The organism is Arthrobacter sp. sptzw42, from assembly GCF_059089685.1.
Genome location: NZ_JBNHEX010000011.1, coordinates 55,367 through 110,924 on the forward strand (window position 1 = coordinate 55,367; position 55,558 = coordinate 110,924).

General features: G+C 65.1%; 55 protein-coding genes. 29 read left to right on the plus strand and 26 right to left on the minus strand.

Annotation, left to right across the window (positions count from 1 at the left end; all coding sequences use genetic code 11):
* The first annotated feature begins 184 nt into the window (after positions 1-184).
* The 4 genes from AC5RT4_RS13865 to AC5RT4_RS13880 are packed head-to-tail and all read left to right on the plus strand — an operon-like array spanning position 185 to position 3,964.
* Positions 185-1,132: a siderophore ABC transporter substrate-binding protein gene (locus AC5RT4_RS13865; RefSeq protein WP_494106107.1), complete on the plus strand. Its 948-nt coding sequence runs from the start codon at positions 185-187 to the stop codon at positions 1,130-1,132.
* Positions 1,133-1,159: 27 nt separating this feature from the next.
* Positions 1,160-2,167, plus strand: a complete 1,008-nt coding sequence (locus AC5RT4_RS13870; protein ID WP_494106108.1) for an ABC transporter permease — start codon at positions 1,160-1,162, stop codon at positions 2,165-2,167.
* Positions 2,160-3,206, plus strand: a complete 1,047-nt coding sequence (locus AC5RT4_RS13875) for an iron chelate uptake ABC transporter family permease subunit (RefSeq protein ID WP_494106109.1) — start codon at positions 2,160-2,162, stop codon at positions 3,204-3,206. The genes AC5RT4_RS13870 and AC5RT4_RS13875 overlap by 8 nt, the downstream gene beginning before the upstream one ends.
* Positions 3,203-3,964 carry an iron ABC transporter ATP-binding protein gene (locus tag AC5RT4_RS13880; protein WP_494106110.1) on the plus strand — a complete coding sequence of 254 codons (762 nt, stop codon included), beginning with the start codon at positions 3,203-3,205 and terminating at the stop codon, positions 3,962-3,964. Before AC5RT4_RS13875 ends, AC5RT4_RS13880 begins: the two co-directional genes overlap by 4 nt.
* A 109-nt stretch (positions 3,965-4,073) precedes the next feature.
* Here the strand turns inward: AC5RT4_RS13880 and AC5RT4_RS13885 are convergent, their stop codons facing one another.
* The 3 genes from AC5RT4_RS13885 to rraA form a co-directional block, all read right to left on the minus strand.
* The gene (locus tag AC5RT4_RS13885; protein ID WP_494106111.1) at positions 4,074-5,513 is read right to left on the minus strand and encodes a sugar porter family MFS transporter; all 1,440 of its coding nucleotides are present in this window, start codon (positions 5,511-5,513) and stop codon (positions 4,074-4,076) included.
* Between the two features lie 219 nt (positions 5,514-5,732).
* Positions 5,733-7,385, minus strand: coding sequence for an MDR family MFS transporter (locus tag AC5RT4_RS13890; protein WP_494106112.1), 1,653 nt, complete (start codon positions 7,383-7,385; stop codon positions 5,733-5,735).
* Between the two features lie 107 nt (positions 7,386-7,492).
* Positions 7,493-7,993, minus strand: a complete 501-nt coding sequence (gene rraA, locus AC5RT4_RS13895) for a ribonuclease E activity regulator RraA (RefSeq protein WP_494042342.1) — start codon at positions 7,991-7,993, stop codon at positions 7,493-7,495.
* 124 nt (positions 7,994-8,117) lie between these two features.
* On the opposite strand from rraA, the gene AC5RT4_RS13900 reads away from it, so the two are divergent.
* The 5 genes from AC5RT4_RS13900 (at position 8,118) to AC5RT4_RS13920 (ending at position 12,647) form a co-directional block, all read left to right on the plus strand.
* Positions 8,118-9,404, plus strand: a complete 1,287-nt coding sequence (locus AC5RT4_RS13900) for an MFS transporter (RefSeq protein ID WP_494106113.1) — start codon at positions 8,118-8,120, stop codon at positions 9,402-9,404.
* 138 nt (positions 9,405-9,542) lie between these two features.
* Positions 9,543-10,151 (plus strand): TetR/AcrR family transcriptional regulator, encoded by a 609-nt coding sequence (locus AC5RT4_RS13905; RefSeq protein WP_494042340.1) that lies wholly within the window; start codon positions 9,543-9,545, stop codon positions 10,149-10,151.
* 280 nt (positions 10,152-10,431) lie between these two features.
* Positions 10,432-11,631: an NAD(P)-dependent malic enzyme gene (locus tag AC5RT4_RS13910; RefSeq protein WP_494106114.1), complete on the plus strand. Its 1,200-nt coding sequence runs from the start codon at positions 10,432-10,434 to the stop codon at positions 11,629-11,631.
* 98 nt (positions 11,632-11,729) lie between these two features.
* Positions 11,730-12,233, plus strand: coding sequence for a DUF456 domain-containing protein (locus AC5RT4_RS13915; protein WP_494042338.1), 504 nt, complete (start codon positions 11,730-11,732; stop codon positions 12,231-12,233).
* Positions 12,234-12,272: 39 nt separating this feature from the next.
* The gene (locus tag AC5RT4_RS13920) at positions 12,273-12,647 is read left to right on the plus strand and encodes a nuclear transport factor 2 family protein (RefSeq protein WP_494042337.1); all 375 of its coding nucleotides are present in this window, start codon (positions 12,273-12,275) and stop codon (positions 12,645-12,647) included.
* Position 12,648: 1 nt separating this feature from the next.
* Here AC5RT4_RS13920 and AC5RT4_RS13925 read toward each other — a convergent pair whose 3' ends face one another.
* A complete protein-coding gene (locus AC5RT4_RS13925) occupies positions 12,649-12,855 on the minus strand; it encodes a hypothetical protein (protein ID WP_494042336.1) in 207 nt (68 codons plus the stop codon).
* A gap of 155 nt (positions 12,856-13,010) precedes the next feature.
* On the opposite strand from AC5RT4_RS13925, the gene AC5RT4_RS13930 reads away from it, so the two are divergent.
* A complete protein-coding gene (locus tag AC5RT4_RS13930) occupies positions 13,011-13,988 on the plus strand; it encodes a hypothetical protein (RefSeq protein WP_494106115.1) in 978 nt (325 codons plus the stop codon).
* Here AC5RT4_RS13930 and AC5RT4_RS13935 read toward each other — a convergent pair whose 3' ends face one another.
* On the minus strand, positions 13,989-14,642 hold the full coding sequence (locus AC5RT4_RS13935; RefSeq protein WP_494106116.1) for a LysE family translocator: 654 nt from the start codon (positions 14,640-14,642) through the stop codon (positions 13,989-13,991).
* Between the two features lie 105 nt (positions 14,643-14,747).
* Between AC5RT4_RS13935 and AC5RT4_RS13940 the strand changes: the two genes are divergently transcribed.
* Positions 14,748-15,203 carry an Lrp/AsnC family transcriptional regulator gene (locus AC5RT4_RS13940; protein WP_494106117.1) on the plus strand — a complete coding sequence of 152 codons (456 nt, stop codon included), beginning with the start codon at positions 14,748-14,750 and terminating at the stop codon, positions 15,201-15,203.
* 3 nt (positions 15,204-15,206) lie between these two features.
* On the opposite strand, the gene AC5RT4_RS13945 is transcribed toward AC5RT4_RS13940, so the two are convergent.
* The gene (locus AC5RT4_RS13945; protein WP_494106150.1) at positions 15,207-15,665 is read right to left on the minus strand and encodes an Lrp/AsnC family transcriptional regulator; all 459 of its coding nucleotides are present in this window, start codon (positions 15,663-15,665) and stop codon (positions 15,207-15,209) included.
* A 341-nt stretch (positions 15,666-16,006) separates the two neighbouring features.
* On the opposite strand from AC5RT4_RS13945, the gene gluQRS reads away from it, so the two are divergent.
* Both gluQRS and AC5RT4_RS13955 read left to right on the plus strand, forming a co-directional pair.
* On the plus strand, positions 16,007-16,903 hold the full coding sequence (gluQRS, locus tag AC5RT4_RS13950; RefSeq protein ID WP_494106118.1) for a tRNA glutamyl-Q(34) synthetase GluQRS: 897 nt from the start codon (positions 16,007-16,009) through the stop codon (positions 16,901-16,903).
* A gap of 59 nt (positions 16,904-16,962) precedes the next feature.
* Positions 16,963-17,616 (plus strand): HD domain-containing protein, encoded by a 654-nt coding sequence (locus AC5RT4_RS13955; protein ID WP_494106119.1) that lies wholly within the window; start codon positions 16,963-16,965, stop codon positions 17,614-17,616.
* Here the strand turns inward: AC5RT4_RS13955 and AC5RT4_RS13960 are convergent.
* The 3 genes from AC5RT4_RS13960 to AC5RT4_RS13970 all read right to left on the minus strand — a co-directional run bounded on the left by AC5RT4_RS13960 (position 17,594) and on the right by AC5RT4_RS13970 (position 20,838).
* Complete coding sequence (locus AC5RT4_RS13960; protein WP_494106120.1) at positions 17,594-18,853, minus strand: low temperature requirement protein A; 1,260 nt, start codon at positions 18,851-18,853, stop codon at positions 17,594-17,596. The genes AC5RT4_RS13955 and AC5RT4_RS13960 overlap by 23 nt on opposite strands.
* Positions 18,854-18,871: 18 nt before the next feature.
* The gene (locus AC5RT4_RS13965; protein ID WP_494106121.1) at positions 18,872-20,197 is read right to left on the minus strand and encodes an ATP-binding protein; all 1,326 of its coding nucleotides are present in this window, start codon (positions 20,195-20,197) and stop codon (positions 18,872-18,874) included.
* Positions 20,198-20,349: 152 nt separating this feature from the next.
* On the minus strand, positions 20,350-20,838 hold the full coding sequence (locus AC5RT4_RS13970) for a universal stress protein (protein ID WP_494106122.1): 489 nt from the start codon (positions 20,836-20,838) through the stop codon (positions 20,350-20,352).
* A 230-nt stretch (positions 20,839-21,068) separates the two neighbouring features.
* Between AC5RT4_RS13970 and ggt the strand changes: the two genes are divergently transcribed.
* Entirely contained in the window at positions 21,069-22,898 is a 1,830-nt protein-coding gene (gene ggt / locus AC5RT4_RS13975; RefSeq protein WP_494106123.1) for a gamma-glutamyltransferase, read from the plus strand.
* Between the two features lie 87 nt (positions 22,899-22,985).
* Here ggt and AC5RT4_RS13980 read toward each other — a convergent pair whose 3' ends face one another.
* The 7 genes from AC5RT4_RS13980 to AC5RT4_RS14010 all read right to left on the minus strand — a co-directional run bounded on the left by AC5RT4_RS13980 (position 22,986) and on the right by AC5RT4_RS14010 (position 30,398).
* Positions 22,986-24,497 carry an amino acid permease gene (locus AC5RT4_RS13980; protein ID WP_494042326.1) on the minus strand — a complete coding sequence of 504 codons (1,512 nt, stop codon included), beginning with the start codon at positions 24,495-24,497 and terminating at the stop codon, positions 22,986-22,988.
* A gap of 33 nt (positions 24,498-24,530) precedes the next feature.
* Positions 24,531-25,946: an aspartate ammonia-lyase gene (locus AC5RT4_RS13985; protein WP_494106124.1), complete on the minus strand. Its 1,416-nt coding sequence runs from the start codon at positions 25,944-25,946 to the stop codon at positions 24,531-24,533.
* Between the two features lie 7 nt (positions 25,947-25,953).
* Positions 25,954-27,021: an asparaginase gene (locus AC5RT4_RS13990; protein ID WP_494106125.1), complete on the minus strand. Its 1,068-nt coding sequence runs from the start codon at positions 27,019-27,021 to the stop codon at positions 25,954-25,956.
* Positions 27,022-27,062: 41 nt separating this feature from the next.
* Complete coding sequence (locus AC5RT4_RS13995) at positions 27,063-27,764, minus strand: FadR/GntR family transcriptional regulator (RefSeq protein ID WP_494106126.1); 702 nt, start codon at positions 27,762-27,764, stop codon at positions 27,063-27,065.
* A 45-nt stretch (positions 27,765-27,809) separates the two neighbouring features.
* Positions 27,810-28,763 carry a prenyltransferase/squalene oxidase repeat-containing protein gene (locus AC5RT4_RS14000; RefSeq protein ID WP_494106127.1) on the minus strand — a complete coding sequence of 318 codons (954 nt, stop codon included), beginning with the start codon at positions 28,761-28,763 and terminating at the stop codon, positions 27,810-27,812.
* A gap of 12 nt (positions 28,764-28,775) precedes the next feature.
* Complete coding sequence (locus AC5RT4_RS14005; protein ID WP_494042320.1) at positions 28,776-29,393, minus strand: uracil-DNA glycosylase family protein; 618 nt, start codon at positions 29,391-29,393, stop codon at positions 28,776-28,778.
* Between the two features lie 264 nt (positions 29,394-29,657).
* Complete coding sequence (locus AC5RT4_RS14010) at positions 29,658-30,398, minus strand: alpha/beta fold hydrolase (RefSeq protein ID WP_494106128.1); 741 nt, start codon at positions 30,396-30,398, stop codon at positions 29,658-29,660.
* A gap of 73 nt (positions 30,399-30,471) precedes the next feature.
* Here AC5RT4_RS14010 and AC5RT4_RS14015 point away from each other — a divergent pair, with 73 nt between their 5' ends.
* Positions 30,472-31,170: a helix-turn-helix transcriptional regulator gene (locus AC5RT4_RS14015; RefSeq protein WP_494106129.1), complete on the plus strand. Its 699-nt coding sequence runs from the start codon at positions 30,472-30,474 to the stop codon at positions 31,168-31,170.
* A gap of 44 nt (positions 31,171-31,214) precedes the next feature.
* Positions 31,215-31,733: a hypothetical protein gene (locus AC5RT4_RS14020; RefSeq protein ID WP_494106130.1), complete on the plus strand. Its 519-nt coding sequence runs from the start codon at positions 31,215-31,217 to the stop codon at positions 31,731-31,733.
* Positions 31,734-31,758: 25 nt separating this feature from the next.
* Here AC5RT4_RS14020 and AC5RT4_RS14025 read toward each other — a convergent pair whose 3' ends face one another.
* From AC5RT4_RS14025 to AC5RT4_RS14045, 5 genes are all read right to left on the minus strand, one after another.
* Positions 31,759-32,139 carry an RNA-binding S4 domain-containing protein gene (locus AC5RT4_RS14025; protein ID WP_494042316.1) on the minus strand — a complete coding sequence of 127 codons (381 nt, stop codon included), beginning with the start codon at positions 32,137-32,139 and terminating at the stop codon, positions 31,759-31,761.
* Positions 32,140-32,179: 40 nt separating this feature from the next.
* Positions 32,180-33,307 carry a sulfite oxidase gene (locus AC5RT4_RS14030; protein ID WP_494106131.1) on the minus strand — a complete coding sequence of 376 codons (1,128 nt, stop codon included), beginning with the start codon at positions 33,305-33,307 and terminating at the stop codon, positions 32,180-32,182.
* 108 nt (positions 33,308-33,415) lie between these two features.
* The gene (locus AC5RT4_RS14035; RefSeq protein ID WP_494106132.1) at positions 33,416-34,279 is read right to left on the minus strand and encodes an SDR family oxidoreductase; all 864 of its coding nucleotides are present in this window, start codon (positions 34,277-34,279) and stop codon (positions 33,416-33,418) included.
* On the minus strand, positions 34,280-35,284 hold the full coding sequence (locus AC5RT4_RS14040) for an aldo/keto reductase family protein (RefSeq protein WP_494106133.1): 1,005 nt from the start codon (positions 35,282-35,284) through the stop codon (positions 34,280-34,282).
* 27 nt (positions 35,285-35,311) lie between these two features.
* Positions 35,312-35,992 (minus strand): hypothetical protein, encoded by a 681-nt coding sequence (locus AC5RT4_RS14045; protein WP_494106134.1) that lies wholly within the window; start codon positions 35,990-35,992, stop codon positions 35,312-35,314.
* Positions 35,993-36,154: 162 nt separating this feature from the next.
* On the opposite strand from AC5RT4_RS14045, the gene AC5RT4_RS14050 reads away from it, so the two are divergent.
* Positions 36,155-36,553, plus strand: coding sequence for a YchJ family protein (locus AC5RT4_RS14050; RefSeq protein ID WP_494106135.1), 399 nt, complete (start codon positions 36,155-36,157; stop codon positions 36,551-36,553).
* Here the strand turns inward: AC5RT4_RS14050 and AC5RT4_RS14055 are convergent, their stop codons facing one another.
* From AC5RT4_RS14055 to AC5RT4_RS14065, 3 genes are all read right to left on the minus strand, one after another.
* The gene (locus AC5RT4_RS14055; protein ID WP_494106136.1) at positions 36,554-37,291 is read right to left on the minus strand and encodes a hypothetical protein; all 738 of its coding nucleotides are present in this window, start codon (positions 37,289-37,291) and stop codon (positions 36,554-36,556) included. It lies immediately after the preceding gene.
* Positions 37,292-37,355: 64 nt separating this feature from the next.
* The gene (locus tag AC5RT4_RS14060; protein ID WP_494106137.1) at positions 37,356-39,377 is read right to left on the minus strand and encodes an acyl-CoA dehydrogenase family protein; all 2,022 of its coding nucleotides are present in this window, start codon (positions 39,375-39,377) and stop codon (positions 37,356-37,358) included.
* Between the two features lie 58 nt (positions 39,378-39,435).
* Positions 39,436-39,693, minus strand: coding sequence for a hypothetical protein (locus AC5RT4_RS14065; protein WP_494042308.1), 258 nt, complete (start codon positions 39,691-39,693; stop codon positions 39,436-39,438).
* A gap of 273 nt (positions 39,694-39,966) precedes the next feature.
* Here AC5RT4_RS14065 and AC5RT4_RS14070 point away from each other — a divergent pair, with 273 nt between their 5' ends.
* The 4 genes from AC5RT4_RS14070 to AC5RT4_RS14085 all read left to right on the plus strand — a co-directional run bounded on the left by AC5RT4_RS14070 (position 39,967) and on the right by AC5RT4_RS14085 (position 46,571).
* Positions 39,967-41,415, plus strand: a complete 1,449-nt coding sequence (locus AC5RT4_RS14070) for a DUF3375 family protein (protein WP_494106138.1) — start codon at positions 39,967-39,969, stop codon at positions 41,413-41,415.
* Between the two features lie 2 nt (positions 41,416-41,417).
* Positions 41,418-42,185, plus strand: coding sequence for a DUF4194 domain-containing protein (locus tag AC5RT4_RS14075; protein WP_494106139.1), 768 nt, complete (start codon positions 41,418-41,420; stop codon positions 42,183-42,185).
* Positions 42,182-45,661, plus strand: a complete 3,480-nt coding sequence (locus AC5RT4_RS14080) for an ATP-binding protein (protein ID WP_494106140.1) — start codon at positions 42,182-42,184, stop codon at positions 45,659-45,661. The genes AC5RT4_RS14075 and AC5RT4_RS14080 overlap by 4 nt, the downstream gene beginning before the upstream one ends.
* Positions 45,662-45,842: 181 nt before the next feature.
* Entirely contained in the window at positions 45,843-46,571 is a 729-nt protein-coding gene (locus AC5RT4_RS14085; RefSeq protein ID WP_494106141.1) for a hypothetical protein, read from the plus strand.
* Between the two features lie 67 nt (positions 46,572-46,638).
* Here AC5RT4_RS14085 and AC5RT4_RS14090 read toward each other — a convergent pair whose 3' ends face one another.
* Positions 46,639-47,133 (minus strand): FBP domain-containing protein, encoded by a 495-nt coding sequence (locus AC5RT4_RS14090; RefSeq protein ID WP_494042303.1) that lies wholly within the window; start codon positions 47,131-47,133, stop codon positions 46,639-46,641.
* A 353-nt stretch (positions 47,134-47,486) separates the two neighbouring features.
* Between AC5RT4_RS14090 and AC5RT4_RS14095 the strand changes: the two genes are divergently transcribed.
* The 6 genes from AC5RT4_RS14095 (at position 47,487) to AC5RT4_RS14120 (ending at position 53,881) form a co-directional block, all read left to right on the plus strand.
* Complete coding sequence (locus AC5RT4_RS14095) at positions 47,487-48,596, plus strand: ABC transporter substrate-binding protein (protein WP_494106142.1); 1,110 nt, start codon at positions 47,487-47,489, stop codon at positions 48,594-48,596.
* Positions 48,597-48,606: 10 nt separating this feature from the next.
* On the plus strand, positions 48,607-49,698 hold the full coding sequence (locus AC5RT4_RS14100; protein WP_494106143.1) for a FecCD family ABC transporter permease: 1,092 nt from the start codon (positions 48,607-48,609) through the stop codon (positions 49,696-49,698).
* A 104-nt stretch (positions 49,699-49,802) separates the two neighbouring features.
* Positions 49,803-50,825 carry a FecCD family ABC transporter permease gene (locus AC5RT4_RS14105; protein ID WP_494106151.1) on the plus strand — a complete coding sequence of 341 codons (1,023 nt, stop codon included), beginning with the start codon at positions 49,803-49,805 and terminating at the stop codon, positions 50,823-50,825.
* 1 nt (position 50,826) lies between these two features.
* Positions 50,827-51,654 (plus strand): ABC transporter ATP-binding protein, encoded by an 828-nt coding sequence (locus tag AC5RT4_RS14110; protein WP_494042300.1) that lies wholly within the window; start codon positions 50,827-50,829, stop codon positions 51,652-51,654.
* Positions 51,651-52,697: a siderophore-interacting protein gene (locus AC5RT4_RS14115; RefSeq protein ID WP_494106144.1), complete on the plus strand. Its 1,047-nt coding sequence runs from the start codon at positions 51,651-51,653 to the stop codon at positions 52,695-52,697. The genes AC5RT4_RS14110 and AC5RT4_RS14115 overlap by 4 nt, the downstream gene beginning before the upstream one ends.
* A 341-nt stretch (positions 52,698-53,038) precedes the next feature.
* The gene (locus AC5RT4_RS14120; protein ID WP_494106145.1) at positions 53,039-53,881 is read left to right on the plus strand and encodes an SGNH/GDSL hydrolase family protein; all 843 of its coding nucleotides are present in this window, start codon (positions 53,039-53,041) and stop codon (positions 53,879-53,881) included.
* On the opposite strand, the gene AC5RT4_RS14125 is transcribed toward AC5RT4_RS14120, so the two are convergent.
* Positions 53,878-54,165 (minus strand): YciI family protein, encoded by a 288-nt coding sequence (locus tag AC5RT4_RS14125; RefSeq protein WP_494042297.1) that lies wholly within the window; start codon positions 54,163-54,165, stop codon positions 53,878-53,880. The genes AC5RT4_RS14120 and AC5RT4_RS14125 overlap by 4 nt on opposite strands.
* Before the next feature lie 68 nt (positions 54,166-54,233).
* On the opposite strand from AC5RT4_RS14125, the gene AC5RT4_RS14130 reads away from it, so the two are divergent.
* Together AC5RT4_RS14130 and AC5RT4_RS14135 are read left to right on the plus strand one after the other, a co-directional pair.
* The gene (locus AC5RT4_RS14130; RefSeq protein ID WP_494106146.1) at positions 54,234-54,713 is read left to right on the plus strand and encodes a MarR family winged helix-turn-helix transcriptional regulator; all 480 of its coding nucleotides are present in this window, start codon (positions 54,234-54,236) and stop codon (positions 54,711-54,713) included.
* A gap of 48 nt (positions 54,714-54,761) precedes the next feature.
* Positions 54,762-55,523: an SGNH/GDSL hydrolase family protein gene (locus AC5RT4_RS14135; RefSeq protein WP_494106147.1), complete on the plus strand. Its 762-nt coding sequence runs from the start codon at positions 54,762-54,764 to the stop codon at positions 55,521-55,523.
* The last annotated feature ends 35 nt before the right edge of the window (positions 55,524-55,558 follow it).

Genomic DNA, 55,558 nt, shown 5'->3' on the forward strand with positions numbered 1-55,558 from the left:
TTTCCGGCGGTCCTTCTGCAGTCACGACGCCGGCACTCACCCGAGTGCCGGCGTCGTTCGTGTGATCTCGCTCACTTATGACCCGCTGCGGCGGCCGGCGTTTTGAAGTTAGCCTTTCCTTACTTATAGGCTCTGGGATTATTAGGCAACGAAGTTGTGACGTATTAGCCGAGCGGAGAAGAACGTGAAGAAGAAGCTGTCGAGCTACCTGGGGGCACTGGCGGCGGGAGCGGCTCTTTTGACCGTCACCGCTTGCGGAGGAAGCGCGACGGCGACCCCCGCGAAGGAAGCGGCCACCATCACGGTGGAGCACGCCCAGGGCAGCACCGCCAACGTGCCCGTGAACCCGGAGAAGGTCTTCACCTTCGACCTTGGCATCCTGGACACCCTGGACGCGCTGGGCGTTGAGCCGGCAGGCGTACCTGAAGCCGCTTACCCCGAAGCATTGTCAAAGTACTCGGATGCGAAGTACACCAAGATCGGGTCCCTGAAGGAGCCCGACTTCGAGGCCGTCAGCGCCGGGGACCCGGACCTCATCATCATCTCCGGCCGGACCGCCGGGGCCTATGAGGAACTGAGCAAGATCGCTCCCACCATCGACCTGTCCGTTGATGCGGCCCAGCCGCTGGAGAGCTTCAAGGTTCAGGCGCAAAAACTCGGGACCATCTTCGACAAATCCTCGGAAGTGGAAGAAAAGCTGGCCGCAGTGGACGCCACCATTACCGAGACCAAAGCGAAGGCCTCCAATGCCGGCAAGGGCCTGATCGTCCTGACCTCCGGCGGTGAGGTGACGGCCTATGGCGCAGGTTCGCGGTTCGGCATCATCCACGACGTCCTGGGCGTGCCCACCGCCGCTGACGTGAAGGTTGAGGGCAGCCACGGCGAGGCCATCTCCTTCGAGTACATCAAGCAGGCAAACCCGGACATCCTTTACGTGATCAACCGCGACACCGCGGTAGGCACCGAAGGCGCCACAGCCAACCCCATCCTGGACAACGAACTGGTCCAGTCAACCAATGCCGCCAAGAACAACAAGGTCATCAGCCTTGACCCCGCCGGCTGGTACATCGTGGGCTACGGGCTGAACAACGTCAAGGCCATGGTGGATGCCGTCGCCGACTCTGTTGCTTAGCGCCCGCTTCCGAAGCTTGAACCGCCAATGACCGCCACCGCCGTGCGCCCCCTGGCGCCGGCACGCCACAGCCAGGCCCGCCACAGTGCAGGCCTGGCTGCGGCTGTTGTTGCCGTCCTTGCGCTCGCCGTTGCCAGCATGTTCGTGGGCGTCAGCGACGTTTCGCTTCCCGCCTTGCTGGCCGGGGACGCAGCCACGGTCGAAATCTTCTGGATATCCCGGGTTCCACGCACTCTCGCAGTGCTGCTCGCCGGGATGGCGGTGGCTGTCGCCGGGCTAATCATGCAGCTCATGGCCCGGAACCGTTTTGTGGAGCCCTCCACGGTGGGAACGGTTGAGTCTGCCACCCTGGGGATCCTGGTGGTCACCGTCTTCGCCCCCCAGGCCCCGGTGCTGGTGAAGATGCTGGTAGCCAGTGCCTTCGCGTTGCTGGGGACCGCGCTCTTCCTGGCCATCCTGCGGCGGCTGCCCGCCCGCAACACCCTGCTCATCCCGCTGGTGGGCATCATGCTGGGCGGTGTCATCGCCGCCGTCACCACATTTTTCGCCTACCGCTACGATCTGCTGCAGACCCTGAGCAACTGGATGATCGGCGACTTCTCCGGCGTCCTTCGGGGCCGGTACGAGCTGCTGTGGATCGTCGCCGTCCTGATGCTGCTGGGCCTGCTCGCCGCTGACCGCTTCACCGTGGCCGGCATGGGCCAGGACTTCACCACCAACCTCGGCCTGAACTACGGCCGGACCATGCGGCTGGGGCTGATCATCGTTTCGCTGATCTCCGCGGTTGTGGTGACCACCGTAGGCGCCGTTCCTTTCCTGGGCCTGGTAGTGCCCAATATGGTGTCCCTCATCTTCGGCGACAACCTTCGCCGCGCCGTGCCGTGGACTGCCCTGTTCGGGGCCGCGTTCGTGCTGGTCTGCGACATCATCGGCCGGACCATCCGTTACCCCTACGAGGTTCCCGTGGGAATGGTGATGTCCGTGCTGGGCGGTGTTCTCTTCCTCGCCCTGATTTTGAGGAAACGCAATGCCTGAGAGCACAACACTGCTGCCGCCGGACAAGGGGACGGGCGTCACGAGTCCGACGGCGGGAGGGCCGCGCGGGCTCCTGGCCGGCGTCCGCAGGGCCTCACCGCGTGTGGTCCTGGGCGTCCTGCTCGTGGCCGCTGCCGCCGTCGTCTGCCTGTTCCTGTTCTTCGAACTCAAGGGCAACGTGGGCTACATCCTGCCCCGCCGCGCCACCAAGGTTGCCGCCATGCTGCTGGTGGCCGTCGCAGTGGGCGTGTCCACGCTGCTGTTCCAGACCGTCACCGCCAACCGTATCCTGACGCCGTCCATCATGGGCTTCGATGCGCTGTACATCCTGGTGCAGACGGCGTTGGCCTTCACCCTGGGGGCCGCGGCGGTGGTGGCCGCCCCGCCCACGCTGCAGTTCGGCGCCGAAGTGCTGCTGATGGTGGCGTTCAGTGCGCTGCTGTACCGCTGGATGTTCACCGGCGCCACCCGCTCCCTCCACCTGCTCCTGCTGGTTGGCGTCATTCTCGGCAGCCTGTTCCGCGGCCTGTCCTCGCTATTGCAGCGGCTGATGGAGCCCAGCGAGTTCATCATCCTCCAGGACCTGTTCTTCGCAAGTTTCAACAACGTCGATCCCGCGCTGCTGGGCGTCTCGGCGGTCATCGTTGCCGCTGTTTGCACCTTTGTTTGGCGTGCCCGCCACACCCTGGACGTCCTGGCGCTGGGCCGGGACGTTGCCATCAACGTGGGGGTGAACCACCGGAAGGTGGTGATGCGGGTCCTGCTGGGCTGCTCGCTGCTGGTGGCAGTGTCTACCGCGCTGGTGGGGCCCGTGACGTTCTTCGGGCTGCTGGTGGTGAGCCTGGGCTACCAGCTGTGCCGCGGTTTCAGCCATGCCTGGCTGCTGCCCATTGTGGTGCTGATCGGGGCCGTCGCCCTGGTAGGCGGGCAACTGCTCCTGGAGCAGGTCTTTGGCTTCAGCACCGCCCTGAGCGTGGTTATCGAGTTCGCCGGCGGCATCCTGTTCCTCTACCTCCTCCTGAAAGGGGCCCTTCGATGACCATCGCGGTCAGCAACGTCTCCAAGAGCTACGGCGGCCAGGCTGTCCTGGATGACGTCAGCTGCGTGATCCCGCAGGGCGGCATAACCTCCATCATCGGTCCCAACGGGGCTGGGAAATCCACCCTGCTCTCGCTGATCAGCAGGCTGCAGCCGCTCGAGACAGGTGCTGTTTCGGTGGCCGGGCTGGACATCGCCTCCACGGACAGCCGGGAACTGGCCAGGACCATGGCTATTCTGCGCCAGGAAAACCATCTGACCATGCGGCTCACGGTCCGGGACCTCGTGGCTTTTGGCCGGTTCCCCCACTCAGGGGGACGGCCCACGGTGGAGGACCTTGCCAAGGTGGAGGAGGCCATTGCGCACCTGGACCTGACCCCCATGGCGGACAAGTTCGTGGACGAACTTTCCGGCGGCCAGCGCCAGCGGGCCTTTATCGCCATGGTGCTGGCCCAGGACACCCAGTACCTGCTCCTGGATGAGCCGCTGAACAACCTGGACATGAAGCACTCCGTGGAGATGATGCGGCTCCTGCGCCGGCTGGCTGACGAGTTCGGGAAGACCATCGTCCTGGTGGTCCATGACATCAACTTCGCGTCCTGCTACTCGGACACCATCCTGGCCATGAAGGACGGCCGCCTGGTCCATCAAGGCAGCCCCCGGCAGATCATGCAGCAGGACATGCTCCGCGACGTGTACGACATCGATATCCGCATCGAGGACATTGACGGCAACCGGATCGGCGTCTACTTCGCCTGACCGGAAGCGCACAAACCCTCCTTCACAGGCTGTGAAGGAGGGTTTGCTGTTTAGCGACGGTAAGTGAGAGAGCGTCCGAGGAAAACGCCCGTTAAGTGATAGAGCGTTGCTAGCCCTTCCTGGAGCCCTTCGCCACAAACAGCGTCTCAGCCTGCTCCAGGGACATGCCGTTGGTCTCCGGCACCTTGAACATCACAAAGAAGAACGACGCCGCGGCGAACAGCGCATAAATGGCGTACGTCAGCGGCAACGAACCAGCGGCCATGACCGGGAAGCTGAGCGTGATCGCAAAGTTGGCCACCCACTGTGCGGCGGCAGCCAGGCCAAGGGCGCGGGCGCGGATCCGGGACGGGAAGATTTCGCCAAGGAGGACCCACACCAGCGGACCCCAGGATGCCCCGAAGCTGACCACAAAAACGTTCGCTGCCACCAGGGCCACGGGGCCCCAGGCGCCGGGGAGGGAAATGTCAGACCCGGAACCAACCGCCGAGGAAAACGCCAGGGCCATAGCGCCGAGGGACACGGCCATACCCACTGAGCCTGTCAGCAGGATGGGGCGCCGGCCGATGCGGTCCACCAGCGCAATGGCCACAAGGGTAACCAGGATATTGGTGATGGAGGTGGCCACCGAGATGGTGAGCGAGTCCTTTTCCTGGAATCCCACCGCCTTCCACAAGGTGGTGGAGTAGTAAAAGATCACGTTGATGCCCACGAACTGCTGCAGGACGGACAGGATGATGCCCACCCACACAACCGCCTGCAGGCCGAAGGTCCTGCCGCGCAGCGAACCCTTCTGGCCGGCCAGCTTGTCCTCTTCAATGGCTTCGCGGATCTCGCGGATGTGCCGGTCGGTGTCCTCCGACGGAGCGATGGAATCAAAGACTTTGCGCGCTTCATCTTCCTTGCCCAGGAACACCAGGAACCGGGGCGATTCGGGTAGGGTGTAGGCCACCCAGCCGTAGACCACTGCGGGCAGCGCGGCGGCCAGGAACATCCAGCGCCACGCCTCGATGCCCAGCCAGAAGGCCTGGTCGGCGCCGCCGGCGCTGGTGGCGAAGAGCGCGTCGGACAGCAGGGCGGCGAAGATGCCCGTAGTGATGGCAAGCTGCTGCAGGGAGGCGAGCCGGCCGCGGACCTTGCGGGGGGAGATCTCGGAGATGTACGCGGGGGCAATCACCGAGGCCAGTCCAATCCCCAGCCCGCCCACCAGGCGCCAAAAGATCAGGTCCCAAACACTGAAGGCAAAGCCGGTGCCGATCGCGCTGACCAGGAAGAGCAGCGCGCCCAGCTTCATGGCGGGAATTCTGCCGTAGCGGTCGGCCACTTTCCCCGCCAGGTACGCGCCGGCTGCACAGCCCAGCAGGGCGATGGCCACGGCAAAGCCCGTCACAGCTTCGGACAGCGCGAACTCGTCCTTGATGGCATCAACAGCGCCGTTAACCACCGACGAGTCGAAGCCGAACAGGAATCCGCCCACCGCACCTGCAAGCGCCAGCCAGATCACCCGCCGCGGTATCTGGGCGGTTGTCTGCTCCTGGGCAGTGGGCATGGTTCTCCCTTGGTTCTGGGGTTTGGTGGCTGCGGTGCGGACGTCGTCGGCTGCGGAACCGGCCCCTGGCCGACGCACACGCGATTCACAGTGTTCCACGCGGCCGCGGACTGTTCCAATTGAGGTGGTGACGGACCCCCGGCTGCCCTGGGGACAGAAAGGGACGACGACGGCGGGAAGGGCCCGCCGTCGTCGTCCCAGGTGAGGGAGACGGAAAGGTCAGTGCACCACGGCCTGCTCCTGCGGAGCCGCCTTGGGGTCCGTCAGTTTCTTGTTGGGGAGGGCGAAGCTGATCAGGAACGCGATTCCGGTGAGCACGGCTGCGGTGAGCATGACGGCATCAATTGCGTAGGCAAAACCCTCCGTAATGGGCCGGGTCAGCGTGCTGTCTGCCGTGTGGAGCCAGCTGGTGTCGTTGAGGGAATCATTGGAGGCCCCGTTGCGGAAGAACTCGTACAGCTTGGCGTTGGCGGGGTCCGCGGCCACTGCGGGGTCCTGAAGGACGGCCTGGTAGTCGGCATTTCCCATGGCGGTTTTCATGGTGTCCGCGATCCGTCCGGCGGCCAGGCTGAACAGCATGGAGATGAACACCGCCGTGCCCACCGCGCCTCCCATGGAGCGGAAGAAGGCGGCGGAAGAGGTGCCAACGCCCATGTCCCGGCGCGGCACGGACACCTGCATGGCCAGGGTGAGCGGCTGCATGCAGAAGCCCAGGCCCATGCCGAAGAACACCGCGATCAGTCCGGGAACCCACAAGCCGGTGTCCACGCCCAGGGACAGGCCCATCACCACGGCAGCGGCAGTGAGGATCGCGGTGCCCATAATCGGAAAGATCCGGTAGGTGCCGGAGGAGGAGATGGTGCGGCCGGCCGTGATGGAGCCGCTCAGGATGCCGACGGTGAAGGTGATCATCATCAGGCCGGCTTCCGTGGGAGTAAGGCCCTTAACCAGCTGCAGGTACATCGGGAGCATGGCGATGGCACCGAACATGCCGATGCCGATGATGAAGTTCAGCAGCGAGGACAGCCCGAAGGTGGCGTTCCGGAAGAGCCGGAGCGGGATCAGCGCGTAGTCCCCGGCGCGCTTTTCGGCGAGCAGGAACCAGACGATTCCTACTGCTCCCAGCCCGTAGCAAAGGAAGGAGTTCAGGGATGCCCAGCCCCAGCTGCGGCCTTGTTCCGCCACCAGCAGCAGCGGCACGATGGCCAGGGTGATGGCTGCCGCGCCCCAATAGTCGATCTTCTGCTTTACGTGCTTGGCCGGCAGGTGCAGGAACAGGAACACCACAGCCAGCGCGGCCAGGCCAATGGGCAGGTTGATGAGGAACACCCAGCGCCAGCCGTCGAAGCCGAGGATGGTGGCGGATCCTGCGAACGCGCCGCCCACTACCGGTCCCAGCACCGACGAGACGCCGAACACGGACATGAAGTAGCCCTGGTACTTGGCCCGGTCCTTGAGGGACACGATGTCGCCGATGATGGTCAGCGCCAGCGCCAGCAAACCGCCCGCGCCCAGGCCCTGGACACCCCGGGCCAGGGCAAGTTCGGTCATGGAGTGGACCGAGCCGGCATACAGGCTGCCCGCCAGGAAGATCACGATGGCGGCCAGGTACAGCGGCCGGCGGCCGAAGATGTCACTCAGCTTGCCGTACAGCGGTGTGCTGACCGTGGACGTGATGAGGTAGGCCGTGGTGGCCCAGGCCTGAAGCGACAGCCCGCCAAGGTCATTGGCGATGGTGTAAATGGACGTGGAGACGATGGTCTGGTCCAGCGATGCCAGGAACATGCCCAGCATCAGGCCCACCATTACGGTGACAATCTGGCGCTGCGTCAGGGTTTCTCCTGCGGCGCGGTTGGCAGTGGGTGTGGACATGGATGCTCCAGGGAAGGGAAAAAACGATAGTTGCTTTCAGTAACTATCGCACGCCCCGGCGTATTCCCCGCGGCGGTACGCTTTCCTTCCCCTCCCTGGCATGCGGCTCAACGCTCCACGAGGATCCCGTCCGGGTCGCACCAGATCCTTGCCCCGGTACGGATGGTCACGCCGTCGATCTCCACATCCACGTCGACTTCGCCGGCGCCGGCCTTGGCGCTCTTGCGCGGGTTGCTGCCCAGTGCCTTCACGCCCAGGTCAAGCCGGCCGATAGCCTCGCGGTCCCGGATCGCACCATTGATGACGACGCCGGCCCAGCCGTTCGCCACGGCGCTTTCGGCAATCATGTCCCCCATCAGGGCAGTCGCCAGCGAACCGCCACCGTCCACCACCAGCACGCTGCCGTTGCCCGGGGTGGCCAAGGTGGACTTCACCAGGGCGTTGTCCTGGAAGCAGCGGATGGTCCGTGCCTTTCCGCTGAAGTGGGAACGGCCACCCAGGGACTGGAACTGCAGCGACACCGAGGCGAGATCGTCGCCGCGTTCGTCGTAGAGGTCTGCAGTGTTGACGGCGGGAGCCGCCTCGTTAGGGCTGGTCGCTGCGCTCATGTAGCTCTCCTCGGTGTTTCGGCTGCCGCCATATGTGCCCGTGCTGTCCGTGGGCGCAGCGGCGCGGTAACGCCCACGATAGTCTGATTCCGTCGTCAATCAGCCGTAGCCCGGGGAGCGAATCATGAGCCTGTCCGATACTCCCGCCCCCTTGGACCGGGGAGCCGTTCCGGAAGGTCCGGCGGCAGCCCTCGCCGAACCGACACGACGCGTCACTGCCCGGTGGGTCACCGGGCTTGTCCTGGTCAACGTGGGCATTAACGCGGCCTTTTTTGGCCCCATCAACGTGTTCCTTGGGCAGCAGGCCATCGGGATTGACGAGGACAGCAAGGAAGCGATCCTGTCCCTCGTGTTGGGTTGCGGCGCTGCAGTGTCCCTGGTGGCCAACCCTTTGTTTGGCGCTTTCTCGGACCGGACAACCTCCCGATTTGGCCGCCGGTCTCCCTGGGTGCTCGCCGGCGCAATCCTGGCTACGGCTGCACTCCTGGCGCTCTCGGGCGCCACGACCGTTGCCCTTATGGTGCTGTTCTGGTGCCTGGTGCAGCTGGGGGCCAACGCGGCCTACGCGGCGATCACTGCCGCAGTCCCGGACCGCGTACCGGTGCTGCAGCGCGGTGGAGTGGGTGGGTTGGCCGCTATGGGCCAAACGGTGGGGATCCTGATCGGCGCAGTTTTTGGCGCCGTCGTCAGCGGCAACTACATGGTGGGCTACGCATTGTGCGCCGGGGCGCTGATGGTCTCCGTGCTGCCTTATCTCTTCCACCCCAACGATCCCCAGCTGCCGCTGGACCACCGCCCGCCTTTCGCCTGGGTCAGCTTTGTCCGGAGCTTCTGGATCAGCCCCGTCCGCTACCCGGACTTCGCCTGGGCCTGGCTCACCCGCTTCCTTGTTAACGTCTGCAACCAATTGACCATTGTGTACCTGCTCTTTTTCCTTCGGGACGTCCTCAAACATGAGGACCCGGCCCTGGGAGTCCTGACCCTGACCGGCATTTACGCGCTCATGGTCATGATCTCCGCAGTGGTGGCGGGGCGGTGGAGCGACCGGGTGGGCCGGCGGAAGCCTTTCGTGATCGGGTCCTCTGCAGTCATCGCCGCGGCGGGGCTGACACTGGCCTTCTTCCCCGTTTGGACCGGCGCACTTGTTGGAGCCGCCATCCTGGGCGTGGGGTTCGGAGCCTACCTTGCTGTTGACCTCGCGCTGCTGACCCAGGTCCTGCCCATGGCTGCGGACCGGGGCAAGGATATGGGCATCATCAACGTGGCGAGCTCGCTTCCCCAGGTGTTCGCGTCCCTGCTCGCGTTCCTCGCTGTGACGTACTTCGGCGGGTACCTCACGTTGTTCATCACGGCAGCAGTCATTGGCCTGCTGGGTGCGGTGTTCGTGGTGAAGATCAAGGGCGTCCGGTGAGCCTGCGGAAGGGCCGGAACTAAGCCAACTGACGAATTCCACCACATGGCGGTGCCGTATAGTTGAACCGGATTTGCAGGCGGTCCGGGATGAAGACGCTCCCGGCTGCAGCACCGTCGAACACAACCCGGAAAACAGATGCCTGAGACCTTTCCAGACCATCCGCCAATGGCCGCCATACCCTCCGCTCCCCGCCAGCGGCTCCGTTATGCGCGTATCCTCGAGGCCGCCGGCGGCTATGCCAGGAAGGGCCTGGACGCAGTGGAGCTGCCCGAGGTGGCAGCCAAGGCTGATGTGCCCCTGGGGACGCTGTACCGCTACTTCCCCACCAGCACGCACTTGATGCTCGCGCTCTACCGCCAGCAGCTCGGGGAATTGCAGATTGCCGGGCGCACCACCGCGTCGCGCTTCCGGGGCAGGGCGCTGGGCGGGTTGCTGATGGAGATGTTCCATATGCGCGTTATGCAGCCCGCCGTCGAGCAGTGCCTGAGCCGCGGGATCTATCTTCCCGACGGAGACACTACCGCGCTCCTGCGCGACATCGATGCGCTGAGTGAAAAGCTGGTAGCCAATGCCTCCGGAGACGCAACCGCTGCCCGGGTGCTCCTGCTGACCGTCACTGGTCTGGTCCAGTCCGTCCGCAACCGCCGCCTTTCCCTCTTCGAGGCGGAGGAAGACCTAAAAAAGGCCTGCGCACGGCTCGCGCCAGCCACCGAAGGCAGCTACACACTTCACCGAAGCGCGTAACCGGTCTAGACCATCAAGCGCATAAATCGCACTTATTTCCGTAACGCGGATCACGGCGGGCGGTGGAAAACCGTTTTGGCAGGCTGCATGTTTGTCAAAACGGGCAGCAGGCGTCCACTTCGCTGCCTACCATGGTCCACAACGGAGCGGCTGGGCCACCACCGAAGCTCCCAAGGACCCGCCACCCCAGGGTTTTCCGCCGCACCACCTTCGACTCGTGCCTGTTCGGGTATGAGCCCCATGTGCCGTGTGCCCACGGCGAGCACCAGGAGACAACGACGTGTCCATTGACGCAATCGCAGCCACTGATAATTCCGCAGCCACCGCACTAAGCGAAGCCGAGATCTTCGACGCCCACCAGGGCGGCAAGCTCTCCATCGCCAGCACGGTGCCGCTGTCCAACAAGCGCGACCTGTCCATCGCCTACACCCCTGGCGTGGCTGAAGTCAGCCGCGCCATCCACAAGCAGCCTGAGCTTGCCCGCACCCTGACCTGGGCCGAGCGTCTGGTGGTCGTGGTCAGCGACGGCACTGCGGTCCTGGGCCTGGGCAACATCGGAGCCAGCGCCTCCCTGCCCGTGATGGAGGGCAAGTCGGCCCTGTTCAAGACCTTCGGCGACCTTGACTCCATTCCGTTGGTGCTCAACACCACGGACGTGGATGAAATCGTTGAAACCTTGGTGCGCCTGCGCCCCAGCTTCGGCGCCGTCAACCTCGAGGACATCGCCGCTCCGCGCTGCTTCGAGCTTGAGGAAAAGCTTATTGAAGCCCTGGACTGCCCCGTTATGCACGATGACCAGCACGGCACCGCCGTGGTTGCCCTTGCAGCGCTGACCAACGCAGCAAAGGTGACCGGCCGCCAGCTGGAGAGCCTGCGCGTGGTGGTTTCCGGTGCCGGTGCCGCCGGCATCGCCGTCGCCGAAATCCTGCTCGCCGCCGGCATCACCGACGTGGTCCTGCTGGACTCCCGCGGCATCATCAACAGCGCCCGTACCGACCTTGCTGCGGACCAGGCCAGCAAAAAGGCCGCCATCGCCGGCCGCAGCAACCCCCGCGCCCTGGCGGGCGGCCCTGCCGAGGCGCTGGCCGGTGCCGACGTCTTTATCGGTGTCTCCTCCTCGAAACTGGACGAGGAACACCTGGCCCTGATGAACCAGGACGCCATCGTGTTCGCCCTTTCCAACCCGGACCCCGAGGTCCTGCCTGAGGTTGCAGTGAAGTATGCCGCCGTGGTGGCCACCGGCCGCAGTGACTTCCCGAACCAAATCAACAACGTGCTGGCCTTCCCGGGCATCTTCCGCGGCGCCCTGGACGCAGGTGCCCGGCGGATCACCCCCGCGATGAAGCTTGCCGCCGCCAACGCCATCGCTGACCTCGCGGCGGAGGACCTCGCGGCCGACTACATTGTGCCCAGTCCGCTGGACCCGCGGGTTGCTCCGGCTGTCACCGCGGCCGTTGCCGCAGCGGTGGAAGCAAAGTAGCAGCACACCGCTTTCCTGAAATTACGACGGCGGTGCCTCCCCTGCGCGGGTGGCACCGCCGTCGGGGGTTATCCGGGCCGAACCATAGACTGGGGACCATGAACTCGGAAACCGTGGTGACCGTCCTGTGCGGCCTGGCAATTCTTGTAGGCGTGGCAGGCACCGTGATCCCGGTGCTTCCGGGCAGCATCCTGATCGGCGCCAGTCTGTTGGCGTGGGCCATCTGGGGCGGAGCCGGCACCGCAGGGTGGGTGGTGTTCGCGATTGCCATGCTGTTTGTGGTTGCGGGCATGGCCGCCGGCGCCGTCCTCACGGGCAGGAAGCTCAAGGAACACGCCATCCCCAGCAGAAGCATTGCGGCCGCCCTGGTTACGGGCGTAGTGGGCATGTTCATTATTCCCGTGGTGGGGCTCTTCGTCGGATTTGCGGCCGGCCTGCTGCTGAGCGAATTCCTCCGCACCCGCAACATCGGTACAGCGACGACTTCGAGCTGGGCAGCCCTCAAAGCCACCGGGCTGGGCATGCTCGCCGAGTTCGGCCTGGCATGCCTCGCGGCCAGCACCTGGGTGATCGGTGTGTGGGTCGCGGCCGCGAACGGCTGAGCCCTTGCGGCCTCAAACGGCAGGGCGTAGAACGGCACCATGACTGAGCAACGTTCGGCGCAGGAGCAGGTGTCCGCCTGGATGGAGAAGTACCAAACCGCATGGACCAGCAACAGGCCCGAGGACATCCGTGCGCTCTTCACCGCGGACGCAAGGTATGAGACGCGGCCCCATGACCCCGCGGCATGGCAGGGGCTGGACAGAATCATTGAAGGGTGGCTCGCCGCCCGCGATGAGCCCGGGGACTGGAGCTTCAGCTGGGAGCTGCTGGGCGCGGACGGCGACACCGTTTTTATCCAGGGCGTTACCACCTATTCCGGCGGCCGACCTACCTATGACAACCTCTGGGTACTCCAGCTGGACGGCTCCGGCAGGGCATCGGCCTTCACGGAATGGTTTATGGAACGGCCATGAGCTAGAGGCCCAGCCCTCCCAGCTTGTCCCCGAGGCCGCCAGGGAGTTTCCCCAGCAGATCTGCGGGGTTGATGCCCAGCTTGGACAGGATTCCGGCATGCTGGTCCGTGTCCACCTGGTCCGGCAGCTCCGAGTCGGCCTGGGCGGCCTTGTCATGGTCCCCCTGGTTTCGAAGGAGCTCGAGGATCTGGGATTTGTCGATTTGCACTGTGCTCTCCTTATTGACGGCGGAACTGCTAAGGGTGCTTACCAGCCTTGCGGAAATTCCCAGCCGGAACAAGTACCGGCCGCCGCGCGGCCCGGCCACGGGCCACCCGGGAGCAACCGCTCCGCACTGCTGGAAGTCGCGGCTAGCATGGAAAGATGATGCCCGGGGACCCTCCACCGATCTATTGGGACAGCAGAGACCTCACACCGTTCGGCCAGCCCCAGCTGCGGACGCCAGTCCATGAGCTCGCCGGGGGAGTGGGCGGCCTGCTCACCGGTGTGCTCGGCGGACGCCACCCGGCCCTGCTGTCAGTGGACGGTGAAATCCCACGGCTCAAACGGATGCTGCCAAAGCCCGCCAAGGCCGTACACGAGGCAGTCTTCGCCAGCCGCCATCCCGAACAGCTGATCACCCTGGCACGGGCTTATCCCGGATGGGCCGGGCTCTGCTACCTCATGGCCGGACTGCTGGTCTACAAGCAGGGCGGCTACCTTCGAGCGTCGGAACTTCTCCAGCGCGGGCTTACCACCAGGAATGAAGACGAAGCCAACCGTTATTCCTCCACCTACCTCACCAGGATCGTCACCCAAATCGAACTGGCCGAACGGGTGGAAATCCCCGTCCTGTTCAGCGAGGAGTCGGTGTTCCTCGCACTGGCACATTCGTTGCGGGAGACGGGGCGCACGGAGGCAGCGTTGGACGCCCTAAGCGGGCTGCCGCCGTCGCTCCCCATGGCCTTGGCGCGCTGTTCGCTGGCGCTGACCCTCGGCCGGAGCCGCACAGTGATCGACTGGACCGATGGCCTGCTCAACGCGGACGATCTTTCTGCCGCCCTGTTGCTCGTGCGGGCGCGGGCGCTGCGGCGGGAGGGCCGGCTGGAGGCGGCGAACCAGGCCCTGGCCGAGGTCCTGCGGCGGCGGAAGACGCACCTGACCCTGCGGAACGACGCCCTGACGGACCGTGCGCTCCTGCTTCTTGACTCCAGCCGGAGATCGCTCAACCCCCGGGACTGGGGGCGGCGGCGCGAGGACCCGGTGCCGCAGCGGGAAATCTCCGGACCGGTTCCCATCCGCAAAGACGAGGAAATGCGCCGCATCTGGGAACAGGACTGGAAACAGCTCAGCGACGACTAGTTAGGCACCGTCACCCAGGGCCCCGCCAAGGAGCGGCAGGAGCTGTTCTCCGAGCAGTACCGCCGCCAGCACCACCATGATCACACCGCTGGCCAGGGTCACCGTCCGGGCAGCACCCGGCCGGCTTTGCAGCAGGGTGCGGGACAACAGGGCGACGGCGGTGTATACGAGCCCCGCAAGCAGTACGAACGTCATGCCGAGCAGGCCCGACTGGACCGGGACGGGCAGGGGCGCCTCTGCGCTGACAAACTGCGGAACGAGGGCCACATAGAAAAGCAGGCCCTTGGGGTTGATGCCGCTGGTTCCCATGCCCTGGAGGAAGGAGCGAAGCCGCGTATGTCCGTCGCTGCCGGTGCCGGCCGAAAAGCTGGCCCCGCGCCAGGAGCGAAGGGTGCTCACCCCGAGCCACAGCAGGTAGCCGGCGCCGGCAAGGGTGATCCAGCCAAGGACCCCGGGCATCCCCGTGAGCAGGGCAGCAAGGCCGGCCACCAGCAGGACCGTGTGGATGACATATCCGCCGCACAGCCCTGCCACCGCCGGCACGAAGCTGCGCTGCCTCAGACCTGCGGCGATGGAGTACGCCCAATCCACCCCTGGCGTGCAGGCCAACGCTGCAGCCACCAGCGCAAAAGCCAAGAACAGCTCCGGATTCATCGTTTCTCCTGCCAGGTGGGGTGTCAGGAGAAACCCTAGATACTTTCCGTCCGGAAGTGCTGTCCTTTTTCGCCCGAACTGCTGCTCCAGCGGTAAGATTCTTGCGTGGTTGACCATGTTGACAGAAATATTTTGCGCCTCCTTCAAGAGGACGGCAGGATGACTGCCACGGCGCTCGCCGGGAAGGTTGGCTTGACCGTCGCTCCCTGCCATCGGCGGCTGCGGGATCTGGAACGTTCGGGCGTGATTCGGGGCTACCGGGCGGACATTGATCCATCGGCTGTTGGCTTGGGATTCGAGGCGATTGTGTTCGTCACCCTTCGGCAGGTGGACCGTTCCACCATGGAGGTTTTCGAAAACCGTGTCGCGGACAATCCCAATATCGTGGAGGCCCAGCGGCTCTTCGGGTCGCCCGACTACCTGCTGAAGGTCATCGCCGAGGATCTGCCTGCCTACCAGCGCTTCTATGATGCCGAACTGACGTCCCTGCCCGGGGTTGAGCGGCTGACGTCCACCCTGGTCATGAAAAACCTCAAGTCCAACGCGGGGCCCCCGGTTTAGCTGTCAATCGTTGAGCAAACCGGTGGTGCGGTAGGGGATGACCTCACGGAGGAACATGCTGGTGGAAGTCCGTACGATGCCCGGGCACAACCTGATTTCCTCCGAAACGCGGTAGAGGTCGTCTGGGCTGGCGGCCACTACGCGAATCAGCAGGTCCGTGTCCCCGGCCGGCGCGTGGCACTCAAGTACCTCTGGGATTTTGCGGAGCGCGGCAATTGCCTCGTTGAGGTGGCTCTGGTCCAGTTCCGCGCTGACCGAAGCAGCGACTCCTCGGCCCAGTGCGGCAGGAAGAACCCTGCTGCTGTTCGGGCGCAGCGCTCCGGACGCCGTCATCCGTTCCAGCCTGGCCTGCACGGTTCCGCGGGCCAGGCCCAGCCGCTGGGCCAGCACCATAACGGGAACGCGCGGGTCTTCGTCCAGGCCCTTCAGGATGCGCTTGTCCGTGGCGTCCAGTTCCTGCAATTTGATCAGTTCCTGCCGGTTCGGGCCTAACACATTGGCCAGATTGACCAAGCGGCGCGTTGCTTGTTGTTCCAACTGTAGGTTATCTGCTCAAATGATGGCAATGAAGGCAAGAGCTACCGCTTGACCCCCACCGGCTTACAGGCTCCCGGCACACCACCCGGGTTCTGGACACCGCCTCCCGCAAGGAGGCCGCCGCTGATTGACACTTGTTCACACCATAGTCATTCTGCAAACACGGCAAGAGCCCCTGGGCTACCGGCGTCGGATTCCCGAAGTCACCGGTAGCTGAGGGGCTCTTGTGTTGTCGCGCCCATCGTTGCGGCGAATAGGGTTGACCCATGACCTCCGCAGGCCGCTTTGCCCCCAGCCCTTCCGGGGAACTTCACGTGGGGAATCTCCGGACAGCCGTACTCGCCTGGCTTTTTGCCCGTTCCACCGGCCGGAAGTTCCTGCTCCGCGTCGAGGACCTGGACCGGGCACGCGCCGGCGCGGAAGCGGAGCAGCTGCGGGACCTGGAGGCCATCGGCATCACCTGGGATGGCGATGTGGTGCGACAGACTGCCCGGAGCTCCCTTTACGCCCAGGCGATCGCGCGCCTGGAGTCGGCCGGCCTGACCTACGAGTGCTTCTGCACCCGGCGCGAAATTCAGGAGGCACCGTCCGCCCCGCACGCCCCGCAGGGTGCCTATCCGGGGACCTGCCGCAACCTTGACCCCGCCGAGCTGGAGTTCAAGCGCTCCACGCGGCCGGCCGCTGTCCGGCTGCGCGCCGATACATCCCGGTACACCGTGCACGACCTGCTCCACGGCACGTACACAGGCCTGGTGGACGACTTTGTGCTCCGCCGCAACGACGGCGTGACCGCCTACAACCTTGCCGTGGTGGTGGACGACGCCGAACAGGGTATCGACCAGGTGGTCCGCGGCGACGACCTGCTGCCGTCGACGCCACGGCAGGCCTTTCTCGCGTCGCTCCTGAATATTCCAGTTCCGGAATATGCGCATGTTCCGCTGGTGGTGAATGCCGACGGCGCCCGCCTGGCGAAGCGCGACGGTGCAGTGACATTGCGGGATCTGTCGGTGGCGGGATGTTCTGCCGCTGCAGTACGCGACCGGTTACTGGAATCGCTGGGACTGCCGGCCGGGCCTCTGGAGAAAGCCCTGGCAGCATTCGATCCCGCTGACGTCCCGAGGGAGCCCTGGGTATACAACGGCATCAAGCCTGCCGCGCACTGATTTCCGCCATGAGGGAGCCCGGTTGAGCCAACGGAGCCCGCTCAGCCTAGGCTTAGAACATGTCAGACCAGCAGGCCGCGGAGCAGAGCCCGGCGCCCAAATTCACGGTAGAGACTGCAAAGGTCCTTGCCGAGGTGGCCCACAACCGGCAAAAGGACAAACTGAAGCGTCCGTACCGTGAGCATGTCCTCGCCGTTGGTGACGCCCTCGCCGATTTCGACGACGACGTCAGGATCGCCGGATACCTGCACGATATCGCGAAGGACACCCCCATCACCCGCCAGGCGCTGCTGGATATGGGGGTCTCGGAGCGGGCCGTGGAGATCATTGAACGCGTTACCAACCGGCTCCACAGCAACCCGGACGATTATCAGGCCGGTATTCGGGAAATCGCCGAGGACCACGACGCAGCCTTGGTCAAGATTGCGGACAACGCGCACAACTCACTGCCTGAGAGGGTCAAGGCGCTGGCTGAGAAATGGCCGGACAAACCGCCCGTCACCAAGTACCGCGAGGCACGTCCTGTGCTGTATGCCGCCGTCGAGGTGGAGGAAGTACGGAAGATCCTGGCCCGGGTGAACCCGTGGCTGCTGCAGGAGTTGGACGACCAGCTGGATGAGGAAGACACCACCGATTACGAAAACCTGTCCTACGGGGAGCCGGATGGCGCGGGCGGGACGGCATTGGACGCTAGGACGGGCGGGGAGCGGTAGTCTCCGCCTCCAGCTTCTCCAGGGCGTGATGCAGGCGGTCCGAGCCGCGTCGCTCGTCAACGACAATGGAAGCGCCAAGTGCAAGCACAATCACCAGCAGGCACACCGGGACCGACACTCCGGCCGCTGCCAGTCCCACCGCGGCCGCCAGCGCCATCAGGACCACGCCGGCCACGGTAATAACAGTCCTGTCCCGGCCAACCATGACGCTGTACAGCCAGGTCAGGGAGCCCTTGAACAGTCCCACCGGAACCGCAATGCTGGCTACGGCCACTGCGGCACTGACGTGTGCCTCATGGTCGATGTAGTAGGCGGCCACGTGCAGGCCTGCTCCCGTGGCCGCAATGGCGGCGAAGATGGGGATATGGCCGTAGCCGAAGAGGAACGACCGGTGCCGGCGCACGTGCAGCGCCCGGCCGGAGGGCAGCATGAAGTAGATCCACCACATGGCGAATGCCAGGGCTGTTCCGCCGAAGCCCACCAACGCCGCGTCGAGGCTCCAGCCGTGGTTGGCAACGATGGCGCGCAGGGTTTCGATGGCACCGATGAGGCATTCCCCCAAGGCGATGATGGCCAGCAACCCGTACCGCTCGGCAATATGGTGTGCGTGCCACGGCGTCCTGGCTTTCCGCTCGGCGGCATAGGGTGTCGCCATTTCCAGCGCCATCAAGGGCACAATCATGGCGAACGTGGTGGGAACATCGGCTTCGATGATCAGTACCGCAATCCATCCGAGCTGCACGAGCGCGAGGTACCGGGCGTAGCGCAGGCACGTCCCGCGGCGCGCGGGATCCTGCCGGGCTGCCCGCAGCCACTGGGAGACCAGGGCCAACCGCATGAGCACGTAGCCGCCCACAATCACCGCGTTGTCAACGTGGTCCCCCTCCACCAGTGAATGGAACATCGGTTCAATTCCCATGGCGAGGATCAGGACTCCCACGATCTGGATCATGGTAACTACCCGGAAGATCCAGTCGTCGGTGTCGTAGGCGCTGGCGAACCAGGTGAAGTTGATCCAGGCCCAGTTCACGGCGAACATCGCGAAGAAGAAGCCCAGCAGGCCGGGGATGAAGTGCGCCTCCGCGATCTCATGCGCGAACTGGCTTCCCGCCACGCTGAAGGCAATGACGAAGGTCAGGTCAAAGAAGAGTTCAAGCGGCGTGGCGGCACGGTGCTTTTCATGCGGATCGCGGCCGCCCATCCGCGCCATGGCATGCCGAAGGGGATTGGAGGACATGAGTCAAAGATTACTGGCTTACACGCGGCCCAGTGCGTCGATGTCCTCCAGGAACTCCTGGTGCACTTCGGTGCTGACTGTGGTGCGGGTTTCGGAAATTGCGTCCAGGTAGTCCTGCGTGGAGGGCCCCTTCCGTACGGCATCACGGAGCGACGTGGTGCCGCCGGAAGCGGGACCGCCGTCGCCGTCCCTGCCGTAAACAACGTTTTCCAGCGCGCGCTGGGAGGCGCTGCGGGCGGCATACTCAATGTCGGCGGGGGAGAAGCCCTCGGTGCGCTCCACGAGCAGGTCCACGTCCACGGCGTCCACCACAAGTGCGGGGATGAAGCGTTGCCACATGGCTTCGCGGGCCTGCCGGTCGGGCAGCCCGATGGGGATGACGTAGTCAAAGCGGCCGTGCCGCAGGAAGGCGGAGTCCAGGGCGCGGATGAAGTTCGTGGCGCAGACCAGCAGCCGGCCGGGCTGTTCGCGGAAGGCCGGGATGATCTTGAGCAGCTCGTTTGTGACGCCCTGCAGGGGAGACGGCGGCTCCCCGGATCGCTGGGAAGCGATCTCCTCCACCTCGTCGATGAACACCACTGCATGCTCCAGCTCGGCGATCTCAAGGAAGGTTTCGCGGAGCGCGCCTGCCAGGCCCTGCGGGTCCGCGGCCAGCCGGGACGGGAACACTTCGACGAAGGGCCACTCGAGGCGGGAGGCGATGGCTTTGGCGAAGGTGGTTTTGCCGGTGCCGGGCGGGCCGAAGAGGACGACGGCGCGCGGTGGGACGACACCGAACTCGTCGGCGAGGTCGGCCTCGGCCAACGGAAGCACCAGGCGGCGCTCCAGCAGTTCCTTTTCCTTCCGCATGCCGGCCACGTTCTCCCACAGGTCCCGGGCCAGGACGCGGCCGCCCAGCTGGCCCAGCGCGCCGAGTTCCTGGCGCTGGACGGGGATGGTCCGCTCGAAGTAGCGCAGGTTTTTCTTCAGCGCGAAGCCGCGGCTCAGGAAGGCCTCCACGCGCGTTTCGGATTCCGGCATCAGCGCGGAGAGCTTGTTAAGCCCGTGCGGGGCCATGCGGTTCTCGACGGCGGCGAGCAGCGAGGTGCCGATGCCGCGGCCGCGGTATTCGGGGAGGGTGGCGAGGAAAACGATCCAGCCCTGGTCGTGCGCGGCGCGTCCGACGGCGGCGCCCACCACCTGGTCACCCTGCACCGCCACCACGGCGTGGTCCTTCTCGCACGAGGCCAGGACTTCGGAGAGTGCGTACACCGGTTCGACGTTGTAGGACTTGAGGGTTTCCCAGAGGTGCAGGATCCCGTCGAGGTCCGCTGAGTGGAAGTCCCTGATCCGCCAGTTGGTCATACCGTCTCCCGGTGTGGTTCGTCGTTGAACTGCTGAGTGCACGCACGCCACCCTTACCCGGCGCGGGCGCCAAGTGGCACTCAGCTGAGCATAGGGGATCGGCTTCCAACCGGGAGATGCGGGAGCGTTGCGTTACGCCGCGGGCTCGGGTCCTACAGCTTCGCAGCCTTCTTGTCCTTGGAGCCACGCCAGAGATGGTGGGGGCGATGGCTGCCGTCGGCGTGCACTACCAGGACCGGGCAGGCAGCGTGTGAGACGCACGCGGAGCTGACAGAGCCAAGGTGCATGCCAATGAAGCCGCCGTGCCCGCGGCGGCCCACCACCAGCATGGCGGCGTCCGTGCCGGCTTCGACGAGTTTGGCCGGCGCGGAGCCGCGGACCACTTCCTGGCTGATGTTCGTTGGGAGTTCCGGCCCGAACGCTTTTCCGAGCGCCTCGGTCAAGGTGTGCGCCGCAGCTGCCTGGAAGGCCTCAAAGTCCGGCGGCACGTAGCCGGCGTAGATCTGGGGGAAATCCCAGCAGGCCATGGCGTGGATCCGTGCGTTCAGCGCCGGGGCCAGCCGGGCCGCCAAACGCAGGGCCTGCACCGAGGAATCGGAGCCGTCCACCCCCACAACTATTTTTGCTTCCGGGTCGTTCATCACGGTCCTCCTCGACGGATGGCCGCCAAAGGCGGCGCCCGAAGTCCCGCCGCTTAAACGGCGGGATGCGGCTGAGGGTAGACCTGACCCGGGTGGCCGTCAAGGGGGTATTGCAGCCGGGGTGCGTGCAGGTGATTGAACGCCCAACAGGGGGTAGCAGCAGCCGTTGAGTGTCCCCTGCCCTAGGAGTAGCGTGACCCACATCACTTCCAACCCCTTCAGGAGCAACCATGCCACATCTGGGACGCCGGCTTGCAGCCATGACGGCGGCACTGGCAATGAGCGTGACCACAGGAGCGTTGGCCAGCCCCGCTGCTGCCCACCCGCAGCAGGCTGGTGACATCCAAAAGACCCCGACGGCCACGGGGTACGGCGGCGCGGTCAGCACCGTTGACCCTGACGCCTCCGCCGCGGCCATAGAAGTCCTCCGGAAGGGTGGCAACGCCGTGGACGCCGCCGTGGCCGCAGCCGCCACCCTCGGCGTCACCGAGCCTTACAGTGCCGGCATCGGCGGTGGTGGCTACTTCGTGTTCTACGATGCGAAGAGGGGCAAGGTCCGCACCATTGACGGCCGCGAGACGGCGCCGGCCGCCATGCCCGCAAATGCCTTCCTCAAACCTGGCAGCACCGAGCCGTACCCATTCAACAAGCAGGCAACCAGCGGGATCTCGGTGGGGGTACCGGGCACTCCGGCAACCTGGGAGCGGGCTTTGGACCGTTGGGGGAGCCTGAGCCTGAGGGAAGTGCTGAAGCCTGCAATTCATGTGGCGCAGCGGGGCTTCGTCGTGGACGAGACCTTCCGGCAGCAGACGCTTGAAAACAGGGACCGCTTCCTGCCCTTTGCAGCCACCAGGGAGCTTTTCCTTCCGGGGCCTAACAACGATGCGCCTGCCGTGGGGAGCATCCTGAAGAACCACGGTCTGGCGGAGTCGTACCGGCTTCTGGCCCGGGAGGGCATGGATGCGTTCTACGAGGGAGCCATCGCCGAGGAGATCGTTTCCACTGTCCGGAACGCACCGACAAATCCGGATCCGAATACCCTGCCCGGACCTGCAGGCGTCATGACCACAGAAGACCTGGATGACTACGAGGCCCTGGACCAGGACCCCACCCACGTGAACTACCGCGGCTATGACGTTTACGGCATGGCACCTTCCAGCAGTGGCGGCACCACGGTCGGGGAGGCCTTGAACATTTTGGAGGTGTTCGACCTTCCCGCTCTTGCCAATGACAAGCCAAAGGTCCTGCACCATTACCTTGAAGCCAGCGCCCTCGCTTTTGCCGATCGCGGCAAATATGTTGGTGATCCTGCTTTCGTGAACGTTCCTACGGAAGAACTCCTCGACCCGGTCTTCGGCAAGGAACGGGCCTGCGAGATTGATCCCTTGAAGGCGGCGCCGAAGCCAGTGCCGGCCGGTGACGTATCTTCCTACAATGGTGTGTGCGATCTGCCGGCCGCTGCACAGAGCAACCCAACTGATACTGAGAGGCTGTCAACCACCAACCTCACGGTCTCGGACAAGTGGGGCAACGTGGTGGAGTACACCCTTACCATCGAGCAGACCGGCGGCTCCGGCATCGTAGTCCCCGGTCGCGGCTTCATCCTGAACAATGAACTGACGGACTTTAACGTCCCCGCCAGCCCCACGGATGCGAACCGTATCGAGCCGGGCAAGCGGCCCCGCTCGTCCATGTCGCCAACCATCGTGCTGAAGGAAGGCAAGCCGTTCGTGGCGCTCGGCTCGCCGGGCGGCGCAACGATTATCACCACCGTGCTGCAGACGCTCATCAACCGGATCGACCTCGGCATGAGCATCTCTGACGCGCTCGCCGCACCCCGTGCCTCCCAGCGGAATTCGGCAACGCCGCAGGCGGAACCGGCGTTCATTGCAGCCTACGAGGCTCAGCTCAAAGAGTACGGACACCCCGCCTTCAGCTCGGTTGCTGAGCTCGGTGCTGCCACCGCCATTGAATTCCTGCCGGACGGGCGTACTGTCGCGGCCGCTGAGCCGGTACGGCGCGGAGGCGGATCAGCGATGGTGGTGAAACCGTCACGCTAGCCCCGCCACTGAACAGTTAACGACGGCGGCACCCGGGTTCTGTAGCTCCAGAACCCGGGTGCCGCCGTCGTTGGTTGAATGCGGGGGTTATTTCTTGAAGGTGTCCGCCGGCGGGTTGGCGACCACGGGGGAGATCCCGGTGAAGCCTTGGCGGGTTTCAGCGATTTCATGGATGCGTTTGCGGCAGGCGTACCAGCCGAAGACCATCAGGACCGAGGCGATGGCCGTGACGAGCATGGTCAGCGGGGAATCGATGAACACCATGACCAGCACACCTGCCAGGAAGAGCAGCGAGAGGTAACCGGTGTACGGGGCGCCGAACATCCGAAACGAGGGGCGCTTGAGCCAACCCTTGTTCGCCCAGCGCTGGAGCTGGATCTGGCACAGCACGATGGTTGCCCAGGTCATGATGATGCCTACAGAGGCCACGTTGAGGACGATTTCGAAGGCGTCGGCGGGCACGAGGTAGTTCAGGGGGACACCCAGCAGGGACACGCCTGCGGTGATGGCGATGCCGCCGTACGGTACGCCTGCCTTGTTCATGCGGGAGGCGAACTTGGGGGCGGAGCCGTTGACGGACATGGAGCGCAGGATGCGGCCGGTGGAGTACAGGCCGGCGTTGAGGGAAGACAGGGCGGCGGTGAGGACCACGAGGTTCATGATGACGTCCACGCCCTGGATGCCGATGGAGCCGAAGAACGTCACGAACGGGCTGACGCCCTTTTCGTAGGAGGTGTAGGGCAGGAGCAGGGCCAGCAGGATGACGGAGCCGACGTAGAACACGGCGATGCGGAAGACCACGGAGTTGATGGCCTTGGGCATGATCTTTTCCGGGTTTTCGGTTTCGCCGGCCGCGGTGCCCACGAGCTCAATGGAGGCGTAGGCGAACAGCACGCCCTGCATGAGGATGATCATGGGGAGCAGGCCGTTGGGGAAGACGCCGCCGTTGTCCGAGATGAGGCTGAGGCCCACCTGCTGGCCGTCCACGGGGGTGCCGAAGATGACGAAGTAGGTGCCGACGATGAGGAAGACCACCAGGGCGGCGACCTTGATCAGGGCGAACCAGAATTCCATTTCGCCGAAGACCTTCACCGAGACCAGGTTCAGTGCCAGGACCACCACGAGGGCGATCAGGGCCCAGGCCCACTGCGGGACTGCTGCCATCCAGGGGATGTAGTTGCCGAAGAAGTTCATGTACAGCGCGGCGGCGGTGATGTCCACGATGGTGGTGGTGGCCCAGTTGATCCAGTAGAACCAGCCGGAAACAAACGCGGCCTTTTCGCCGAAGAATTCGCGGGCGTAGGAGACGAAGGAGCCCGAGGACGGCCGGTGCAGCACCAGTTCGCCCAGGGCCCGAAGGATCAGGAACGCGAAGAAGCCGCACACGGCGTAGGCGATGACCAGGGAGGGGCCCGCGGCGTTGAGGCGGCCGCCGGCGCCGAGGAAGAGCCCGGTGCCGATCGCGCCGCCGATGGCGATCATCTGGATCTGCCGCGGCTTGAGGTTCTTGTGGTAGCCCTTGTCCTCGGCGTGCAGTGCAGCCTCGGTGGCATGCGCCTGGGGCGGGACCGTGTGGTCCGTAATGGGGGAGTTTGTCATGGGGGAGTCCTTTGGGGGGTCCGGGGAGGGGGACTATTTGCTGAGGTTGGCGAGGCGTTCGGGGCTGAGGAGTTCCTGGAGTTGGGTGCTCGTGAGGAGTCCATGCTCGAGGACAAGCTCGGCGACGCCCTTGCCGGTGGCCAGTGCTTCCTGCGCGATGGCGGTGGCGGTGGCGTAGCCCAGATGGGGATTGAGGGCCGTGACCAGGCCGATGGACTGCTCCACCGTGCGGCGGAGGTGTTCGGTGTTGGCGGTGATACCCCGGATGCAGCGCGCCGTGAGGGTGCGGCAAGCCGCTTCCAGGTGGGAAATGCTTTTGTGGAGGCTGTGGACAATGACCGGTTCGAAGGCGTTGAGCTGGAGCTGCCCGGCTTCGGCGGCCATGGTGATGGTGACGTCATTGCCGATCACCTCATAGGCCACCTGGGAGACCACTTCCGGGATCACCGGGTTGATCTTACCGGGCATGATGGAGGAGCCGGACTGGACAGCCGGCAGGTTGATCTCGCCGAAGCCGGCGCGCGGACCGGACGAGAGCAGCCGGAGATCGTTGCAGATTTTGGAGAGCTTCACGGCGACGCGCTTCAGCACCCCTGAGAGGTGGACGAAGGCGCCCACGTCCTGGGTGGCTTCAATGAGGTCCGGAGCGGTGACCAGTGGCAGGCCGGTGATTTCTGCCAGGTGCCGGCAGGCCGCTGCGGTGTAGCCGGCCGGGGCGTTGAGGCTTGTGCCGATGGCCGTGGCACCGAGGTTGATTTCGTGGATCAGCAGGTCAGCTTCGGCAAGGCGGAGCCTGTCCTCCCCGATGGTGATGGCGTAGGTTCCGAATTCCTGGCCCAGTGTCATGGGGACGGCATCCTGCAGCTGCGTGCGCCCCATCTTAACCACCGTGCGGAACTCCAGCGCCTTTGCCGCGCACGCTTCCTCCAGTTCAGCCAGGGCGTCCAGCAGTTCCCGGGCGGCGAAGATGGTGCCCAGCTTGACGGCGGTGGGGTACACGTCGTTGGTGGACTGGGACAGGTTTACGTGGTCGTTGGGGTGCAAACGCTTGTAGTCGCCCTTGGGGTGGCCCAGGATTTCCAGGGCACGGTTGGCGATCACCTCGTTGGCATTCATGTTCGACGACGTTCCGGCGCCGCCCTGGATGACGTCCACGACGAACTGGTCGGCAAGCCGGCCGTCCAAAATGTCCTGGCACGCCTGCTCGATGGCGTCCGAGCGTTCGGCGTCCAGCAGTCCGAGTTCTCGGTTTGTCCTGGCCGCGGCCAGTTTTACTGCTGCCAGACCACGGACCAGGTGCATGTTGGAGGAGAGCTTCTGGCCGGTGATGGGGAAGTTTTCCACTGCACGCAGGGTGTGAACACCCCAATAGGCGTTGGCGGGGACGTCCCGGTCTCCGAGCAGGTCATGTTCAGAGCGGACTGCTGCGGTGGTGTCGGCGATTGTCATGGGGTCCTTACAGGGCTTCGTTGGCGGGTACGGACAGGGCAGTTTGGGGAAGGAAGTCGGTAGCCTGCAGCAGGCCTACCTGCTGGCCGCCGCCCAGTACCGGGGCGGTTGCGATGCCGGCGAGCGGTGCGGTGTAAACACCCAGTGCCTCGAGAAGCCTGACGGTGGCCGGCATCCGGGCGCGGTCGCCGCCGTCGGAAATCTTGACAGCCACGGCACTCCCATCGGCCAGGCCTACCAGCTGCACGCCTTCGAAGCCGTCCTTGGCTACGGAGCCCGGGAGCAGGCGCATCAACCCGGTCACGTCGCGGCCTTCACCGGCCACCATGTCCGGGTGCTGCTGCATGGCGAGTCCGACGGCGGCTTCCGCACTTCGCGGAGCCTGCCCGCCGACGTCGTGCGCACCACTGCCGGCGGCGGCGCGGGCGAGGAGGCCGAAGGCGCGGGCCATGCCCGGCAGGGTGAGGGCAAACAGCGGGGTGCCGCAGCCGTCGGTGCTGACAGTGACCGGTTCCTCATCCGTCAGCTCCTTCACCGTTGTGGCGACCAGCTGCTGCAACGGGTGCGAGGGATCAAGGTAACCCTGGACGGGCCAGCCGTTGATCACACAGGTGGCGGCCATGGCGGCGTGCTTGCCGGAGCAGTTCTGCGTCAGTTGCGTGGCCGCACCCCCGCTGCGCAGCCATTCCTCGCGCTCGCCGGCGCCATAGGGGAGGTCGGTGCTGTTTTCGAAGGCCGTAACGGTCAGCCCGTGCAGGTCGAGGATGCGCAGTGCTCCCTCGCGGTGCTTTGCAGCGCCGGAGTGGCTTGCCGCTGCCAGGGCAAGGAGATCGGCGGGCAACTCCAGGCCGGCGCGGACCATACCCACGGCCTGCAGCGGCTTAAGGGAGGATCGGGGGTAGAACGGGGCCAACGGGTCACCTGCTGACGCCACAATTGCGCCGTCTGCTGCAACGGCGATGGCTGACCCGTGGTGCACGCTCTCCACCAGGCCGTCGCGGATGGCGGTGACCAGGGGGGCGTGCTGCGGGAGCATTGCAGCAGTGTGGGCAGCAGAAAGTGCAGGGGATGGCATGGGGTCCTTGTGTGTGGTGTGGCGTGTTCGGTTTGCGGACGTTAGTTGTTCAGGATGGAGTCGAGGGCGAGGCCGACGGCGTGCAGGTGCCGGGCCATGGCTTTACTCGCGGCTTCCGGTGAGCCTGCCTCGATGGCGGCCAGGATCTCCTGGTGTTCGAGGTCTGAGGCGTGCTGCCGGTCTGCCACCATGTTCAGGGTTTCGGACTGGTGGGCCAGGGCGCCGCGGATGTCCGCCACCACGCTGGCGAACACCTTGTTGCCGCTTGCGCGGGCGATGGCGGCATGGAAGTTCGAGTCCAGGGTTACCCACGATTCCGGATCGGTTTCGGTGGCCATGGCGGCGACAACGCTGCGGAGTGTCTCCAGCTCTTCGTCGCTGCGGCGTTCCGCGGCCAGACCGGCTGCGGGTACCTCGATGTGCGGGCGTGCTTCGGTCAGGTCCCGGGCTGAGTACTGGCCCAACGTGAGGTCGTTGGCTACTTTGTTGGCGACGACGAAGGTCCCCTTGCCCGTTTTGGTAACCGTCAGGCCAAGGGCAGTGCAGGAGCGGAGTGCTTCGCGAATGACGGACCGGCTGACCCCGTACTGCTGGGAGAGGGTTGCTTCCGAGCTGAGTTTGCTGCCCACCGCCAGTCGCTCCGACTCGATGTCCTTGCGGATGGTACTGAAGACGGCTTCCGCGGCACTAAGCCGTGCGAGGGGAGCAGGCTGTCCTGCTGTCCGGCTGTCTGACAGGTTCACGCCTTAAATATGGCAGGCGTCACAAGCGGCTGTCAATGCGGGGCCTTATGCGCCGCTTTCCTCACGGGATCCGCCCTCGTACCACCGCACTACCCGCAGGGCACGGAGGGTGTTCCATCGGCTTGGTTGTCCGTCACCGTCCTCCAGATCGAAGTGGACCTTGCCCGGGTGGGTGTTTTCAAGCAACCAGCTCCCACCTGGCTGCTTCTTGGACCGAACAATCTGCACTGCCTCTTCAATTCGTTCGTCAGGGGTGCCGCCGGCTGCGCGGAAGTAGTCGAGCCCGCGAAGGAGGTCGTAGTACCAGCGGGTGGGGTAGGAGAACTGCAGCCATGTGCTGTTGATGAGTTCACCGGTTGAAATCCGCCTGAGTAACTTGCGCTCCAGGAGGTACTCCTCGCCGCGGCGCCGGGCCTCCCGGGATACCGGTGTTCCCCCGCTGGCCCGCTCATGCTCTAGGAGCCCTTCCAGAACGCAGATGGTGGTGTGAAAGGAAGAGCGCGTGGACCCTCTCTCGGCCTCACAATTCCAGCCGCCGTCAGCCAACTGTTCGCGGGTCAGCCGCTGTACCACCGAGTCAACTTTTTCCCCGAAGTATGCCCCGAGGGCGACAGTCATCCCATTGATGCAGGGCTCCACTTCGCCCTCAAAAAAGGGCTGGTTGCCTTCCTCCCAGCGGCTGTTGTCACGGACAAGCGCAATCGCTTGCCGTGCCGCAGGGCTGGCGGGGTCCAGGCCGAAGTCGCGCAGGAGCAGCAGGCTGTAGGTGGTGGCCGTCCAGGGCTGGTTGTCAGGGTCGTCGTCGTGAGCTGGCCAATAGGTGCCCCCGGCCCATTGTCCGTCCGTGCCCTGCAGGGCGAGCAGTCTGGCACCCCAACCGTGGTTCGCAACCCGGTCGCGTTCGGCTTGAAAATCTTCGGCTGGAGCGTCTGCGAGGTCGCGCAGGACCTGCCAGCGGATTGCGGGATCAGAATCGAGCAGCCAAGCCAGCACATCCATTGGCATTACCAGTCAGAGGTGTTGGATGCCGGCCCTCTGCATGGCGTCCTTGTAGATTGCGACGCTCTTGGCAAGCAGTTCTTCCTGCTTGGCTTCGGAGACGGCAAACGCCCGCCCGCCCAGGGCGGTGGCTTTGTACACCTTGATGCCGCTGTTCTTCAGCGACGAGTGGTAGGTCTTCTCGAACAGGGTGAGGAATGTTGACGCGTCCGTGCCGTGGGCAATGATCGCGGAAACCCGGGAGTTGATTTTGAGGAACTGGCGGAAGGGCCGCAAACCGTCCGTCTTTTCCTGCACGCTCAAGGCCGACGGCATGCCGGGATCACGGACCCAGGGGTAGGCGTTCCACGGCATCACGTAGCGGGGGTCAAGCTCGGCGAGCTCGTAAATCTGGGTGGCCCGTCGTGCTGCTTCGTCGTCGTTGTAGTGCGAGACAAATCCTGACTCGGTGCCCTTTCCGGGGCTGACCTGCAGGCTGACGATCCGGCATTCATCTTCGTCGTGCACCGGGTCGATGTAGGGGACGGTGGAGCCTGGCTTCTTTTCCATCAGTTCGTCGCAAAGCTGGGTTACCTTCGCGATGTTCGGTTCCTGTAGCAGGGCTTTCTTTTCGTCCCAGTCAATCGTCACGATTTCTCCCTCAGCAGCAAGGCGTCCAGAATCAGGCGTCTTAGGCAACTCTACGCTTTTGGGCGGAGGGGTGGGCAGGGAAACTTCTCAGTCAGGGAACCTCAGCCTGGTTGGCTCGTTCTTTGTGAAGAGGTTCGACTGGCATCGGGGTCTGCTGACGGTGCCTAAATCAGGACCTGACGCAGTTGCACCACTCACTTCAGAGGGAACACGTCGTGAGGTCAGACCAGCAGATTGTCGAAGCGGACGGCTTCACCGGTCACTTTATTGGGTTCGGGAAGCCGCTGTTTGAATGGCCTTGGCCAGGTCGCGGGGGCGGCTCCACATAGGCCAATGCCCCGTCGGAAGGTCAACGACGTCGAGGTGCTCGATGTTAGCAACTTCGGCAAACATGGCATGGCCAGTGCGGGCCAGCTCCAGCACCTGCGCGCTCCGCATAGAGCAGCACACCAGGGTGGTCCGGACTTTGTGGCGGGCATCGTTCGTGAGCTCCACGGGCTGACGAAGTACGGGGCCGGGCTCGGGGACGGCCCGGGCCTGAAAACGCTCGAGGACTTCTGTGCTCAGGCCTTCGAGGCTCGCCTGCTGCGCGAGGATGTCGAGGGACGGCAGTGGAAGCTCCTCCAACTCCTCCGGGAGGTGTGGGGCGAAAGTGCTTCCCGTCGCCACAGGGCCGGAGTCGACCCACACCACTCGATGGACAAGTTCGGGGTGTCGGTCAAGGACGAGGCTGATGGGGGCGTTCGCCCCGCTGTGAGCGACGAGAGTTGCGGGCTGATCCGCCGAGGCCCCGAGTTGGGTGATGACGTCCAGGATTGCTGCGGCTTGATCGTCGAGGGTCTTCGCCGCACGCCCGGGATCGTCCGCGTCGAGACCGGGCAGTGTCATCGCGATTGCACGAGAGTGGTCGGTTGTCAGGTGTTCAAGGACTTCATCCCATGCCCATGCGCCCAGCCAGTGACCTGCGATGAGAATTATGGTCGGACTGTCGGTAGTAGTTGTCATGCCATTACCCTCGCAGGCACTGCGGACAAGGGTGTGTCACTATTTAGGTCATGAATTTGTCGGGGTCTGAACTGTGAAGCGCGCCGAACGGCTACATGCTCTGACAGAGTTGTTGGGCCGCAGCGGGGCGCGGGGGGTTTCCGCCGAACGGATGGCACGAGAGTTCGAGGTGTCAGTGCGCACCATTAAGAGAGACCTCGATGCGCTGGAGAGCAGCGGTGCACCTCTATGGTCCCGCCCTGGTCCGGGCGGTGGCTACGGATTAGCTGCAGGCGCGTCCCTGCCGCCTGTCAGCTTGTCCCCGCCGCAGGCCGTGGCGCTCATGGCAGCCGTATCCGCTGCACGCGATGCCCCGTACGCCGATCTGGCGGCTGCAGGAATCAAGAAGATCCTGGACGTCCTCAATCCCAAGACTCGAGCACGGGCCGATGAGCTGGCCCACCGTGTCTGGGTCAACGCGCCGCCCTCGTCTTCGCGCGCAACGAAGTCGGCACTGGAGGAGGCGATGGCCGAGCAGCGAGTGCTTCGCATTCGCTACACATCGAGAGACGAAAGGACGACCACCCGCGACGTCGAGCCCGTGCTGTTCGCCTCTACTAACGGCCAGTGGTACCTGGTGGGGTGGTGCCGACTGCGCAACGCAATGCGATGGTTTACAGTGTCACGCATCGAGCGGGCCAGCGTAACTAAAACTGCTTGCAGCGGCCATACCATCCACGAGGTCGGAGAACCGCCAGCTAGCGCCAGGCCGGTGCACGGTCGGGGCGCGTGAGTCACTCAATCAACGCTGCCGAAGCGATGCTGTTCAATGTAGGGATGCAGTTCACCAGAAAGGGCCTGAGAGACGACGGCTTTGCAGGCTTCAGGCCCTTCGACGACCTGGAGGTTATGCGGGTTCCGCAGGGAACCGGCGTCTTCGCTGTCCTGCAGCCCGAAGAGTTCCAGCCGGAATTCCTGACGAAAAGCACAGCCGGGGTCTTCAAGAAGAAGGACCCTTCCCTGCCCCAGCCGGCCCTTGCGGCGGAGTGGGTGGATGCCGCCGTCGTGCTTTACCTGGGTAAAGCAGGCCCGGGCAGCAAAGGCAACCGAGGCCTGCGGCGGCAGGTCCAGGAGTTCCTGGACTTCGGGCAGGGAAAGCCGCCCGGGCATTGGGACGGGCGGCTGGTCTGGCAACTCAGGGACGCCGGGCAGTTGCTGATCGCATGGAAGGAACTGCCCGCCGCAGCCCTGGCCCAGGCTGAAGCGGACTACCACACAGCCTTTATTGAGGAGTACGGGCAGCTGCCTTTTGCGAACCTCGTCCGGGCCCGGGCCCGGGCCCGGGGCGGGAATTAAGCAGCGTCACAAGGGCCGGACTCGGTCAAGCGCCGCGAAGACGTTCCATCTCGCGGCGGTCCTTCTTGGTGGGCCGGCCCGTGCCACGGTCGCGCTGCGGCAGGCCCAGAGCAGGAGCAACAGGCCGCGGGGGAGTGTGGTCCGTGAAGCAGTGTGATGCAGCTTCAGCACCCACGCGCTTGTTGATCAGCCGGCGCACTTCGAGGATGCGTTCATAGCCCGGCATCCTGACCGTCACCGTGTCACCGCTGACCAGTGTGGCTGACGCCTTGGCTGGGCTGCCGTTCAGCCTCACGTGGCCGGCACGGCACGCGGCCGTAGCCGCAGAGCGCGTCTTATAGGCCCGGATGGCCCACAGCCACGCATCGATGCGGACACTGGCGGGGGAGGAAGGAAGGCTGGTCATGGCTGGCACCGAGTATAGCCCGGCGCCTGTACGCAAGCCGCTACTCCACCCGGACGTTGATGCGCTGCACCATGTTGTTGCCGAGTCCCTGGTAGTTCCAGTTTTGCGCTAGGGGCTGGGTGGCACCGCTGGCGTCGGTGGCGCGGCAGGCCAGTTCATGCTTGCCCGGGTCAGCCACCCACGGCAGCGTCCATCGCCGCCAGGTGAATCCACCCGCAGATTCCTCCAGGTGGGCCGGCAGCCACTTCCCGTCGATGCCCACTTCCACCGCAGTCACCGCAGCATGCCCGGACCACGCCCGGCCCTGCAGCATCACAGGACCTGGCGGTACTACCCGTCGGCGTGTGAAGAAGTCCGGGATGCCCGGCGGGACCATCAACGAACGCACCCTCATACGCGTTACCGGCGTCCCGGCGTCGTCCGCTGACTCCTGGTAACGGTAGGCCACCGCCTGCTGGTATCCCGCAAAGGGGGCCGTGACCACCTCGATGGATTCCAGCCACTTCACGCTCGTCATGCCGTACCAACCTGGAACCACCAGCCGGAGCGGGTAGCCATGCTGCGGCGGCAACTCAGTGCCGTTCATCTTGTATGCGAGTACGACGTCGGCACGCATCGCTTCATGGACCGGTAGGCTCCGCGCGTACCGCTGCGTAACGCCGCCTTGGATGCCGGCATCGGCCCCGGCGAACACCACCTCGACGGCGTTCGGAAGGACCCCGGCTTTCCCCAGAAGGTACGCGAGCGGAACCCCGGTCCAGGCTGCTGTGCCTACTCCTTCCAGGAGCCACGGCTGGCTGAGCGGCCTGGGTTCCAGGAGTGAGCGGCCATTGCCCGCGCACTCCAAAGTGACCGGGACGGTGATGGCGGGGTCCTTCCGCAGCGCCGCCATGCTCAATTCCAGTGCACGTTCAACAGCCCCGCTGATCCGCAGGTGCCAGGCAGCGGTGTCGATGAACGGGATGTCGAAATGCGTGAGGACGTAGTGAAGTCCCGGCGGAGTGATGTCGCGGCGGAGCGCCTCGAGGGGCATGGAGTGGTTGCGGGCGCCCAGCTGGAGTTCCTCGCGGGTAAGCGGGACTGTGGTGGGCGCAGTTGTCAGGGAACCAGGCGGTCCCTGATGTTCAGCTGGACGGGCGGACTGGGGGTTCCTGAAGATCTGCTTCATGGCGCTGCGTCCTTGCGGCTGGTTCGGCTTGACGGGCTGAAGGGGTCCCTGCCTCAGGTTTACGCCCGCCCCGCCAGCCCGTCAACGCCAAAAGCCTGCCCTTTTCCGCTACAGCTGCGGCCGCTTCAGGAACTCCGCCAGGCTGATCGGATCCTGGCCTGTCAGTCCGTGGACATCAGGTGAAATCCCTGCCAGTTCACCTGCCCGCATCGCCGTGTAAGTGCTGACCCACGCGTCCACCTGCCAGGGCGGCGCGCCGTAGGAGGCGCGGGAGGCGTAGGCTTCCTCCACTGTCTCCGGATGATAGGTGATGGTGCGGCCGGTTCCCTCGGTAAGTATCCGGGCAGCGTCGGCCAGTGTGAGGTCTTCAGGCCCTGTCAGGTTGTACGTCTGTCCCTTATGGATGGCGGGGTCGCGCAGCACCGCTACGGCACAGCGCGCTAAATCTTCCCGCGCAACCCCGGAAAACACTCCCTCGCCGGCGGGCCCCCGCACCACGCCGTCCCCGTCCGCCAGAAGGGGCAGGAAATCAAGGTAGAAATTGTTGCGCAGGAAGGTATAGTCCATCCCCGAATCACGGATGTGCTGCTCGGTGCCGTAGTGGTCCCGGGCCAGCGTGAAGGTGGCATCCGGCGCCGCGCCGTAAAACGACGTGTACACGATGTGCTGCACCCCGGCGTCCGCTGCGGAGTCCACAAAACTGCGGTGCTGCTGCAACCGGTCCGCTGTTTCTGCGGCGGACACCATGAACAGGACCCTGGCCCCTTCCAGGGCCGCGCGGGCAGCAGATGAATCCGAGTAGCTGCAGACCAGTGCCGGAGCGTTTTCCAGCTCAGGTGCACGTCCGGCGTCGCGGACCAGGAGGCGCTGGGCGGATCCGGCGGCGGCAAGCTGCCGCGATACCATTCCGCCCAGGCCGCCTGTGGAACCGGTGACGGCCAGATCCGGCAGTTTCGGAAGGGACCCCACCACCTAGTGTTCCCGCTTGGCCGGGGACTTGGTCTGCTCCGGATCACGTTCGACCAGGGAGCCGATGGCGTCGTCGATTTTCTTCATGACTTCCGGTTCCAGTTTCACCCCAGCCGCCGCAACACTGTCAGCGATCTGCTCCGGCCGCGAAGCACCTATGATGGCCGAAGCCACGTTGGGGTTCTGCAGCACCCAGGCCACGGCCAGCTGGGGCATGGAAAGCCCTGCTTCCTCCGCTACGGGCTTGAGCTCCTGGACCCCGGCAAGGACGTCATCCCGCATCCAGCGCTCGATCATCTTGGCGCCGCCCTTCTGGTCCGTGGCCCGGCTGCCTTCCGGTGCGGGCTGGCCGGGCAGGTACTTGCCGCTGAGGACGCCCTGGGCCATGGGGGACCAGACAATCTGGGACACGCCCAGTTCCTCCGATGCGGGGACAACCTCGGCCTCGATCACGCGCCACAGCATGGAGTACTGCGGCTGGTTGGAGATGAGCTGGAAACCGAGTTCCTTGGAAAGCGCATGGCCGGCACGCAGCTGGTCAGCGGACCATTCGCTGACGCCGATGTACAGGGCTTTGCCCTGCCGAACGATGTCCGCAAACGCCTGCATGGTTTCTTCCAGCGGGGTTTCAAAGTCGTAGCGGTGGGCCTGGTACAGGTCCACGTAGTCCGTCTGCAGCCTGCGCAGGGACGCGTTGATGGATTCCATGATGTGCTTGCGGGACAGGCCCAGATCGTTCTTTCCCTTGGGGCCGGTGGCGCCGTAGACCTTGGTGAAGACCTCTATGGACTCACGGCGCTCGCCCTTCAGGGCTCCACCCAGAACGGTCTCCGCGGCCGTGTTGGCGTAGACGTCCGCCGTGTCGAAGGTGCTGATACCGGCATCCAGGGCGGCCCTCACGCACTGGGAGGCGACGTCATTCTCCACCTGGGACCCGTGGGTCAGCCAGTTGCCGAAGGTAATTTCCGAGACTTTGAAGCCGCTGTTTCCGAGGTATCTGAATTCCATGGGTTTCACGCTAACCCAGATGGTTGCTCAGGGTAAGGGCTGTTTACCCCTATGTGGGCCGGCTTTGGCAGAAGAGCCCTTGGCAGCGGCTCCCGGGGCTCCGTCATTGGAAGAGGTTGCTGTGAGGGCCTGTGCCTGGGCCTTCCCGGAAAGCGACACCAGCGATCCGGTGTCCAGCGGGGCCACCGGACGCAAAGCCTGCGCCTTCTCAAACGACCGCGGCACCCGGCCGGGCCGGTGGTCCTCCAGCGCCGACTCCACCAGCGGCGCAACCTCCGCCACCTGGTCGGCAGGTACATGGGGATCGGGCAGGTCGCGGACTGAGAGCTTGATTTCCGGTGCTGCCGCCCGCGCCCTGGCCATTGCCACCGCGTCCGCCTCCGCAACAGCGGAAGCCCAGTCCTCGGCAAGGACGGGGGAGTCGGGGCGTGCGGCTGCCGCCCCCGGGTGGCGTACGACGGCGGTGCGCAGCGCCGGGCGAAGGTTCGCGGGCTTGAGCGCGCTACGCCAATCCCGGGCCGGGCGCTTGCTTTCCCCGCTGCTGCGCCAGCCGAACAACGCCATGAGCATGACGGCGGCGAGTCTGCCTATTCCCGCAAGCACCAGCGTGATGACGCCCAGCAGAAAGAGGATCAGGAACATCAGGAAAGCTACTCCCACCGTGCCTAAAAAGGTCAGGTTGAGGATGAGCGTATCCGGATTATCCACGTCATCTCTCCTCTCTGCCGGCCCCAAAGCCCGCACCTGCGCCCCTCTGCCAAGGCAACAGCTCCTTCTCCACCATACGGATTTTTACTGCACTGTGCCGCCGGGCGGAGGGGCGCGTCCGGGTTGTTTTAAACCTGTTACCTGATATGACACCATCGGGTCATGGCTGAAGACCGGAGACTGGAAAGCTGCATGTGCCTGTCCGGCGAGCCGTACGGCGCGTGCTGCGGCCGGTTCCATAGCGGGGAGGCGGAAGCAGCCACGGCGGAGCAGCTGATGCGCTCCCGGTACAGTGCCTTCGCGCTTCATGACAGGGCCTACCTGCTGCGGACCTGGCACCCGGCGGAGGCTCCTGCCAACCTGGACTTTGATCCGGACCTGCAATGGCGCAGCCTGGATATCGTCTCCACCAGCCGCGGCGGCCCGCTCGACGTGCAGGGGACGGTGGAGTTCAAGGCCTGGTTCCGGCACGGTGCCGAACGCGGCACGCATCATGAAGTCAGCCGGTTTGCCCGCGAAAACGGCCGCTGGTTTTACGTGGACGGCAAGATCCTGGCCTGACTACGCGTTGTCGTAGTCCTCGTCCGGGGTGAAGCCGGCCTTGTCCACCTTGCGGTGGAACCGCATGCCTGCCAGGCCGCCCAGCATCGCTCCTGCCAGTGCCACAAGGGCCACCACGACAGCGGCAATGATGCTGGTGGTGGTCAACTGGCCCTCATTGACAGGTATCCGCGGGAAGCTGTTGAGGTTGGCCAGCACGTTGAACTGCTGTCCCGCCACGAGGCCCAGGATGGAGACGAGGACAGCCACGATCAGCGCCCAAATCCACACCATGAGGCCCTGCTTGGCGCCGTTGAAGCGCGCCATGCGCCCTGCCACATAGCCGCCGCAGTAATAGGACAGGAACAGGATCACCAGCAGGACGATGATGCCCACCAGGCCAACGGTGCCGGTGTTCGAGGCTGCCTGGTTTACTGCCTCATTCACGTCCGTGTTGGTGGCAAGGCCAACGGCCGTTCCCGCCGCTGCCACGAGGGCCGTCAGGAGCACCGCCATGCCGGTGGCCGTGAGCCAGCCGAAGAATGCCGACCCCACCTTGATGCCGCCGAACCGTTCCTTTTCCCTGGCGACGGCGGTGTGCCGGTCCGTAAGGCCGGGATCAACAGGAGGTGCCGAAGCCGCGGGGACGTAGTCCCGCTCTGCGTAGGCGGCAGTTGACCCGGAGTCCGGTACCCGCTCGTCGCCGTCCTCGCGGGCGCGTCGTGGGGGCAGGTTCTCTGGGTCGGTTGAGCTGCTCATGGCTCAACTCAACCATCGGGAGACAAAGATAGCAAGGATGCTTACTATTTTGTGACCAGTGGCGTCAGCGGTAGTTGCGGTGCAGGTTTTCCCTTTGCGAGGGCCCGGGCGAGGCGTCCGCAATCCAGGGCCCAGTGCCTTCCGACTGGTCCACCACGCCCACCTCCAGCCACGTGTAATCGCCGGCCAGGACCTTCCGCGCCAGCCGGTGGTCGCCGTCGTCCGTGTTCCGCCACAGCTGGTCGAAGTACTCATCCACGCGCACACGGGCCTGCTCGCAGTACGCCTCTGCGAGTTCGTAGGCACTGGCTGCCTTTTCCGGGGCGGTGTGAAGCAGCATCTCCGCGCGCGAGCAGCACGCCGTCATGGCGAACAGTTCCGCACCGATGTCCACCACCCTGCCCAGGAAAGCCTGCTTGCGTTCCAGCTTCGCCTGCCACCGGCCCATGCCGTAGAAGGTCTGCCGGGCCAGGCGCCGGGACGAGCGCTCCACGAACCGCAGGTGCTTGGCCAGCCGCCCGAACTCGCTGTACGAGCGCGGATCCATACCGGCGCCGGCCACTAGCTTGGGCAGCCACCGGGCATAAAAGCCGGAAGCGCCGACGGCGGCCCTCGCCTTGTCGGACAGGCTCGCGTCCAGAGATGCGAGGTCGCCGGCGGCGGCCAGGTGCGCATCCACCGCTTCCCGGGCGATGAGCAGGCGCATGATCTCAGAGGAACCCTCAAAAATCCTGTTGATCCGCAGGTCCCTCAGCTGCTGCTCGGCCGGTACCGCCCGCTCACCGCGCGCCGCCAGGGACTCAGCCGTCTCAAAACCACGGCCGCCGCGAATCTGGACCAGCTCGTCCGCTATCCGGCAGCTGATCTCCGTAGACCAGAGCTTCGCAAGGGCAGCCTCAATCCGCACGTCCTTCTGGCCGGCGTCGGCCAACTCGGCAGAAAGCTCAAAGACTGCGTCCAGCGCGAAGGCCGACGCGGCGATGAAAGCAATCTTCTTGCCCACGGCCTCGTGCTCACCCACAGGCCTGCCCCACTGCGTGCGGGCGTTGGACCACTCCCGTGCGATCTTGAGGCTCCAGCGGCCCGAGCCCACGCAGAGGCCCGGAATGGAGAGCCGGCCCGTATTCAAGGTGGTGAGGGCAATCTTCAGGCCCTGGCCCTCCCGCCCCAGCCTGTTGGCAGCCGGGATGCGCACCTGGTGGAACCGGGTGACGCCGTTCTCGATGCCCCGCAGGCCCATAAACGCATTGCGGTTTTCCACGGTGATGCCGGGTGAGTCCATCTCCACCACGAACGCGCTGATGCCGCCCTTGTGCTTGGTGCCGTCCGGATCCGTGCGGGCGGGCACCACGGCCATCACCACCACCAGTTCCGCGATCACCCCGTTCGTTGTCCAAAGCTTGACGCCGTCCAAAAGGTAGGCCTCGCCATCGTCTGTCGGCGTTGCCGTGCTGCCCATGCGGGCAGGATCGCTTCCCACATCCGGTTCCGTAAGGAGGAACGCCGTGACCGCGCCGGCGGCGCAGCGCGGCAGGTACTCCCGCTTCTGCTCCGGTGTGCCAAAGACCTTGACCGGCTCGGGAACGCCGATGGACTGATGGGCGGAAAGGAGGGCGCCAAGGCTCGGGTGGACACTGCCCAAGAGGGCCAAGGCCCTGCCGTAGTACACCAGCGACAGTCCCAGGCCGCCGTACTCCTCGGGAATCTTCATCCCGAAAACCCCAAGGTCTGCCAGCCCCCGAAGATATTCGTCAGGAATCCTGGCCTCGCGCTCAATGATCCGCCCGTCCATGGTCCGCACGTATTCCACCAGGCGAGCCATGAAGGCCTCGCCCCGTTGCACGTCCGCAGGGTCCGGGGACGGCCAGGGGTGGACAAGGCTGAGGTCGAAACTGCCAAGGTAGAGACCTTTAGCGAAGCTCGGGCGATCCCAACCGGTTTCCCGTGCGGCCTCGGCAACCGCCCTGGCCTCGTCCGCGGTGACGCCGGCACCGATCTTGCCGGCCGGGACCGGGGTTTCCTCCGCCGGGGCTTCTGTTGCCGGGCTGGTGGTGGTTTTGGAGGGGCTGTCAGTGGCGGAGCTCATGGGGTATCTCCTTGGCCGGATAGCTTTCTTAGCCAGGTCCGCCGGGTTGGAGAACCCTTCAGCTGTCTCCCAATATTACCCGCGGGTAGGATCCCGTGCTAGGGGAAGGCTGCCCCTGAAAGTCGCCGCCGGCGTCCATCGCGGCAGCGCGCCCCACCAGCCGGTACCAGGCAGCGTTGATGCCGTGGACCACGGCGAGGAGCGACTTGGAAACCACGGTCCAGCCAAGCTTTCCCGCTCCCAAAAGCACCAGCGCCACCAGTCCTGCCGTAAGAACAAAGGCGGCCAGGATGAACGCGAACAGCAATGTGCCCACGAATACCAAGGTAGCGGTTTCCACTGAGCTTAAATCGAACTGCATAAGTCCCCCTGCTGCGACGTTGCTCTGGTTGAAATCAGTAGCACGAGCGTAGGGGCAGCAGGCTTGCCCAGCCAGAGCCGCGGCAGGCTTAACGGGTTCTTGATATGGGATCGAAACACTACGCCGAAGTAGGTCACGGAGCGGTCGCGGCCGGCTGCGTTAACCTTGTTGTTGGCAGTTTTCCGTTTGGAGCCCCTGCCCCGCCCCCCAACAGTCCAAGGAGAGTGTGTGCCCCGCTCCGCCAGGTCATCGGCTGATGCCATCAGTGCCCGGCTCCGGGACCTCGAACTTCTCACAAAAGGGCCCGCCTGGGCCCTGACCCGCTCCGCCCCCTGGGTGATTGCGGTTCTGCAGGCATCCTTCACCCGCACCCGGCCGCAGCTGCCGCTGGAGGAGTTCCACGCCGACGTCGACTCCTTCCTTGAGGAGCTCCGCCGGCGTGAGCCCGGGCTCGGAGGCGGTGCCAACGGGAAAGCCTTCGGCGACGAGTGGACCCGGCGCCAGTTCCTGACGCGGCGGAACCAGTCGGGCCAGATCGTTTACGAGGTCACTGAGCCGGCGGCCCGTGTGCTCGCCTTCCTCGACAGCCTCTCGAGCGAAAGGTCCACGCTCAACGGATCGCGCCTTGGCACGCTGCTGGGCGACGTCGAGAAGCTCGCCAACGAAACGAACCCGGACCAGAGCGCCCGCCTGGAGTCCCTGGCGGACGAGATCAAGGAGCGCCGGCAGCTGATCCAGGACATCAGCTCCGGCGGGTTCGACGGCCTCCTGGATGACGACGAGGCGGTGGAAGCTGCCGGAAACATCCTGGACCTCGCCGCCAGCCTGCCTGCCGAATACAAGAAGATGCGTGACCGGATTGAGGAACTGGTGGGCGGGCTGCGCAACCAGATCATCGAGGAGTCGCTGACCAAGGGCGCCACGATGGCGCAGGTGCTGGAGGCCGACAAGCGGCTCCGCCAGAGCCCTGAAGGCAGGACTTTCCGTTCCTTCGCGGCGTTCCTGGAGGACCCGCAGCAGCAGCTGAGGTTCCGCTCGGCGATCGGAGAAGTCCTCAGCCGGCAGTTCGCGGACGACCTGTCACCGGAGGACCGGGAAACCCTGAAGAACCTGGTGGCGGAACTCCGCCAGCAGCACAGCCAGATCCAGCGGATTTACGGCAAGCTCAGCGAAAGCCTCAACACTTACGTCCAGAGCGACGATTTCCGCCAGTCCGTCCGGCTCCGGAAGGTCCTGCGGGAAGCCGAACAGGCCATCCGATCCCTTCCGTACGAGCGGGAACGCCCCGGGCTGGTCCCCGGGCCCGTTCTCTTCAACGCGGGGTTCGAGTCGCTGTCCATGGTGAAACTCTTCGACCCGGACGAGTTCGCGGCGCCGCCCAAACTTGCCGACCCCATCGCCTTCAGCGACTCCGACCGCGTGCGCTCGCCGAGGACCGGAAAGGCAAAGCCGGAGGTCATCAGGTCCGCCATGGCCGGCGCCTCCACCCTTTCCGAGGCCTGGCAGCAGCTGCCGCCCGAGGAACAGCACATCAACACCATCCGGGCGCTCCTCTCGCACGCCCTGCACGCCGGGGCAGGCTTCGACAAGGACGGACTCGAGGCCCTGGACTTCGAACAGATAGACGGCACCACGCGCAGGGCCTACCTGCCGCTGGTCACGCTTCCAAAGGATTGATGATGACTGAAGAGACAACCACGACGGCGGCATCGGGCGGGGAGCGGTCACTCACCGGAGTAACCCCCCGCGACACCTTTATCGACGGCGCTGCACTCTTCCCCGGCGATACCGGGGTGCTCTCCATGAAAGTGCGGCAGGCGCTGGTGAAGCTGCTCAAAGGCCCGTACGTGGACGGGGGCCGGGACGAGAAGCTCTGGACCGTCCTGCTGGACAACCAGATCATCCTGCGCAGCCGCCTGTCCGAGCTGCTTCTCACGATGCAACTGGACCACGACCGGAAAATCGCCGTCCTGCGCCCGGTGGACGCGGACGCGATCGGAGGCAGCACCCGCTCCAGTGTCCTCCGGCAGCAGCGTGCGCTCAGCCGGGTGGAGACCATCGTGCTTTTGAGGATGCGTTTGCTGCTCGACCGCCACGTCACGGCGCAGACAGATCCCACCGTCACCCGCGAGGAAATCGCCGACCTGGTGACGCACTACCAGCCCGCCGGCCAGCAGGACGCGCTGCGGGATTCGGACGTGGTCAACAGGGCCATCACGAAACTGCTGGCCCGCCAGCTCCTCCTGCCCACCGGCCTGGACGACGTCTACACCGTTTCAAACGCCCTGCCCCTTGCCCTCCCCTTCGACAACATCGGCGATATTCCGGCCCAAATAGAAGCACTGGCGGCAGCCACCACGGATGCCGCGGGCACCGAGGCCCTGATTGAGCTCGATCCGGACCCAGTGGCCGGCCCCACTGAAACTGAAGCGGAGGCAGCGGAGTGAGCATCGCAACCATGCTGCCGATGGGCGAGCTGACCAACCCCGGCCAAATGCGCCTGGCCCTGGTGCAGGTAGTCAACTGGGGCACCTTCCACGGGGCGCACACCATGCACGTGGACCGCAACGGCACGCTGCTCACCGGAAACTCGGGCGTCGGCAAGTCGACGTTGTTCGACGCCATGCTGCGGGTCTTCGACGCCAGGCCGAGGTCCAATGAAGCCGCTGCCCAGCGGGCGGGCGGTGCCGTTGAGGACAAGCGGACCACCTTCACCTACATGCGCGGCAAAGTGGGCGACAAGGCGGTGGGGGAGGGTTCGGCCAGTGCCTTCCAGCGCCCCGGTGCCACGTGGTCCGCCGTCGCGCTGACGTTTGATAACGCCGCGGGCACCCGCGTGACCGTTTCGGCGCTCTTCGACCTGCCGAAGAACGGCACGGAGTCGAGCGTGGGCCGGTTCTACCTTCTGGACCACCAGCCGCTGGACCTTGAAGCGCTCGAGGGCATCGCGGACAAGCGGTTCACGAAGGCTGCCCTTGAGACGATCTTTCCTGAGGCGCAGGTCTTCGACGTCCACAAGACTTTCGCGGAACGGTTCCGCCGGCTGCTCGGCATCAGCTCGGACCAGGCCCTTCCCCTCTTGCGCGTCATCCAGGCGGGCAAGGGGCTTGGCGGCAGCGTCAATACCTTCTTCCGCGACCAGGTCCTGGACGCCCCGGCCACGCTCGCCGCAGCGGACGACGTCGTCGAGGAGTTCAGTAACCTGATGTCCATCCGGCAGCGGCTGGAGGACGTCCGGCAGCAGCGCGACCAGTTGGCCCCGGTTCCCGGGCTGAACAAGGAGTATGCCCAGGCACTCCTGGACGCGAACCGGCTGAGGGACCTCGCAGGCGGGGAATTCGAATCCTACAAGCAGCAGCTGGCGGTCACGGTCCATCAGAAGATGCTGGCCCGCTTCAAGGAGCTCGCGCAGGCGAAAGCCAAGGAGCTTGGGGCCGAGCGCACAGTCCGGGACGGGCTGGCCAAAGAGCTGCGCCAGCTCGAGACCGAGTACAACAACCAGGGTGGCAACGCCATTTCCGCCATCGAGCAGTCCCTGGAAAACGCCCGGGTAGGTTTGAGGCTCCGCCAGCAGGTGGAGGAGGTGGCACGCCGGGCGCTGACCGACGCCGGCCTCGAGCTTGAGTGGACAGCGAAAGGGTGGGAGCAGGCGCACGAACAGGCCGCCGCCCGGTCCGCCGAGCTCAAGAATGATTCCGAGGCCCTGCAGGAACTCCGCTTTGAAGCCTTCGACGCCCATGCAGCGAAGAAGCGTGAGCTGGCCACAGCTGAGCAGGAGCTCGTGTCGCTGAAGACGCGCAAGTCGCTGCTGCCGCCGTCGAGCATTGAAAACCGGGCAGCGATCGCCGCCTCCACCGGCGTTCCGGAGGACCGGATGCCCTTCGCCGGCGAACTGATGGACCTCGCTGAGGGGGAGGAGAAGTGGCGGCCTGCCGCCGAACGCGCGCTCCGGAGCCTCGCCACCACCCTGCTGGTACCCGGCGACCATTTCGCGGCGGTGACCCGGTACCTTAACGAGCACAACATACGCGGCGCGCTGCGGGCGGTGGACGTTTCCAAGCCGCTCCCGGGCGGCGCGCTGGCGTTGGAGGACGTGCACGACGGCGACCTGCTCACCAAGCTGGACATCCTCGCCTCGGGCGTCGCCTCCGAAGCCGGGGCGTGGGTCCGCAAGCGCATAGCACTGGACTTCGCCTACCCCTGCGTGGAGGACCCGGATGAGCTGGCGCGGCTGGACCGGGGCCTCAGCCTGGGTGGCGTGGTAAAGCGCAACCGGCACACTGTGGAAAAGGACGACCGGTTCACCAGCCGGCAGGATTACGTCCTCGGTTTCGATAACGCCGCCAAACTGGAACTCGTTGCCGGCCAGGTGGCGGACCTGCGGCAGGAGGTGGCCGAAGCGGCGGAGTTGGCACAGGCCCGTGAGGATTCGCACCAGGGCATGAGCCGACAGCTCGACGCCCTCCGCCGCATCGCCGAAGACGAGCGTTCCTGGGAACAGGTCTCGGCGGCAGTTGCGGCCGAGGAACTGGCTCGAATCGAGCAACGGTTGAAGGATGCCCTGGCCGCGCAGGCAGACCTGGAGCCCCTCCGCGCAACCATTGACGAGGCGCGGCTAAAGCACCAGCACAGCACCGAGGCCGCTGCTGTGCTGCAGAGCGAGTACAAGGCCTTGGACCGGCAACTCACAGCTGCCGATTCCCTGCTGGAGGCCGCACGCGGGCGCCTTGCCCAGGAGCCGCCGTCGAAAGCGACCATTACTGCACTGGAACCGTACTTTGCCGACTTCGGCGAAGTGACGGAGATGCATGAGCTGGACAACCTCGCCAACCGGGTACGGACTGCACTGCTGGGTGAACTGCACACGGCGGAGTCCCGGGGCCAGACCACGGCCGAGCGCCTGACGAGGATCTTCGAGGGCTTCGTGCGCGACTGGGGGAGCGCCATCTCTGCCGACCACGGCACTACCATCGGGGCTGCCGGTGAGTTTGAGACCCGGTACCACGCCATCGTCAGCGACGGCCTTCCTGCCCAGGAGGCGGAATTCCGGCAGTTCTTCAACCAGCGCACACATGAGTCCTTCAGTACTCTGCTGCACCTGCTCGATGAGGAGCGCCGCTCCATCAGCAGCCGTATCCTTCCGCTGAACGGGATACTCTCGCAGGTGAACTTCCACGAGGGCAGCTTCCTGGAACTGGACATCAAACAGACCCTGCCCCCCACCGCGAAGCAGTTCAAGGACGCCATCCAAAACGCTTTGAAGGCCCGGCACACCCGGCCGGCCCGTGCAGACTCGTCCAAGGCGGAAGTGGCCGGCAGCGAGAGGGACGATGACGCCGAGCTCACCGCCCGCTATAAGTCCCTGGAAACCCTGGTCAAGCGGCTGGGCTCGCAGGCGCCGGAGGACAGGCGGTGGCGTGCCGAAGTGCTGGACGTGCGGGGGCACCTGTTCATCCAGTGCAAGGAGCACCGGGAAGTTGCCGGGTCAGCCTCAGGAAAAAAGGCTGGAGCCCAAAGGACTGAGGTCTTTATGCACGCGGACACGGGATCCATGTCCGGCGGCGAGCGGCAGCGCTTCACCGCGTTCATCATGGCCGCGGCATTGAGCTACCAGTTGGGCATCGCGGAGCAGGGCTTCACCACCTACGGCACGGTGATGATGGACGAGGCCTTTGTGCTGGCTTCCGAGGAATTTGCGGGGGCCGGAATCAAGGCGCTGCACGAATTTGGGTTCCAGCTCCTGCTCGCTGCCCCCGAAAACGTCATTGACCTGTCCCGGCATCTCGGCTCGGTCACCGAGATACTCCGGGACAAACGCACCAACCGGTCAGGGGTGCTGACGGCTCCGGTCATCCGGCCGCGGCCCGGTGACGAAGGTGCCTGGCGGTCGGAGGCTAACCCGGTGGATATCGTCCTGCGCTGATCTGAGACCGAAAATAACAAATTGATGGATTTATTCTTCGGGCCCTAGTGGGCGCTATTTCTGCTGTGCCACTCTGGGCATACCAACTCACCCCGCCTGAGTAGATCCCATAGGTACTGCGGCTTGCTGGGTCCGCATTGTTCCCCAAGAGAATGATGGCGTCCTCTTGAAAGGCACCCCCATGCGTCCAACACAACGCGCGATATTCCTCCTGACCGCACTGACCGCAGGGGTGTTGTCCCTCGCAGGTTGTGCTGCCGGCGCCCCGGCCGGCAGCAGCGGTTCCACCGGGCCCTCCACCCAGGCGGCCACGCAGAGCGTGGGCGCGCCCACAGAGCCCTCGGCCCCGACGGCCACGCCGAGCCCGGATCCATCCATTGCTCCCGCCGCCACTTCCTCCCCCGTACCTCAGGGGCCGGAAACCTTCACGTTCGCAGACAACCGGCTCTCGTTCGCTTACCCCGCAGGCTGGCGCGTGAAGCACGAGCAGGTGTCCACGTCCCCCGCCGTGGAGACGGCAACCGTCTACGACGCCGCCGGCGCCGAGCAGATCAACATCTACTACGGCCAGGTTGGTGACGCCACGGCCGGCAACGTCTCCAGGAACGTCATTGAGACGGATCCCGTACGGGGACTGATCGGCGCTTCTGTTCCTACACCTCATTCGTCGTTCTATATCGACCGCACCGACGGAACCGCCAATTATCGAATGGGGCTTACCCCGGGGCTGCCCGTTTCACCCGACGGGAAGGTGCAATACGGGCTCGTTCGGCTCGGCGACCGTATTTTGTCTGCGGACGTGCTGTTTTCTGAACCACGGTTTGAAGGGGATGAGGCAGCGCAGGACTGGTATTGGAGCGATGAGGGCCGTGCATTAAAGTCCGTGCTTATGAGCTTCTCCTACCGCTGACCGTAATTAAGGAAGCCCTCCGGCTGGGGGAGGGCTTCCTTCTGCCCACGGGCTGAACCAGCCCAGGCTACTTGGCCTGCACGCGGCCCATAAACTGTGCGGTCCGGTCCCACAGGCCTTCGATTTGGCGGAGGACGACGGCGGCCGGGTCCGGGTTGATCTCGTTGGCCGGCGGTTCTTTGCGGACGTTGCCGCAGCACAAAAAGTCGGCGCAAATGAGCGTGCCCACGGTGTTGCCATTACGGCCCGCCTGGCCTGCGCGCCGTGCCACCCACAGAAGGACGTCCTCTTTGGAAAATACGTCGCGGCACAGCTCGCAGAGTACCGAGCGGTTTTTTCGGGCCCCGCCTTCCGGAGCCCGGAGCATAACGCCGGTAAGGCCCTTCGGTCCGGGCACGACGAGGTAACCCCGCAGCGGCATCTTTTCGTCCCGCCATCCCAGGAAGTCCAGGCTGTCCCAGTCAAGGGAGTCCCAGTTCTTGGGGAGGTTAAGCTTCGCGGCCTCGGAACGGCTGGCATTGACGAAAGATGATCTGATTTGTTGGGGCGTGACTGATTGCATGGCTAGCTTTCGTTAGAGATGAGTGGTGGTCCGAACGCGGGCGAGGAATAGTGGGGCTAGTCATTCCCCGCGGAGCAGGCCGGAGCGGCCGCCCCGCTTTCTATGGCAGCGGGGGCTGTATCAGCCATGCGCATGCTCACTTATCCTCGTGTCCCATCTCATCAGCTGCTGAACGTCAACGTCCTGCCAGCAGTGACATCCTGCCAAAGCCGGCGGCGCCTGTCCAAGGCGCGCCGTAGGCGCAAAGGCAGCAGCGCGGGAACGGGATGTGCCCTTGGTCACCCTGGGGAATAAGCCACAGAAACGTTGCGTAATACGAGTGAGGGTAGGTTAGCCTTACTTAGATTCGCATCATGCACTTAAGGAGTTCCGTGACTTCCCTCCTCTCCCCAGGCCTCAGTGCCACGCGCCGCACGCTGTTCAAATCAGCCGGCAAGGCGACGGCGGTTCTGGCCGCTGCGGCGCTGACCCTCTCCGCCTGCTCCACGGGCCCCGCGTCCTCCAACACGGACGCCAGCGCTTCAGGTTCCACCAGCTCGCAGTTCCCTGTGACCATCGAGCACGTTTACGGCAAGACCACCATCGAAAAGCAGCCCACCCGCGTTGCTACCGTTTCCTGGGTCAACGACGATGTCGCCGTTGCCCTCGGCGTTGTCCCGGTGGGCGTCCCCAAGGTCGAGTGGGGCGGCAACGACCAGGGCTCCACGCCCTGGAAGGACGCAGCCCTCGAAGAACTCGGCGCCGGCTCCGGCTCCGGTAAGGCCCCCGTGCAGTACTCCGAGGCGGACGGCATCAACTTCACCGAGATCGCCAAGCTCACCCCGGACGTCATCCTCGCGGCATACTCGGGCCTCACCGAAGAGGACTACAAGAAGCTCACCGAGATTGCTCCCGTTGTTGCCCACCCGGAACTGGCCTACGGCACCCCGTGGCAGGAGTCCACGTCCATTATCGGCAAGGCCCTGGGCAAGGACGCCGAAGCCACAAAGCTGATTTCGGACACCGAGGCCACCATCAAGGAAAAGGTCGCAAAGTACCCGCAGATCCAGGGCAAGAGCTTTATCTACGGCAACCTTGAGCCTGCCTCCGCTGACGGCCTCAACATGTACACCGCGAACGACAACCGTCCCCGCTTCCTCTCCGGAATCGGCATGAAGCTGGCCCCGGTGGTGGAGGAGAACTCCAAGGGTTCAAAGGAATTCTTCATTCCCTGGTCAGCCGAGAAGGCCAACGAGCTCGAATCGGACATCTTCGTTTCCTGGGTGCCGGATGCCGCCACCACTGATTCCATCAAGGCCGATCCCCTCCTGGGACAGATCCCTGCCGTCAAGAACGGCGCCCTTGTAGCCGACTCGGACAACACCCTGACGCTGTCCATCTCGGCCGCCTCTCCGCTGAGTTTGCCGTGGTCACTGGACAAGTTCCTGCCGCAGCTGGCCGCGGCAGCGGACGCAGTGAAGTAGCACCTGCTCGATGACGCACAGTACGACGACGGCGGCCTCCCGGGGAGGGAACGCCGGCACCACAGTGCCGGCGAAAGGACCAGGCGGTCCCTCCCGTGGCCTCGCCTCCGGGGGGAGGCGGGCCGCCTGGCTGCTGGCCGCCGTCGTTGTGCTTGCACTCCTGGCCGGGGCCTCTCTGGCCATCGGCGCCCGGGGCCTTTCCCTCAACGTCGTTTGGGAGGCCCTGACGCAGTTCGATCTCGCGAACGGTGACCACGCGGTGGTCCACGCCCGTATTCCGCGCACTGTCCTTGGACTGCTCGCCGGCGGTGCCCTCGGCCTGGCGGGTGCAGCCATGCAGGGTGTGGCGCGCAACCCGTTGGCTGATCCCGGCATCCTGGGCGTCAACGCCGGCGCCGCGCTGGCCGTGGTAACCGGCATCTATGTCTTCGGTATCGCCACGTTCTCCGGCTATGTTTGGTTCGCTTTTGTGGGGGCAGCAGTTGCCGCCGTCGTGGTGTACCTCATCGCCTCACTGGGCCGGGACGGCGCTACACCCGTGAAGCTCGCTCTGGCCGGTGCCGCGCTCAACGCGGGCCTGTACTCCCTGATGAATGTCATCCTGGTTTCCAGCCAGGACACTCTTGACCGGTTCCGCTTTTGGCAGGTGGGCGGGATTGCCGGGCGTGACTGGTCGGTGGTGCTGTCCGGTCTTCCATTCCTGGCCGTCGGCGCCCTTATCGTCTTGTTGACCGGACGCATCCTCAACGGCCTGGCACTGGGGGATGACATCGCCCGCGGTCTCGGCCAGCGCGTGGGACTGGTCCGCGGCATCACCGCGCTCGGCATCGTGCTGCTGTGCGGTTCGGCCACGTCCCTGGCCGGCCCCATTGGCTTTGTTGGCCTGGTCATTCCCCATGCTGTCCGTTTCCTCACTGGGCCTGACTACCGCTGGATTTTGCCGTTCTCGCTGGTCCTCGCGCCGGTCCTGCTCCTCGGCGCCGACATCATAGGCCGTGTGGTGCTCCTTCCCGGGGAAGTTCCGGCCGGCATTATGACCGCCCTCGTCGGTGCCCCCGTCTTCGTTTGGCTGATCCGCCGGGGCAAAGGGGCCGGACTGTGACGCTTGCCCACGAGAGGAAAGCTGCGGAAACTCCGGTTCCGCTGTCAGCTATCGCTGTCCAAGCGGGACCTGAAGGACCAAAACTCACAGGGCAACGCCTCAGCATGGCCCGGGTGAACCGGACCGCCCTTCTGGCCGCCGCCGTCGTGATCCTGTTCGCCGTTTCCGTCCTGCTGGGCAGCTACACCGTCACCATCCCCGACTTTTTCAAAATCCTCCTTGCGCACCTGACCGGCGGCGAGAAGATTCCAGGCGCCAGCTTCATCGTGATGGAGAACAAGCTGCCGCGGGCGGTTATTGGCACCATGATCGGACTGGCGTTCGGCCTGGCAGGCGCCCTGTTCCAGACCATGCTGCGCAACCCGCTGGCCAGTCCCGAAATCATCGGCATCAGCTACGGCGCCAGTGCTGCCGCCGTTGTGGCCATTGTGGTCTTTGGCGCCTCCGGCGCGGCCGTCTCCGGTGCTGCGCTTTTCGGCGCCCTGGGCGTGGCCGCCATCATCTATGCCATCTCCAGTGGGGCCATGCGCGGAACCAGCCGCGGCGATGCCGCCGGCAACCGGCTCATCCTGGCAGGCGTAGGAATCGCGGCGGCGCTGCACGCGGTGGTCAACTTCCTGATGACCCGGGCGGACATCCGCACCGCCGCCGATGCCCTTGTCTGGCTCAACGGGTCCCTGAATTCCGCCAGCTGGGACCGGGCAGGCGTCCTTGCCCTCGCCCTCGTGGTCCTGATCCCCGCCGTGATTGCCATCGCCGGCCCCCTGCGCATCCTCGAACTCGGCCCCGACGCTGCCGCCGGGCTGGGCATCAGGGTAGGTGCCACCCGCCTGGCACTGGTGATCACCGCGGTGTCGCTGGCAGCAGTCGCGACGGCGGCAGCCGGCCCGGTCTCATTCGTCGCTTTCCTCGCCGGTCCCATCGCCCGCCGCTTCACCGGCAAGGCCAGTCTTCCGGCGTCGGCCCTTGTTGGTGCCGTTATTGTCCTTGCAGCCGACTATGTGGCCGCCAGCCTTGCACCCCTGCTGCTGGACGGTACGGTCCTCCCGGTGGGCGTGATCACCGGCGCGCTCGGTGCCCCCTTCCTGCTGTGGCTCCTGGTCACGGCCAACCGAAAGGATGCCTGACATGGCAGTTTTAAAGGCCGAGGACCTGACGCTGAAATACGATCAGCGCTGCGTGGTGGACGGGCTTACCGCCGAGATTCCCGAGGGCAAAGTGACCATGATCGTCGGTGCCAATGCCTGCGGGAAATCCACCCTCCTCCGCGGACTGTCCCGGCTCCTTAAGCCCGCGGCCGGCACGGTGACCCTGGACGGCAAGGACATCCACCAGCGCCCCGCACGGGAACTGGCGCGCACCCTTGGCCTGCTCCCGCAGCACCCCACCGCCCCTGACGGCATCGTTGTCCGCGACCTTGTGGGCCGCGGCCGCTACCCCCACCAGGGCTTCTTCCGCAGCTGGAGGGAGGGGGACTTGTCCCCACATGATCTCGCCGTGCAGCGCGCGCTGGAAGCCACCGGGACGATGGCCCTCGCCGAGAGGAACGTGGACGAACTCTCCGGCGGGCAGCGGCAGCGGGTCTGGATCGCCATGGCACTTGCCCAGGAAACCGACGTCCTGCTGCTGGATGAGCCCACCACTTACCTTGACCTTGCCCACCAGGTGGAAGTCCTGGACCTGGTGACCGACCTGAACCGCCAGCGCGGAACCACCGTGGCCATCGTCCTGCACGACCTGAACCTGGCTGCCCGCTACGCGGACAACGTGATTGCCATGAAGGGCGGCGCCGTGGTGGCAGTAGGGGCGCCCCAAAAGGTGGTGACGGAAGGCCTTGTCCGCAGCGTCTTCGGGCTGGAATCGCGCGTCATTCCGGATCCCGTCTCCGGAACCCCCCTGATCATTCCCATCGGCCGGCACCACGTCCCCGCCAACGAACTGGAGCTCGTTTCATGAAGACCCGCGACCTGCCCGCCGCCTCCACCGAGCCGATGACCCTGGCTTTTGAGGTCACCGTTTCCTCAGTGCAGGAACTCAGCCCCAACTTCCGCAGGATTACCTTCGGCGGATACTCGCTGCGGGACTTCGGCGTCAACGGCGATACCCTCGACCTCAGGATCAAACTCATGATCCCGTCCCTGGCCGCCGACGGCACGCCGCTGCCTTTGCCCGTCTTCGAGATGAGCCATGCCGGCTGGTACCGCGAATGGCTTGCCATGGACCCGGCGGTGCGCGGCTCCATGCGCACCTACACCGTCCGCCAGGCCCGCCTGGACACCGTGTATCCCGAGATCGATGTCGACTTCGTCATGCACTTCGACAGCCACGGCAACGGCGGACCTGCCGCCAACTGGGCCCTGAACGCCAAGCCCGGAGATGCCCTTACCCTCATCGGCCCCAACAACCGGGCCGCCCAATGCGCTACTGCCGAAGCCTATGGCGGTGTCGAGTGGCGGCCCGGCCTTGCGCAGCGCGTCCTGCTCGCCGGCGATGAAACAGCCATCCCCGCCATCTCCGCCATCCTGGAAAGCCTGCCCGAATACATGACCGGCCACGCCTTCCTCGAAGTCCCCGAAGCGGGTGACTTCCTTGAACTCTCCTCGCCCGCCGACATCGAAATCACCTGGCTGGCGCGCGGCGCCGCGATTGGCCGGTCCCGGCCGCACGGCGAACTGCTTCAGCACGCCGTCCGCAAGGCAGTCCCGGTGCCCGGCTGGGTGGGAATCAAAGCAGCCGACAGCGGTGCCGGACCTGAGCCCGAAGACGTCAACGTGGACGTCGACATCCTCTGGGAAACACCCCAGCGGATGGAGACGGCCGAAATCCAGGCCACTAAAAACCCCGGCATGCCCGCAGGCGCCATGCCCTTCTACGCCTGGATTGCCGGCGAAGCAGCCGTCATCAAGGACATGCGGCGGTACCTTGTCCGGGACGTCGGCATTGACCGGAAGCAGGTTGCTTTCATGGGGTACTGGCGTCAGGGTAAGGCCGAGGGGTAAGCCTCTCTCATCGCTGGGTGCCTGGGTGCTGGCTGCGCCGGCGCCGCGGCGGGAGGCACACCCTCTGCGTGCTCGCTCGTTCCTCGCTTAGACGCACGCTGCCGGATGTCCCTCCCGCCGCTTCAAAACTTCCCTGCGACCTCCTGACGTTCGCTCACCTTTGCCCGTAAACCTAAACGCTCGCTCAGCTCTTGCGGTCCAAACCCAAACGCTCTTTCAGATAACGTTGGTTTTTCTTGCACGCTCGCTCAGCTTCTGCGGTTAAACCAACACGCTCTGGCACTTACTGTTCATCCCGGCGTCGTACTCGCTTTTCTTTGGGTGATTACTTTGAGCAGGTGATGCCTGATCCTTTGCTTCCTGCGTCCGGGCGGCGGGTGTTTGTGGCTTTGGGGGATTCTTTCACCGAGGGGGTCGGGGACCGGGACGAGCGGTTGCCCAACGGCGTGCGGGGCTGGGCCGACCGGGTAGCGGAAAAGCTCGCCCAGGCACAGCCAGGATGGCGGTACGCAAACCTGGCAATCAGGAGCAAACGGCTCCGGCACGTCATCGGCGAGCAACTGGAACCGGCGCTGGGCATGCGGCCCGCCCTGGTCACCCTCTACGCCGGCGGCAACGACATCCTGGACCTGAAGACGGACATGGGCGCGCTCATGGCCGAATATGAAAACCTCGTGGCGCAGCTCGCGGAAACGGGTGCCACGCTGGTGCTCTTCACCGGCTTCGATGTGAAAGTCTCGGCACTGTTGGAGCCATTAAAGAAGCGCAACAACTTCTACAACGAGCAGGTCCGGGCAATTGCAGCCAAGTACGGCGCGGTGCTGGTGGACTACTGGTGCCTGGACGCTTTCCACGACCGCCGGATGTGGGATTCGGACCGCCTCCATATGTCCAAGGCCGGACACAAGTACCTCGCAGGACAAGTACTGGACCAGCTGGGCGTGCCGCACAAGATCCGGCTCAAGGACTGGGAACCGCCGGAAAAGCTAAGCCTGCGGGAATGGGAACAAAGCCAGCGCCGCTGGGTCCACGACTGGGTCCTGCCGCTGTTCGGCCGGAAACTCCGCGGGGTCACGCTAGGTGACCAGCTCACCGCGCGCTGGCCGGAACCGGTAAAAGTGCCGCGAAAAGGCGGTCTGAAAAAGGTAGCGTCAACGGCCCCCGGAGCCGGCGCGGGGGCCTAGCTGTCCAGCAGGTTCTCAAAACCCGCGGCAACCCTCGCAGCGTGGAACTCGACCACCTCGAAGTCGGCAACACCATTCGAGTAGAACGGGTCCTGCGCCAAGGCGGCGTCGAGGGTGGCGCGGTCAGTTCTCGAGAGCAACATACCGCCCGTCCGGGGAACCTTGCGCCCGGCAGCGATGAACACCCCGTCGTCGAAGGCCTTCTTCAGCCATGCGATGTGCGCGTCGTTGTGGAAGTCCACAATGTCCTGGGGAACCCGGTAGCTCAATGAGACAACATACATGCCCCCAGCCTACGGGGGCTTTGCTGCTACTTGAAGGATCAACCGCCCCCTTCTCGTAGAATGGGCAGATGACCGAACCCCGCTGGCTCTCCGCCGACGAACGCCGTGCCTGGCTTGCCCTGGTGAGCATCAACACGCTCCTGCCGGCGGCCCTCGACACCAAGCTTCATGCCGCGGGGAAGCTGTCCCTCTTCGACTACACGGTCCTTGCCATGCTGTCGGAGGCCGAGGGCCGGTTCCTGCCTATGAGCGAGCTGGCTGCCCGAAGCAGCGCATCGTTGTCGCGGCTTTCGCATGTGGTGACCAAGCTTCAGAAGCGGGGGTGGGTGGAACGCCGTCCGCATCCGCACGATGCCCGCGTTACCACGGCACACCTCACCGAAGTAGGCATGGCCACCATCGTGGGCCTGGCACCCGGCCATGTTGAAACTGTCCGGGACCTGTTCCTGGACGCCCTGACCGAGCAGGACGTGCTGGACCTGGCACGGATCGGTGAAAAGGTGGTGGGCCGGCTGGACTCCGACCACTGGATCCTCAGGGAAAGCTAGGCACCAAACCGGTTGGTTGCTCCCAGCAACTGATGGCAAACTGGCCAGATGGAATTCACTTCCCGGTTCGTGGCCCTTGGCGACTCTTTCACCGAAGGGGTAGGCGACGACGATCCCGCCCGCCCCAATGGAGTCCGCGGCTGGGCTGACCGTGTGGCGGAGCAGCTTGGCGCCGCCGACCCCGGCTTCGGCTACGCCAACCTCGCCATCCGCGGAAGGAAACTCCGCCAGATCCTTGCCGAACAGGTGGACGCCGCCGTCGAACTCAAACCCACCCTGGTAAGCATCTACGCCGGCGCCAACGACATCCTCCGTCCCAGGATCGATATTGACGAGCTCCTGGTGGAGTACGACGGCGCCATCGCCAAACTCCGCGCCACCGGCGCCATTGTGGTCATGTTCACCGGCTTCGACTCCAGGGGATCGAAGGTCTTCAGCACCACCCGCGGTCGCACGGCCATTTACAACGAACTGGTGCGCGGCATCGCCGGAGACCATGGAGCGTTGCTGGTGGACTACTGGCGCTTCAGCGAGTACTACGACTGGGGCATGTGGGCCCAGGACAGGATGCACATGTCCGCCGCGGGGCATGCCAACATGGCCAAACGCGTGCTGGACGTCCTGGAGCACGACCACTCCCTTGAGGTTCCCCCCATGACACCTGTGCCGGAGCTCAGCCGGGTGGAGGCACTCCGCGCAAATGCCCGCTGGGTGCGGGAGTTCGCCGCCCCATGGGTTGTCCGCCGGGTCACCGGAAAGTCATCCGGTGACAACCTGCAGCCGAGGTACCCCCAGCTCACCAGGCTCTAGTTGGCCGGGCCTCCTTATACACCCTTTAGGGCCTG

Bases quoted from the DNA above. Each gene is read 5' to 3' on its own strand.
- AC5RT4_RS13980 (WP_494042326.1), bottom strand. From the start codon at position 24,497: ATGACAAACTCCCCCATTACGGACCACACGGTCCCGCCCCAGGCGCAT.
- AC5RT4_RS13965 (WP_494106121.1), bottom strand. From the start codon at position 20,197: ATGACCAACTGGCGGATCAGGGACTTCCACTCAGCGGACCTCGACGGG.
- AC5RT4_RS14135 (WP_494106147.1), top strand. From the start codon at position 54,762: ATGGAATTCACTTCCCGGTTCGTGGCCCTTGGCGACTCTTTCACCGAA.
- AC5RT4_RS13875 (WP_494106109.1), top strand. From the start codon at position 2,160: ATGCCTGAGAGCACAACACTGCTGCCGCCGGACAAGGGGACGGGCGTC.
- AC5RT4_RS14025 (WP_494042316.1), bottom strand. From the start codon at position 32,139: ATGACCAGCCTTCCTTCCTCCCCCGCCAGTGTCCGCATCGATGCGTGG.
- AC5RT4_RS14120 (WP_494106145.1), top strand. From the start codon at position 53,039: ATGCCTGATCCTTTGCTTCCTGCGTCCGGGCGGCGGGTGTTTGTGGCT.
- AC5RT4_RS14100 (WP_494106143.1), top strand. From the start codon at position 48,607: ATGACGCACAGTACGACGACGGCGGCCTCCCGGGGAGGGAACGCCGGC.
- AC5RT4_RS13930 (WP_494106115.1), top strand. From the start codon at position 13,011: ATGATGCCCGGGGACCCTCCACCGATCTATTGGGACAGCAGAGACCTC.
- AC5RT4_RS13900 (WP_494106113.1), top strand. From the start codon at position 8,118: ATGAGCCTGTCCGATACTCCCGCCCCCTTGGACCGGGGAGCCGTTCCG.
- AC5RT4_RS14055 (WP_494106136.1), bottom strand. From the start codon at position 37,291: ATGAGCAGCTCAACCGACCCAGAGAACCTGCCCCCACGACGCGCCCGC.
- AC5RT4_RS14000 (WP_494106127.1), bottom strand. From the start codon at position 28,763: ATGGATGTGCTGGCTTGGCTGCTCGATTCTGATCCCGCAATCCGCTGG.
- AC5RT4_RS14130 (WP_494106146.1), top strand. From the start codon at position 54,234: ATGACCGAACCCCGCTGGCTCTCCGCCGACGAACGCCGTGCCTGGCTT.
- AC5RT4_RS14010 (WP_494106128.1), bottom strand. From the start codon at position 30,398: ATGACAACTACTACCGACAGTCCGACCATAATTCTCATCGCAGGTCAC.
- AC5RT4_RS13990 (WP_494106125.1), bottom strand. From the start codon at position 27,021: ATGCCATCCCCTGCACTTTCTGCTGCCCACACTGCTGCAATGCTCCCG.
- rraA (WP_494042342.1), bottom strand. From the start codon at position 7,993: ATGAGCGCAGCGACCAGCCCTAACGAGGCGGCTCCCGCCGTCAACACT.
- AC5RT4_RS14040 (WP_494106133.1), bottom strand. From the start codon at position 35,284: ATGGAATTCAGATACCTCGGAAACAGCGGCTTCAAAGTCTCGGAAATT.
- AC5RT4_RS13890 (WP_494106112.1), bottom strand. From the start codon at position 7,385: ATGTCCACACCCACTGCCAACCGCGCCGCAGGAGAAACCCTGACGCAG.
- AC5RT4_RS13870 (WP_494106108.1), top strand. From the start codon at position 1,160: ATGACCGCCACCGCCGTGCGCCCCCTGGCGCCGGCACGCCACAGCCAG.
- AC5RT4_RS14030 (WP_494106131.1), bottom strand. From the start codon at position 33,307: ATGAAGCAGATCTTCAGGAACCCCCAGTCCGCCCGTCCAGCTGAACAT.
- AC5RT4_RS13880 (WP_494106110.1), top strand. From the start codon at position 3,203: ATGACCATCGCGGTCAGCAACGTCTCCAAGAGCTACGGCGGCCAGGCT.
- AC5RT4_RS13915 (WP_494042338.1), top strand. From the start codon at position 11,730: ATGAACTCGGAAACCGTGGTGACCGTCCTGTGCGGCCTGGCAATTCTT.
- gluQRS (WP_494106118.1), top strand. From the start codon at position 16,007: ATGACCTCCGCAGGCCGCTTTGCCCCCAGCCCTTCCGGGGAACTTCAC.
- AC5RT4_RS13885 (WP_494106111.1), bottom strand. From the start codon at position 5,513: ATGCCCACTGCCCAGGAGCAGACAACCGCCCAGATACCGCGGCGGGTG.
- AC5RT4_RS13905 (WP_494042340.1), top strand. From the start codon at position 9,543: ATGCCTGAGACCTTTCCAGACCATCCGCCAATGGCCGCCATACCCTCC.
- AC5RT4_RS13960 (WP_494106120.1), bottom strand. From the start codon at position 18,853: ATGTCCTCCAATCCCCTTCGGCATGCCATGGCGCGGATGGGCGGCCGC.
- AC5RT4_RS13920 (WP_494042337.1), top strand. From the start codon at position 12,273: ATGACTGAGCAACGTTCGGCGCAGGAGCAGGTGTCCGCCTGGATGGAG.
- AC5RT4_RS14050 (WP_494106135.1), top strand. From the start codon at position 36,155: ATGGCTGAAGACCGGAGACTGGAAAGCTGCATGTGCCTGTCCGGCGAG.
- AC5RT4_RS14115 (WP_494106144.1), top strand. From the start codon at position 51,651: ATGAAGACCCGCGACCTGCCCGCCGCCTCCACCGAGCCGATGACCCTG.
- AC5RT4_RS13985 (WP_494106124.1), bottom strand. From the start codon at position 25,946: ATGACAATCGCCGACACCACCGCAGCAGTCCGCTCTGAACATGACCTG.
- AC5RT4_RS14105 (WP_494106151.1), top strand. From the start codon at position 49,803: ATGGCCCGGGTGAACCGGACCGCCCTTCTGGCCGCCGCCGTCGTGATC.
- AC5RT4_RS13955 (WP_494106119.1), top strand. From the start codon at position 16,963: ATGTCAGACCAGCAGGCCGCGGAGCAGAGCCCGGCGCCCAAATTCACG.
- AC5RT4_RS14060 (WP_494106137.1), bottom strand. From the start codon at position 39,377: ATGAGCTCCGCCACTGACAGCCCCTCCAAAACCACCACCAGCCCGGCA.
- AC5RT4_RS14090 (WP_494042303.1), bottom strand. From the start codon at position 47,133: ATGCAATCAGTCACGCCCCAACAAATCAGATCATCTTTCGTCAATGCC.
- AC5RT4_RS14020 (WP_494106130.1), top strand. From the start codon at position 31,215: ATGCAGTTCACCAGAAAGGGCCTGAGAGACGACGGCTTTGCAGGCTTC.
- AC5RT4_RS14110 (WP_494042300.1), top strand. From the start codon at position 50,827: ATGGCAGTTTTAAAGGCCGAGGACCTGACGCTGAAATACGATCAGCGC.
- AC5RT4_RS14095 (WP_494106142.1), top strand. From the start codon at position 47,487: ATGCACTTAAGGAGTTCCGTGACTTCCCTCCTCTCCCCAGGCCTCAGT.
- AC5RT4_RS13935 (WP_494106116.1), bottom strand. From the start codon at position 14,642: ATGAATCCGGAGCTGTTCTTGGCTTTTGCGCTGGTGGCTGCAGCGTTG.
- ggt (WP_494106123.1), top strand. From the start codon at position 21,069: ATGCCACATCTGGGACGCCGGCTTGCAGCCATGACGGCGGCACTGGCA.
- AC5RT4_RS14085 (WP_494106141.1), top strand. From the start codon at position 45,843: ATGCGTCCAACACAACGCGCGATATTCCTCCTGACCGCACTGACCGCA.
- AC5RT4_RS13970 (WP_494106122.1), bottom strand. From the start codon at position 20,838: ATGAACGACCCGGAAGCAAAAATAGTTGTGGGGGTGGACGGCTCCGAT.
- AC5RT4_RS14125 (WP_494042297.1), bottom strand. From the start codon at position 54,165: ATGTATGTTGTCTCATTGAGCTACCGGGTTCCCCAGGACATTGTGGAC.
- AC5RT4_RS14075 (WP_494106139.1), top strand. From the start codon at position 41,418: ATGACTGAAGAGACAACCACGACGGCGGCATCGGGCGGGGAGCGGTCA.